Below are 53705 nucleotides of genomic sequence, written 5' to 3'. Positions count from 1 at the left end.
CCCTCGGCCAGCTGCGCCGTGCCGCTGTCCGCCGTAAAGGTCACGTTCACACTCTGGCTGCTGCCACTGATGGTGGCGGTCACTGCAGAGATGCCTGCCGTGGTATTCGTCAGGGTGACAATCACGCTGCCGTCAGCCCCGGTCACCCCGGACGCGGCTATCGTCGCACCGTTATCGGCACTGAAGCTTACGCTCTGGCCCGCCAGGACATTACCCTGCGCATCGGTCACCACTGCCTTCACGCTGTTGGTCGCCGACCCGTTGGCCAGCGCGTTATCGGTTTCCACCGTCAGACTGCCCTCGGCCAGCTGCGCCGTCCCGGTATCCGCGGTAAAGGTCACGTTTACATTGCGCTGGTTACCGTTACCCAGACTGGCAGTCACTCCGGCCACGCCCGCCACATGACTGATCAGTGCAACAGTCACATCACCCTGCTCGTCCGTGGTCAGAGTGACGGTGTCCGTACCTCCCGCCACAAAGCGGGCACCGTTATCTACGGTAAAAGTGACGCTCTGATTCGCCAGCAAATTACCGTGATGATCTGTCACGGTGGCTTTCACCCGGTTGGTCACCACACCGTTCGCCGGCGCATTATCTGCCACCACGCTCAGGGCTCCATCGATAATCTGCGCCGTACTGCTGTCCGCAACAAAAGTGACGTTCACACTCTGGCTGCTGCCACTAATTGACGCAGTCACTGCCGAGACACCAGCCATCGTGCTGGTCAGGGTGACGCTCACGCTGCCGTCGTCACCGGTCTCGCCCGTGGCGGCAATGGTCGCGCCATTACCGGCACTGAAGCTCACGGTCTGGCCCGCCAGCGGGTTGCCCTGTGCATCTGTAACAATCGCCTTCACACTGTTGATCGCCGAACCATCCGCTACGGCATAATCATTCACAACGACAAGATCGGTGGCAGTAATCTGCGCCGTACCGGTATCGGCAACAAAAGTCACACGGACACTCTGGCTGCCCCCGTTAATGGACGCATTCACCACAGACTGTCCTGCCGTGGTACTGGTCAGCATCAGGGTCACACTGCCGTCCTCACCGGTGACGCCACTCGCCGCAATGGTGGCGCCATTATCGGCGCTGAAGCTTACGCTCTGGCCCGCCAGGGCATTGCCCTGCGCATCGGTCACCGTCGCCTTCACGCTGTTGGTCGCCGTGCCGTTCGCTACCGCATTATCTGCCACCACCAGCAGATCGCCGGCAATCTGCGCCGTACGCGCATCGGCAATAAATGTCACACTGACAGATTGTGTACTGCCATCCACCACCGCTGTTACCGTGACAACACCCGCACGGGTGCTGGTCAGCGGTATGGTCACTGAGCCATCAGGCCCGGTTATGCCACTGGTAGCAATGACTGCACCATTATCGGCACTGAAGCTGACTTCACGGTCTGCCAGAGGATTGCCCTGTGCATCTATTACCGTCGCTTTCACGCTGTTGGCGGCGACACCATCTGCGGCGGCGTTATCCGTCACCACACTGAAATCAGACACGACAGCCGCTGAAGAGACAAAGGCCACCGGCTTACGCAGTGAAGACAGCACCGAACCATCCACCACTGGCGCCATCCAGGCTTCACCGGCCACATTGCCGGAAACGGTCGCAACATAGACCCCCGCACTGACTTCACGCACACTACTAATCTGCATTCCACTCAGGGAGGATTCATGCTGCTGCATCTCGGTACTCAGCGAGGTCACCGGCAGGTTATTTTCGTCAAACGCACGGAAGGTCATGGTGGCAGTACTGACACCATCGGCCTCAATAATGACAGAGCGCGCACTGGCATCAGCAGTTGGTACGATGTCAAAAGTTGAGTGCTCAGCATGAACAACGGACTGTTCCACAAAGATATGTGTGGAGGCCTGAGGAGACTGATTTCCCGCTTTGTCGTGAGCAACCGCGTTAATCACATAAGTGTTGGCCTCAATACCCCCGGACTTCCAGAGCGGGAGGGTCACCATACACTGAGTATGCGCCGTACAGGCCAGCTCACCGCCTGCGGCACGCAAAGCGCTGTCATCCCATTCAATACGCTCCAGCCCGTGTCGGGTATTTACCACCACATCCAGGGAAAGACGATCACCCTGGTGTCCGCGCAATGCATCCGCCATTTTCAGGGTAAGGGTATTTTTAGCCCGGTATTCCAGGACAATATTGTTGTTACGGTCCACCAGGTTGTAACGGCTGCCCGCCAGGGTTCGCATCTGCCCCACGGCGTCAGTATCAAGCAGTTTGCTGAAAGGTGTATCGAACTGCCAGGTAAAATCCACACCCAGACGGGTGTCATGTTCGCCACCTTCACCCAGGCGGTGATCGGCACTGAATTTCATTAACGGGAATGGTGTATAGTTAAGCCCTGCCGTCAGCGCACGCGGATCCTGCTGGCGGTTATCCCGGCCAAACAGCCCCACTTCCTTACCGTAATACTGTTCATAGACAAGTTTCCCGCCCAGTTGCGGGTAAACTGGCAGATAGCCTTCACTACGGATATCCCAGCCGTTAGCCGGACGGGCTTCATAGTCAGACAGATCGGAAGCCGTTTTCCAGCCGGATAAACGGAAATAGCCGTTTGCCGCCAGTTTCAGGTAATCCCGGCTGTATTCCAGCCCTACCCCCATGCGGGAGTGCTCACCGGAAAAGTCGTAGTCATAGAACGCGTTCACACCGGCCATCCAGTCCGGTGCATAATAGCGATATCCGGCCCCCAGGTTTCCCTGGGTCCGGTCATCAGTCCGGTGCAGGCTGTGCTGTGAGAATATCAGAGCATCAGGTCGCTCATACCACGGAATAAGTAAATCAACAGATGAACCCTTCAGGGAAAACTCTTTATCCACCTGCATCTGAACCCGGGCGGTCCCCACGCGGTTAAGCCATTGTTCTATTTCTGCACTGGCCTTTCCTGTCGCCATCTGTCTGGCCATGCCCGCTGCTGCATCACTGCTCGCGTCGTTCAGAAAGCGCCCCGTCTGAGTTGCCATCTGTGCCGTCCGGGCTTCTGCTTCATTCCCGCCACTGCGTTTTTCATCATTATCCGGGCTACCCAGAGACGGCAGCTCATCTGTTGAAACAGAGACAGTCTGCTGCTGGGGAGGTGTCTCATACCATTTTGCCTGCGCAGCACGGACTGCCGGCGTGAAAGCCAGCATCAGAGGCAGGAAAAACTGCAGAATAATATTAATCCACGCCCAGAAACGAATCTGCCGGGAAAAAGTAATACCCTCCCGAAGATCAGACTGAGTAGCCTGATGAATTTCAGAATGACGGCTATATGGCGACATGTGTTTCATCCTTAATAAATCTTTTACTTAATCCTGAGGACCTTTTGCTTACAGATGCGATTCGTAAGCAAAAAGTATTTCCCCGGCGTTACACCAGAGAAATAAAATGAAACCGACAAAAAAAGAATTAGCTTATAAATGTTATTAATAATTCAGTGAGGAAAGAGCATCTTTCCCGGCCTGCGCATATTTCTCTTTCAGGTCTTCGGTGGTGTTAAAGGTGGAAATCAGCATTTTCCCGTCCCGGGAGGACAGCTGCATCAGGTTATAAATGTTGCCGTCCGCTGAGGGCGTGACCATCTCAAGACGGCTCATCTTTTTACCGTTGACGGTGACTTCTGACAGTGACGGTGAATACGGACTCAGTTGCTGTTTCATGGCGGCAGCGAACTGTGGCACCTGAGATTCTTTCATGGCAGTACCGGTAACACTGAAGGCAATAGAGACTTTGCCGCCTTCACTTTCCACATACCAGGCCTCCTGCGGGCGCTGTGCAGCCGGATATTTCACGTCCAGCATGTCCTGCGGCATTTTCACGAAACCATCCGGCATCACCATGGTGACCTTGCCGTCGAGGACTTTTGTTGCATTCAGCGCCGTATCTGCACTGCTTCCGCTGTCACAGGCAGACAGCAGCAGGGCGGAACTGATAAACAGCGAACTGGCGATTAAGCGGGTTTTCATGGATAACTCCCTGTTGGTAATAAATCCCTTTTTGGGCTGATGGATAACTGCGGTGTGATTAAAATCCGCAGGGTTAAAAAATATTCCGGCAGGCGACGCCTCCTGCGGCATCACATAAGCTCAGTACCTGAGAGAGTCCAGTGTGGCCGTCCCTGCCGGCTGATATGTCCCCTTCAGAGTTTCAGGGGTCGTAAACACCACCATCATCAGCTCATCACTGAAGGCAGAAAGCTGTATAATCTGATAAACCCGGGTTCCGGGCGCATCAGATGAGACGGTTTCCAGCCGGCTGACGGTATGACCGTTCACCTTCTGCGTGGTCAGAACGGGTTTCTGTGCCGCCATCTGGTTTTTCATCATTGCCGCCAGCTCCGGCACATGCCCGTCGGCCAGAGGTTTACCAGGAAACGGGAACAGAAAGGCCAGTGATATGATGTTTTCACCGGTGTCGGTGTACCAGACCTCCTGCGGGCGCGGCTGGGCGGCGGTATAGCGGTCCGCTATCTGCTCTTCCGTCATCCGTGTAAATCCTTCCGGCAACTGAACCGACGCCCTGTCGTTGAGAATACGGGTGTCGCTTTGCGTGGCCACGGTACTTTCCGTTGCCGGCAAAGCAGTCTCAGCCAGCAAATATCCGCTGAAAAAATAAAGAGCACAGGCAGCCAGCATGGCTGTCGGGAAATATGTCATCTTTATCAAAATTCCTTTTTTATAACTGTTCATGGTTCACCGCCCCCCGCTGCAGGCGTATTTAACAGAAGTCCCTTCCCTTCACGCAGACAATCAGCACCGCTCAGTGACTGGGTTATTTTCAACAACATTCATCCCCGACTTCCGGAAGAAAGCAGGTCTCTGCCGCCCGAAAATATTACCGACCTCTGCCGGATGAATTCGGGTTTAACGGATATTTATTACTGACGCTTTAATGTGTTCAGATAAGTTCTTTCATGCCCAGCATATCGCGGCATACCAGAATACCGGCTGAATTACAGTTAATCAGTCCGTACTGCTGAAAAACATTACGTTTTATGTGATAAACCTTTTTTACAGATTGCCCTGCATTTCCGGACAGGGTTGCTGCGGATTTTCCGCTGCTGAGTTGTTCAAATATAGCCAAAGTGCTTTTTGTTACCTCTCCACGTAAAACACAGGCCCGGGATGCCTTCTGGAGAACAGCCGCAAAAGCTTCCATACCGACACTTTTGGGCAGCAACCACGGGAAGAAAGACAGCCGTGACGGAGTAAGCGGAATATCCAGCATCACCATTAAACGACAGCGGGTCATTATCGGTCTTCTGAGCAGTCGGCTGCGCAGATGGACATTATTAACTGCAACAACGACAATATCTCCGGGCTGTGGGTTAAGTACTTTTCTTTCTTCATTAAGGTTATTAAAAAAAGCTCTGACATCCATATTTTTAATAACCTCCCGGATACCCAGGAGAAAAAAACTGTCATCAGAAATAAAATGATAATTCATGGAAAATGAATCTCCTTTCCTCCCGGGAGACAAAAAAATAATGCCAGTCACGGGATAGCAATTAAGTAAACTCCTTTTTCTGGAAACAATTAAATCATTACAGATAATTCTTTGATAATCGTTTAAACCAACCACACACAACAATTTGATAGATTATAACTATCATGAATAAGTTATTGATCGTTGATAACTATGTTAAATATTACTAATCTATTCATGCGATTATGGCGCCCCCTCCCCCGCTAAGAATTTTCCTGCTTGCCCTAAGGTAAAGAAAAACTGAAGAAAAATGACAGTATCCGAAAACAGGGACAAAACTTTACCATGATAACATGGTGAAAGCTCTGTAAAAAAACACAATAACAGGTGATTGTTTTGATAAAATATTCAGGACAGATTTAAATACTTAAGAAAGGACATAACAGCCGTATAAAGGAAAAATCACAGGTCGCGATAAATATTTTTATATGAAGATATGCTTATCTGGGGCGGGGAGCATTTTCAGACGATTAGGGAATATGCACAGAATATTCCCGGGGAAAATCACAAATCGTTTACATATAAACCAATGAAAAAGAAGAAAATATTCACATAAACTGTGAGAGATATCACAATGCACAGCCTGACAGTAGCCCCGACACTCCTGTCACACCGAAGCAATAGATCCATTTTACCGGAGATGATTAAGAAAATAATCCTGGAAATAAGGGAATGGTAGTACCGTAGAGATTCGCGCGGTTTATCCCCGCTTTCGCGGGGAACACGATTTTCCTGCCCCGGGTGTGCCGTGCATGACCGGTTTATCCCCGCTTCCTCGGGGAACACACAGGCGGGAAAGCAGGCTGCGGGCGGACTGCCGGTTTATCCCCGCTTCCGCGGGGAACACTTTCTGGTGATAATTGGCAGGGTTAACGGAATCGGTTTATCCCCGCTTCCGCGGGGAACACCTACAGCTATAGTATCCGGCATAATATTACTCCGGTTTATCCCCGCTTCCGCGGGGAACACACTATCCAGCTGGCCGGAACGGCAATCCATCGCGGTTTATCCCCGCTTCCGCGGGGAACACATTTGGCCATCTTCTAAACTCCTCATCATTCGCGGTTTATCCCCGCTTCCGCGGGGAACACATGAGTCGTGCTCCCGGTATCGGTTATGATTTCGGTTTATCCCCGCTTCCGCGGGGAACACGCTCTACAGACTATTGCAGATATTGACGATGACGGTTTATCCCCGCTTCCGCGGGGAACACTAAAACGACATTTGATTCTGGTTATTTAATCCCGGTTTATCCCCGCTTCCGCGGGGAACACTCCAACTATATCTAACTGAATCTACAAATATTTTCCAGCCCACAAAAAGCTACCGATCCTGGCCACTTTTCAGTAAAAAATAACTTACTGATAATAAAAGAAAAAAATAACCACGATTGCAAAACCAGGGCTTATACCAAAAATCACTTTATATTCAATCTATTATCATAATTTTTTAAACCCTGATTCACGAGGCTGCGATAAACAGTTCGCGCAACTGATGTATCCGGTCACGCAGTTGCGCGGCTTCCTCAAACTCAAGATTCTGCGCATGCTGGAACATCTGTCCTTCCAGCTCGTGGATTTTTTGCTGTAGCGCTTTCGGACTGAGATCGGTTTCCGCCGCACCGCTTTGCGCCGCGACTTTTGTCCTGCCGCGTTTCGATTTGGTCTTCGCCAGACTTTCACCCAACGAAAGAATATCAACCACTTTCTTATTCAGACCCTGCGGTACAATGCCGTTCTCTTCGTTATAGCGCTGCTGCTTTTCGCGCCGCCGCTCGGTTTCGCCAATCGCCTTCGCCATTGATGGGGTGATCTTGTCGGCGTAGAGAATTGCCTTACCGTTAACATTACGGGCCGCGCGTCCGATGGTCTGAATCAGGGAGCGTTCCGAACGCAGGAATCCCTCCTTATCGGCATCCAGAATCGCCACCAGCGAGACTTCCGGCATATCCAGTCCTTCGCGCAGCAGGTTGATCCCCACCAGCACATCAAACTCGCCAAGCCGCAGATCGCGAATAATCTCCATACGCTCCACAGTGTCGATATCCGAATGCAGGTAGCGCACCCGCTCGCCGTGCTCTTCCAGATATTCGGTCAAATCCTCAGCCATCCGTTTGGTCAGCGTCGTCACCAGCACCCGTTCGTTGATCGACGCCCGCAAGCGGATCTCCGACATCAAATCATCCACCTGTGTCGCTACCGGGCGTACCTCAATCACCGGATCAAGCAGCCCGGTCGGACGTACCACCTGATCCACCACGTCGCCGCCGGATTTTTCCAGCTCATAACTTCCTGGCGTGGCAGAGACATAAATAGTCTGCGGTGCCAGCGCTTCGAACTCTTCAAACTTCAGGGGACGGTTATCCAGCGCCGACGGCAGGCGGAAGCCGTATTCCACCAGCGTCTCTTTACGCGCCCGGTCACCGCGGTACATACCGCCAATCTGCGGTATGGTCACGTGAGATTCATCCACCACCAGCAGACCATCGGCGGGCAGGTAGTCAAACAGTGTCGGAGGCGGCTCTCCGGGCCCACGCCCGGACAAGAATCGGGAGTAGTTTTCAATCCCTGAGCAATAACCCAGCTCGTTCATCATCTCAAGATCGAACTGGGTACGCTGGGTAAGACGCTGCTCTTCCAGCAGTTTATCGTTGGCCAGCAGTACCTTACGGCGATCCGCCAGCTCAACTTTAATCTCTTCCATCGCCTGCACGATGCGCTCCCTGGGAGTGACATAGTGCGTTTTCGGGTAGATGGTATAGCGCTGAATCGTCGATTCCACATGGCCGGTGAGCGGATCGAACAGCGACAAACGCTCGACCTCTTCGTCAAACAGTTCCACGCGCAGGGCAATGTCGTCCGATTCCGCCGGGAAGATATCAATCACCTCGCCGCGCACCCGGAATGTTCCACGCTGGAATACCTGATCATTACGGGTGTACTGCAGTTCCGCCAGCCGGCGCACAATGGCGCGCTGATCGATAATCATCCCTTTTGTCAGGTGCAGCATCATTTTCAGATACAGGTCCGGATCCCCCAGACCGTATATCGCTGATACGGAAGCGACTACGACCACATCGCGACGCTCCAGCAGCGCCTTGGTCGCTGAAAGCCGCATCTGTTCGATATGTTCGTTTACCGAGGCGTCTTTCTCAATGAAGGTATCCGAACTGGGGACATAGGCTTCCGGCTGGTAGTAATCATAGTAAGAAACGAAGAACTCCACGGCGTTTTCCGGAAAGAACTCTTTCATCTCGCCATAGAGTTGCGCCGCGAGGGTTTTATTGGGTGCCAGCACCATCGTTGGCCGCTGTAAATCAGCGATTACATTGGCAATGGTAAATGTTTTACCGGAGCCGGTTACCCCCAGCAGCGTCTGGTGGGCTAACCCATCCTCCAGACCTTCTTCCAGTTGGCGGATGGCCTCTGGCTGATCGCCGGAGGGTTTAAAAGCAGAATGTAATACGAATGATTTACTCATGACGTGGCAACCAACCTGATGGAGAAAAGCGCGACCCCGGAGCGATAATTCTACCCGGGATAACAATTTTTGCCACTAATATATACTGGATAAAAAAACAGTGTTATAAAATAATACCGTCAGAAAGTGGCGCTCATCGCCAGGGGTTGCTCGTGCCGCCCGCCCTTTGCCGGAGAATCCACCGGGATAAGTCGGTTATCCCCAAATCTTTTTTGCTATTTAACATTTGTCAAGCAAGCAAAAGAAAGTTTTATGACGTTAAATGACAGGAATATGATAAGGATTGCTTTTATTTATCTGTTTGATTATTAATGATTTTCAGACAAAGCGCGGTTTGACGCCAATTCAGGCGCAGGCCGCGTCCGCTCTCGCTTACCGCACGTTTTCTAACTCTAATACACAAGGTTATCCACAGGAATAGTGGATAACTGCCGCTGGCCCATAACCCACGCTGGCGCCGCAAAAGCCCTGATCTTTGTGTCCTTCGGGACAAAAAAATTTTTTTAGATTTTTTTTGAGTTTCATCATCCATAAATGTGGTGAATCAAGTAGCAGCACCGGGCTTTCTCTGCACCACTATCGGCCAGCGAAAAGCACCAACAAAGTGCGCCGGGGGCGGTCTTCCGCCATACCCACGCGCTGTTTTACGGCATTTTATCTTTTGTGACCCGCCAAAAACGTCCAGCCGGATAACTGGCAAGAGAATTGCAACGCTAAAACCACCCCGACCTGCCGGAAGCAGATAAAAAAGGCGAAGCAGCGCCGTACGCGGAAAAGTGGCTGACATCCTCACCCTGTCTGAAGGAGAACCTCATGTTAAGTCTGCGGGCGGTGAATCAGTTTTATGGCGCACAGCACACGCTGTGGAATGTGGACCTTGAGTTGCAAACCGGAGAGTGCGCCTGTGTACTTGGCGCGCCGGGAATGGGCAAAACAACGCTGATGAAGTGTATTACCGGGCAACTGCCGGTCCAAAGCGGCCATATCCTCTGGCAGGGCGCCAGCGGGCCGCCGGAAGATCTGCGCTCGCTCCCGGTCGGGCGAGGCACGCATCCCGGTATTGGCTATCTTCCCCAGGACTGGCGTCTGTTCTCTCAGCTCAGCGTGGAAGAGAACTTACATATCGCGCTGCTGGCCGTCAGCAATGGCGCTCAGGCCGTCCCGGCCGAGATTTACGATCTGTTCCCGGAACTGTACCCGTTGCGCCAGAAACGCAGCGGAGAACTGCCGGCTGACCTGCAACTGCGCCTGGCGATGGCCAGAGCGCTGGTTGCCCGCCCGGAGTTGTTGATTCTTGATGAACCGACCCTCGGCGCCGGCCAGCGGCTGGTGAACGACATCAGCCAGTTAATCCAGCGTCTCAACCGCGACTTCGGCATCACCATTCTACTGGTTGAACAGCGCCTGTCGTTTATCCGCCGGGTGGCGGACCGCTTTTTTCTGCTACACCGCGGGCGCAATGTTGCCCAGGGTAACATTGCGCAACTGGACGATCGCATGGCGGACTGGCTGATGTTGTAGGCTATAACGCTGAAATAGAGAGCCAGCGGCCATTATCCTGGTTTTCCGGCGCTTCCGGCTGCCAGGGTATTTCACCGAGCAGCGGAGCGTCCAGCATGGACGTCAGGGTCGCCATGTATTGCCGGTGATACGGCCCGCACGGCCGGATATCATTGGCCACCCACCCCGCCAGCCGTAACCCGGCCTGCGCTACCGCGCTGGCCGTCAGCATGGCGTGGTTAATACATCCCAGCTTAACCCCCACCACCAGAATCACCGGTAACTGCTCGGCGACCACCCAGTCAGCAAAGGTGGCGCGTCCGGACAGCGGCGTGAACCAACCGCCCGCTCCTTCCACCTGCAGCCAGTCGGCCCGAGTTTCCAGCTCCCGCAGCCCCGCTGACAGCGCGGCAAACGATATGGGTTGCCCGGACAATTCGCTGACAATATGCGGCGACGTCGGTTCCCGGAAAACGCAGGGATTCACTTGTTCATAACGTAACTCCACGCTGCTGTGGTGCTGTAGCGCCAGCGCATCGCTGTTACGCAGCCCCAGCGGCGTCATTTCACTCCCGGAAGCCACCGGCTTATAGCCCGCGGTCCGGAATCCCGCATCGCGCGCCGCCTGGAGCAGCGCGCAACTGACGACCGTTTTCCCCACTTCGGTATCAGTACCGGTTACAAACCAGCGTTTAATCACAATCCATCACTCCATACAACAAATGGTAACTCAGCAAAAACGCCCCTTCGCGCTGGGGCCAGGCCAGCGACAGCGCGGTAAGCTGGCGTCGGGTCAGCGTGCGCGTCTGCCGTCCCTGGTGCAGATGAGTGGCGCCAATACCTTTCAGGGAACGCATAGCGCTAAGCACATCCGGAAAAACCAGGGTGACGGTCTGCTCATGAAGGGCAACCGGCCAGTCCCGGCAGGCTTCCTGAACCTGTTGAAGAGTCAGAAAGCGGTTGGCGTGCGGCTGAGCATCCACCGCCCGCCAGGCCTGTCTCAACTCCCCCAGCGAATCCGCCAGCAGAGTACTGAACAGAACGCGCCCTCCCGGACGCGTCACCCGGCGCAGTTCTCCCAGCCCGGCGCAAAGATCGCCGCACCACTGCACCGCCAGATTACTCCATACAGTCTCCACGCTGGCGCTTTCCAGCGTCAGGGATTCAATATCACCGCATAAATACTCAGCCGCAGAATCCAGCCTTCGCGCCTCAGCAAGCATTTCGCTGGAGAGATCCAGCGCGATCACCTGCTGGCCGCGCTGCTGCCAGATACGGCTGAACCAGCCGGTACCGCAGCCGGCATCCAGTAGCCGCCCTCGCGGCAGATCGCCGGCAAGCGCCAGTAAGCGTTCGCCGCTAATGCGCTGGAGATCGGCGTACTGTTCATAGGTCGTGGCCGCCCGGCCAAAGGCGGCGGCGATAGCCTGTTTATTGACTTTCGCCATCGCGCAGCGCCTCCAGAAGCTCATCAATATCCGTTTCGCTATGGGCGGCGGTCAGGGTAATCCGCAGGCGCGCGGTCCCGGCCGGTACTGCCGGCGGGCGAATCGCCGTCACCCAGAAGCCTCTGGCGCGCAGTTGCCGGGCAAGCGCCAGCGCGCGGGCGTTATCCCCGACGATCAGCGGTTGAATCGCGGTTTGTGACTCCGCCAGTTGCCAGGGAAGCAGCCCCGCCCCGTGCCGGAAACGGCGGATATTGCGCTGCAGCGCGGCGCGTAACCCCTCAGCGGCGCGGATCTGCGCCAGCGCGGCATGTAGCGCCTGCGCCTGCGCCGCCGGCATCGCGGTGCTGTAAATCAGATGGCGGGCAAACTGAACCAAGTAATCAGCCAGCGACTCGCTGCACAGCACCGCCGCACCGCTGACGCCAAAAGCTTTGCCAAAGGTCACCACCAGAATATCCGGCCGGATCCCGGCGCGATGGCAACTGCCCCGGCCTTCGTCCCCCAGTACGCCTATACCGTGGGCGTCATCCACCATCAACCAGCCGCCGCGATCCCGGGTCAGCGCCGCGATATCCGCCAGCGGCGCCGCATCGCCATCCATACTGAAAATCCCTTCCGTCACCACCAGTTGCTGACCGCCAAGCGGCTTATCCAGCAGCCCGGCCAGCGACGGCAGATCGTTATGGACAAAACGACGCAGCGCCGCCGGGCTGAGACTGGCCGCCTCCAGCAGCGATGCGTGGCTCAAACGGTCGGCGACAATACGATCCTCTTTGTCCAGTAGCGCGCCGATGACCGCCTGATTGGCGGCAAAGCCGGAGATAAACAGCAGCGCCCGCGGATAGCCCAGCCACGCTGCCAGCGCTTCTTCCAGCCGCTGGTGAGCTGGCGTATAGCCGGTGACATGCCCGGAGCCGCCGCTCCCTACCCCATACAGACTGGCCCCCTGCCGCCAGGCCTCTATTACCGCCGGATGGCGGCTGAGCCCAAGATAATCGTTGCTGGCGAAGTTGCAGTAATCGCGCCCCTCAAAGCGAATCCGACAGCCATCGAGCGGCTGCAATGCGCTGCGACAGCGCCAGGCCTGCGCCGCCGCCCGTTCTTCAAGGCGACGGCTAATGCGCTGCTGCCAGCTCACAGCGCCGCCGCGTTGTAATACAAGCCGGTATCGGCATTGAGCAGTTGCTCTGCCAGTCGCTGCTGCTGTTCGTTATCCCCGGCCTCCACCGCGGTCTGCTGTGGATTCAGCCCCAGTTTGCGGAACAATTGCAGATCGTTATCTTCCTCCGGGTTCGGGGTGGTGAGCAGTTTACAGCCGTAGAAAATCGAATTCGCCCCGGCCATAAAACACATCGCCTGCGTCTGCTCATTCATTTGCTCACGTCCCGCGGACAGGCGGACATGGGAGGTCGGCATCATGATGCGCGCCACAGCGATAGTGCGGATAAAATCAAACGGATCCACATCGTCGTTTTCCGCCAGCGGCGTGCCTTTAACTTTCACCAGCATGTTGATTGGCACGCTTTCCGGCGGAGTCGGCAGGTTCGCCAACTGGAGCAGCAGACCAGCGCGATCGGTGACTGTCTCTCCCAGGCCGACAATCCCCCCGGAGCAGACTTTGATACCGGCATCGCGGACCCGATCAAGGGTATCGAGACGCTCCTGGTAGGTGCGGGTGGTAATGATGTTGCCGTAAAACTCCGGCGAGGTGTCCAGATTATGGTTGTAATAATCCAGCCCGGCCTGCGACAGGCGCAGCGCCTGATCATCTGACAGGGTGCCCAGCGTCATACAGGCTTCCAGCCCCAGCGCTTTCACGCCTTTCACCATCTCTTCGAGATAGGGCATGTCGCGTTCGTGGGGATTTTTCCACGCCGCCCCCATGCAAAAACGGGTCGAGCCGGCATCCCGGGCCTTACGGGCCGATATCAGCACCTGTTCCACTTCCATCAGGCGCTCTGATTCCAGCCCGGTTTTGTAGCGCGCGCTCTGCGGGCAGTATTTGCAATCTTCCGGACAGGCGCCGGTTTTAATCGATAACAGGGTGCTGACCTGCACCTGACGCGGGTCAAAATGCTGGCGATGAACCTGCTGCGCCTGATACAGCAGTTCCAGAAACGGTTTCTCAAACAGGGCGGTAACCTGTGACATTGTCCAGCGTGACGGGTGAGCCATGGGCCTCTCCAAAGGGGTGTTAATCATGGTTGTTCGGGTTTATACTTGTAAACCTAAATCTTTTTAAAATAGTTTACAAGTCACTCTATGACCCCTTCAGATCTGGATTTTGACGCGCGACATATCTGGCATCCCTACACTTCGATGACCCAGCCGCTGCCGGTTTACCCGGTGGCGAGCGCCTCAGGCTGCGAGCTGCAACTGGAAAACGGCGCAACCCTGGTAGACGGGATGTCTTCCTGGTGGGCGGCGATCCACGGCTATAATCACCCGCAGTTGAATGCCGCAATGAAGCAGCAGATCGACCGTATGTCGCACGTGATGTTTGGCGGCATCACCCACCAGCCGGCCATCGATCTGTGCCGCCGTCTGGTCGCAATGACGCCGGCGCCGCTGGAATGCGTTTTCCTTGCCGATTCCGGTTCCGTGGCCGTTGAAGTGGCGATGAAGATGGCACTTCAGTACTGGCACGCCCGGGGGGAGACCCGCCAGCGCTTTCTGACCCTCCGGCACGGCTACCACGGCGACACTTTTGGCGCGATGTCGGTATGCTGTCCGGATAACTCCATGCACAGCCTGTGGAAAGGCTATCTGGCGGAAAACCTGTTCGCTCCGGCGCCGCAAGTGGGGTTTAACGATGACTGGGACGAACGCGATATCGTACCGTTCGCGCGGCTGTTCGCCGCTCATCGTCACGACATCGCCGCGGTGATCCTTGAGCCCATCGTCCAGGGCGCCGGAGGAATGCGCATCTACCATCCGGAGTGGCTGCGCCGTATCCGCCGTATGTGCGATCGGGAAGGCATTCTGCTGATTGCGGATGAAATCGCCACCGGTTTTGGCCGCACCGGCAAGCTATTCGCCTGCGAACACGCCGGTATCAGCGCCGATATTCTGTGCCTCGGCAAAGCGCTGACCGGCGGCGCCATGACGCTGTCCGCCGCACTCACAACCCGCCAGGTCGCGGAAACCATCAGCGACGGCGCGGCCGGTTGTTTTATGCATGGCCCGACATTTATGGGCAATCCGCTGGCCTGCGCGGCGGCTAATGCCAGTCTGTCCCTGCTGGAAAGCGGCGCCTGGCAAAGCCAGGTTCAGGGGATTGAAAACCAGCTCGAACAGGCGCTGCGGCCCCTTACGGGTATGGCGGAAGTGGCGGATGTGCGGGTGTTGGGCGCCATCGGCGTGGTGGAGACCCGGCGACGGGTGAATATGGCCGCTCTGCAACAATTCTTTGTCGAACGCGGCGTGTGGATCCGCCCGTTTGGCCGGCTAATCTACCTGATGCCGCCATATCTGATTACATCATCACAACTGGAAAAACTCACCGATGCGCTGGCCGCTGCGTTACAGCGCCCGGAATTATTTCTCGACGCCTGATCGCAACTCAGGATGAAGGGAACAGCGTACCGCTGGCCTGTACTGGCGCCCGGAGATGTATCGGCACTTTTGCGCAGGCGTCATGACGCTAATCAGCCAGAACCTGCGCGCCAGCGGCACAGCCATTGGCTTTAATAAGGTCCATTTCCACCCCCGGCAGCGTCTCGCTGACCGTCCTGTTCAGCTAAAACGGGTCATTTTGCCGCCGATTACGTAAATCGGCTTCCCGTTTCGCTCAACTTAGTATAAAAAGTCAAGTTTCTGAGTATGGTATCAGGAACACCTGATGGTAACGCGCGTTTCCCGACGCCAGACCCCGGTACCGCCTCGCCCCTTTTCTGTCATTAACTCGTGAAGCAAGGAGCATCCCTTGAACACTTTTTCGGTTTCTCGTCTGGCCATGGCGTTGACGCTGGGCATGGCGCTGAGCGCCTGTAGTTCCGTGCCGCCGGAAGAACGTCCGTCTGAACAGGTCGCGCCGGGGAGCGATGCTCGTCCGGTACTGACAGCTGATGAAGCGCAGAATTTCGTCGCGGCGAACTACTTCTCCGCGGTAACCCCGGATATGGGGCCCTGGAGGCCGTCGTCCATTGCCATTCCGCAACAGGCTGATTTTGTTGTCGGACCGCCAGGGACGCCGGGAGTGACACACACCACCATTCAGGCCGCGGTGGATGCCGCCATTCAGAAACACACCAGCCAGCGCATGTATATTGCTATCCTGCCCGGCGAGTATAACGGTACCGTCTACATTCCCGCCGCTTCCGGCAGTCTGACGCTGTACGGTACCGGCCAGAGCGCCACCGACGTGCGTATCGGGATTGCGCTGGATTCCGAAGTGGATGCCGCAAGCTGGCGCCACGCGGTAAACCCGTCGGGTAAATACATGCCCGGCAAACCGGCCTGGTACATGTATGACAACTGCCAGAACCGCCAGACCGCAACCATCGGCATGATGTGTTCCGCCGCCTTCTGGTCCCAGAATAACGGCCTGCAGTTGCAGAATATGACCATTGAGAACAGCCTCGGCGATAGCGTCGACGCCGGTAACCACCAGGCGGTGGCCCTGCGCAGCGACGGCGACCAGGTACAGCTCAATAACGTCAACATTCTCGGCCGTCAGAACACCTTTCTGGTGACCAACAGCGACATCCAGAACCGTATTCTCAAAGATCGCCAGACCCGTACTCTGGTGACCAACAGCTACATTGAAGGGGATGTCGATATGGTCGCCGGACGCGGCGCAGTGGTGTTTGACAACACCGATTTCCGGGTCGTCAATTCCCGCACTCAGCAGGAAGGTTACGTGTTTGCGCCCGCGACCCAGGCGAACGTCAGCTATGGCTTCCTGGCCGTGAACAGCCGCTTCAGCGCCGCCGGCGACGGCGTAGCGCAACTGGGCCGCGCCTGGGATATCGGCGATGCCAACGGTCAGGTAGTGATTCGCGATAGCGTGATCAACGAAGGCTTTAACATTGCCCATCCCTGGGGGACGGCAAAAGACAGTCAGCGTCCGTTTGCCGGTAACATTGAGCCGCAGCGCCAGTTGAACGACAGCCGCTATAACCGGATGTGGGAATACAATAACCGCGGTCTCGGCACCCCGCAGTAACTCTGCCCTGATAAGCAAAAACCCCGCAGCGCTGCGGGGTCAGGCTACTGACAAAGGAGGAAAAAGCGTGGTTTTTCCTCCTTTGTGGTTATCAGTCGAAAATCAATAAATGGATTTTCCTTGTTTTTTATCGAGTGATATCGGCAAATTCGCCAGTGAGATAACGTTTGTCATCGATCTCCCCCCGCACTGCTGCGGGGTTTTATTTTTCAGAATCGGCGAAACGAAAACCGCGCCGGCATGTATCCGCCGGCTGACGCACGATTACCAGGCGTTGATGGTCACCCACATTGGCCCCTGGCCAACGGCATAGCGCCCCCGCTCTTCCAGCAGCCCCTGCTCGCCGTGAATTTCATATACCGCGATGTGATGCGACTTCTGCCCGGCGGCAATCAGGTATCGGCCATGGTGATCAATGTTAAAACCGCGCGGCTGGGCTTCCGTCGGCTGGTAGCCCTCCACCGCCAGCACACTGCCATCTTCTGACACGCTGAAGATGGTAATGATGCTCGCCGTCCGATCGCAGGCGTACAAATGGCGCCCGTCCGGGGTCATGTGAATATCCGCCGCCCAGCGCGTATCGGAGAAATCAGTAGGCATCATGTCCAGCGTCTGTACGCACTCAATCTCGCCATGGGGATCTTTCAGCTCCCAGACGTCCACACTACTGTTGAGTTCATTGACGCAGTAGGCGTACTGGCGGTTGGGATGGAACGCCATATGGCGTGGTCCGGCGCCCGCCACGGTGGTGACCTGGGCCGGCGACAGCGCCTGCAGATTGCCATCTTCGCTGAGATTAAACAGACAGATACGATCCTGCTTCAGCGCCGGCACCCACAGCGTGCGATTATCCGGAGCCATATTCGCAGAGTGGCAACCTTCCAGTCCGTCCACCACGCAGACCACCTCGTCCGGAAGACCGTCGCGCAGCGGCGTCACACTGACCAGTCCGGCGTTGTAAGAGGCGCAAAACAGGAAGCTGCCGCTGCGATCGGTAGAGATATGGGTCGGACTGCCCGGCAGCGCCGCCTCCCCGGCCTCGGTCAGCATCCCGTCGTCCGGCGCGATACGGTAAGCAATCACCCGGAACTCCGGGCGCACGCCAACATACAGATACTGCTTATCCGGGCTGACGACCATCGGCTGTACCTGGCCTGCCACATCCACCACCTGCAACAACGTTAATTTACCCTGCTCCTCAAGACGCCAGACGTGAATTTGCTGACTTTCCGGGCTGGCGGTGTAAACGGTTTGTTTCATTACGACTCCTTTGCTGGGGCTGATTCAGGTCTGCCACAAGGGTAGCGCGTTTTCTCCCGTAACGCCGATCTTCCGGAGGACATTTTGCGCCCCCGGCAAGGCGGTGTACCATTTGCGCAGACCTTACGATTCATAAAACAGGAATTTCTGATGCGCTATCGTGTAATTGCTCTCGATCTGGACGGCACCCTGCTGACGCCGCAAAAAACTATTCTGCCGGAATCCCTCACGGCCCTGAAACAGGCGCGCGCCGCCGGCTGCCAGGTGCTGATTGTCACCGGTCGCCATCATGTGGCGATACACCCTTTTTATCAGGCCCTTGAGCTGGATACACCCGCTATTTGCTGTAATGGCACCTATCTGTACGATTACCAGGCGAAGAAAGTTCTTAAATCCGACCCGATGCGTCCCGAACAGGCGACCCGGGTGATCGATTTGCTGGAGGAGTACCATATTCCCGGCCTGATGTATGTCGACGACGCCATGATTTACCAGCACCCAACCGGCCATGTGGTGCGTACCGAAAAATGGGCGCAGAGCCTCCCGGAAGCGCAGCGTCCGGTATTCCGCCAGGTCCCGTCGCTGCGCGACGCCGCTCATCAGGTCGACGCCATCTGGAAATTCGCCCTGACCGATGAAAATCTTGACCACCTGCGCGATTTCACGCGCCAGGTGGAACAACAACTGGGCCTGGAGTGCGAATGGTCATGGCACGATCAGGTGGACGTCGCCCAACAGGGTAACAGCAAGGGTAAACGTCTGGCCGAATGGGCGGCGTCTCAGGGCATCGCCATGGAGGAGATCATCGCTTTTGGCGATAACTTTAACGATCTGAGCATGCTTGAAAACGTCGGACTGGGCATCGCCATGGGCAACGCCGATGAAGCCATCCGGGCGCGCGCCGACCTGGTGATCGGCAGCAACCTGGAGCCCGGCATTGCCGCCGCGCTGTATCAGCACGTGTTGTAATCTCCCGGCGCAGGCTCAAAACATCAATTTGCGCCTGCGCATCGGTATCAGGAGGTAATTGAGACGCTCTTGATTTGCGCATACAGCCACAGGCCTGGCTTAATCGCCAGTTCGTCCCGCGCCCAGGGGCTGATACGCGCCCAAAGGGTGTGGCCGGCAATCGCCATCTTCACTTCCACCTGCCCCTGCTCCTCATAGCACTCCACCACCTGGGCTTTCAGCACATTGCGGATACTGCTGTGTACCGGCGGCTGTAAGGCCAGCGACACATCCGCCGCCTGAATACGAATGCGCAGCGCGGCGCGCGGCGCGGCATCCAGCCGGTTGACCCACAGATGCTGGTCCCCGAGCGCCAGGGCGGTCATCGCATAGTGCGGATGTTGCTCCAGCACGGTCACTTTCAGCACGCTGCTCTGCTGCTCGCGCGGTAGCCAGGGATGCATGACATCGCTGCTCCATACCGTATCAAGAGAGCCAAACGCCCTGACTTCGCCGTCGTCGAGAACCAGCACGTTATCAGCCAGATGGAGAATTTCTTCCAGCGAATGGCTGACATAGAGCACCGGGATATTGATCTCCCGCGCCAGACGTTGCAGATACGGCAGCAGCTCGCGCTTGCGCGGCACATCCAGCGACGCCAGCGGCTCGTCAAGCAGCAACAGTTCCGGAGCGGTCAGCAGCGCCCGGCCAATCGCCACCCGCTGCTTTTCACCGCCGGACAGCCCCCACGGCAGACGATCTAACAGATGACCAATCCCGAGCAGTTCGACCATCTTGTCGAATTGCTCATTCATACTTTTCGCCATCCCGTATTTCAGGTTGCCGATCACCCGATAATGGGGAAACAGGCGCGCCTCCTGAAAAACATAACCGACGCGACGCTTTTCCGGTGGCAGAAAAATACGCTTTTCGCTATCGCCCAGCACCCGGCCATTAAGGGCGATACGTCCGCGTTGGGGACGGGTTAGCCCGCTGATGGCATTAATCAGCGAAGTTTTACCGGCGCCGGAAACCCCGAATACCGCCGTGATCCCCTGCCCCGGCAGGTTTTCATTTATTGTGAGGGTGTGATCGCCAAGCGTCTGGCTAAAATTCAGTTCCAGCATGACTTAGCCTCCCATCCGTTTGCGGCTCTGACGCGCCAGCCACTCGGAAATCAGAAGTGAAACCAGCGCCAGCCCAATCGAAATCAGACATAAACGCGCCGCCGCGCTTTCGCCGCCGGGCGTCTGGATCAGGGTATACATGGCGGAAGGAATGGTGCGGGTTTCCCCAGGAATATTCGAAACAAAGGTGATCGTCGCGCCAAATTCGCCCAGCGAACGGGCAAAAGCCAGCACGGTGCCGACAATAATGCCCGGCAAGGTCAGCGGTAGCGTAATGGTCCAGAAGACCCGCCATTTACCGGCGCCGAGGGTGCGCGCCGCCTGTTCAAGACGCATATCCACCGCTTCCAGCGCCAGGCGAATCGCCCGCACCATCAGCGGGAATGACATCACCGCCGCGGCCAGCACCGCGCCGCGCCAGCTGAACGCAAAGCTGATGCCAAACCAGTCGTACAGCCAACCGCCGACCACGCCATGCCGCCCCATCACCACCAGCAACAGATAGCCAACCACCACCGGCGGCAATACCAGCGGTAAATGGATAATGCTATCCAGCAGAGCCTTACCCGGGAACTGGCAACGCACCAGCACCCAGGCAATAAGGATCCCCAAAGGTAGGCTGAACAACACCGCCAGGGAAGAGACTCTCAGGCTCAGCAGTACCGCCTGCCATTCAGGATCTGACAGAAACATTAGCGTGAACTAAATCCGTATTGTTTAAACACTGCCGCGGCCTGCGGCCCCTTCAGGTAGTCATAGAACGCGGCTACCGTGGCATTCTCATGACCTTTGACAATCGCCAGGAGATATTCCACCTTCTTATGCGAGTCTTCCGGGAAAGTACCGACGACTTTCACCCCTTTACTAGCGACGGCGTCAGAACCATAAACAATCCCCAGCGGCGCCTCTCTACGCTCGACCAGCGCCAGCGCGCCGCGCACGTCTTCCGCCGGCGCCAGCTTCGGCGACAGTGTATCCCAGGCGCCCAGCTTCTGTAGCGCTTCTTTAGCATAGATACCCGCCGGGACGTGGTCAGGATCGCCCACCGCCAGACGGCCGCCATTGAGTAGCGAAGCCCAGTCGGTTTTATCATTGATAGCGATTTCCCCCTGAGCGCTGGCCTGTGGCGCCACAACCACCAGACTATTGCCCAGCAGCGTGATGCGGGTATCGGTCTTGATAGTCTCTTTCTCTACCGCGTAATCCATCCATTTCTGATCGGCAGAAATAAACAGATCCGCTGGCGCGCCGGCTTCAATCTGACGCGCCAGCGTTGATGAAGAGGCAAATGAAGACACCACCTCGACATTTTTTTCTTTCTTATACTGCGTCGCAATATCCTGCAGCGCATTGGTCAGAGACGCCGCCGCAAAGACGGTAATCTTTCCCCGATCGGCAAACGCCTGCCCTGCAATGCCTGCTACCAGCGTGGCGCCAAGCGCCAGACGAACCCAGGATTTGGTCATCAATATCTCCCTTTCCCACTCGTTATGTAGGCGTAAATATAACGATAGTTGCAAGGATTTAAAAGCGATCGTCGGCACACAAGATCAAAGCTTTAGCAAAATAACGCAAAAGAGGTAGAGACTCGCGGAGGGAAGAAAAGAAAACGCCCGGTAAAACCGGGCGCCTGTAAAATCAATGCTGTTGTCTGGTGGTGTCGCGGTGTCCAATCTTCGACAGGACATTAAATACTTCCCCAAGGCCATAGATCAGGCCGAGGATAATCGCCATCACTACCGGCACCATGATTGCCGCAAATACCAGACTTTTCAATAATTCTAACATGGTTGCCTCCCGCAAAATGAGATGCTTATTCTAACTATCTCGCCAGAAAACGCACGCGCCTTTTGTGCGCATGGTAGAATCGCGCTTTTCCGCAAGCAGGATTCAGGTTATGCAGGCTGAAATTTTACTGACACTTAAACTCCAGCAGCGGCTGTTCGCCGACCCGCGCCGAATATCGCTCCTTAAACAGATAGAACATACTGGCTCAATTAGCCAGGGCGCTAAACTGGCCGGTATCAGCTACAAAAGCGCCTGGGATGCCATCAATGAAATGAACCAGCTTGCCGACGAAACCCTGGTGGATCGCGCTACCGGCGGTAAAGGCGGCGGCGGCGCGGTACTGACTGTTTATGGTCAACGCCTGCTGCAGCTTTATGACCTGCTGGCGCAGATTCAGCAGAAGGCCTTTGATGTCCTGCGCGACGATACCCTGCCCCTCGATAGCCTGCTGGCCGCCATTTCGCGTTTCTCACTGCAAACCAGCGCCCGTAACCAGTTGTTTGGTACTGTCATGGCGCGCGAGCACCACCACGTCCAACAGCACGTCGACATCCTGCTGGCCGACGGCACTACCCGGATACGCGCGGCGATTACCGAACGCAGCGGCGAACGGCTGAGCCTTAACGAGGGTAAAGAAGTGCTGGTACTGATCAAAGCGCCCTGGGTACAGATTACCCGCGACGCCAGCCTGGCCAGTGAAGCGGATAACCGACTGGAAGGCCAGATCGCCAGTATTGAAACCGCCAACGATCGTAGCGAAGTACTGGTGACCCTGTGCGATGGCCAGACCCTGTGCGCCACGCTGCCCGCCTCCCGGGTAAAGCAGGAAAATTTAGTGCCGGGGGCCGGGGTTACGGCATTTTTTAACGCCGACCGGGTGATCATCGCCACGCTGTGCTGAAAACGCCGCGCCGGTTGACAAGCCGCCGGCGAACACGTATCCCTGTAGTTATTTGCTGCAATAAATGGGATGTAAAATGTCTTCGTTGCATATTTTGCAAGGTACGTTTCGCTTAAGCGAGACAAAAACGCTAACGATTAACGCTCTGACGATTCGCGCCGGTGAGAGCTGGGCGTTTGTCGGCGCCAACGGTAGCGGCAAGTCGGCACTGGCCCGGGCGCTGGCCGGCGAACTGGCAGCGGAAAAAGGCACATGGCGTTCCAGCTTCCCGCGCGTCGCCCGGTTGTCGTTCGAACAGTTACAGAAACTGGTCAGCGACGAATGGAACCGCAATAACACCGATCTGCTCAGCCCGGGCGAAGATGACACCGGCCGCACCACCGCCGATATTATTCAGGAGGAGGTCAAAGACGCGGCACGCTGTCAGGAGCTGGCGATGCTGTTCGGTATTGACCATCTGCTCACCCGGCGCTTCAAATACCTGTCCACCGGCGAGACCCGCAAAACCTTGCTCTGCCAGGCGCTGATGGCGCAGCCGGACCTGCTGGTGTTCGATGAGCCTTTCGACGGTCTGGACGTCAGTTCCCGTCAGCAACTGGCCAGCCTGCTGGGGGAGTTAAACCAGCAGGGCTACACCCTGGCGCTGGTGCTGAACCGCTTTGATGAGATCCCCGACTTTGTCGACAATGCCGGCGTAGTGGCCGACTGTACCCTGACGGAAACCGGCCCGAAGTCGCAACTACTGGAAAAAGCGCTGGTCGCCCAGCTGGCGCACAGCGAAAAACTGACCGGCGCCGCGCTCCCCGAGGCGGACGATCCCACCAGTATCGCCACACTGCCGGCCGACCAGCCGCGCATTATTCTGCGCGACGGCGTGGTGAGCTATAACGACCGCCCAATCCTCCACCGGCTGAGCTGGACGGTGAATCCTGGCGAACACTGGCAGATTGTCGGCCCCAACGGCGCCGGCAAATCCACGTTGCTCAGCCTGATTACCGGCGACCATCCTCAGGGCTACAGTAACGATCTGACGCTGTTTGGCCGGCGTCGCGGCAGCGGGGAAACCATCTGGGATATCAAAAAACACATTGGTTATGTCAGCAGCAGCCTGCACCTCGACTACCGGGTCAGTACCACGGTGCGTAATGTGATTCTGTCCGGGTACTTTGATTCCATTGGTATCTACCAGGCGGTTTCCGATCGCCAGCAAAAGCTGGTTCGCGACTGGCTGAACCTGCTGGGTATGGATAACGCGATGGCGGATGCGCCGTTCCACGGCCTCTCCTGGGGGCAGCAGCGGCTGGCGCTGATCGCCCGGGCGCTGGTGAAACACCCCTCCCTGCTGATCCTCGACGAACCGCTACAGGGACTCGACCCTCTCAATCGCCAGCTGGTGCGGCGTTTTGTCGACATTCTGATCGGCGAAGGGGAAACTCAGTTGCTCTTCGTCTCCCACCACGCCGCAGACGCCCCGGATTGTATTACTCACCGCCTGACCTTTGTGCCTGACGGCGGTAGCTACCGCTACCAGACAGACATGCTGCGTTAAGCAATAAGCTCTCCCGACGACGGGAGAGCATTTTCAGATAAAATAAGAACCTCGCCGCCAGCGCTTTGTTCTACAATGTGTTTGCCGTTGCGTTGTCTTATTTATACCTTGTGTAAACGCTTTCACTAATTTGCAGCATGTCACACTTTTGACGATTCTGTTATGCTATGGTTAATTCATACCATAAGCCTAATGGAGTATAAAATGAAAGTTCTGGTCACGGGTGGTAGCGGTTACATCGGCAGCCACACCTGCGTACAGCTTTTAAAGAACGGACACCAGGTGATTATCCTCGACAACCTGTGCAACAGTAAGCGCAGCGTGATACCGGTTATCGAGCGGCTGGGCGGTGGGCAACCCCTGTTTATTGACGGCGACATTCGTGATGAAGCGCTGCTCAATGAAATTCTTCATGACCATAAGCCAGAGGCTGTCATTCATTTTGCCGGCCTGAAAGCCGTCGGCGAGTCAGTCAATAAGCCGCTGGAATACTACGACAACAATATCACCGGTACCCTGTGCCTGCTGTCCGCCATGCGCAAGGCCGGGATCACCAACTTTATTTTCAGCTCCTCCGCCACCGTGTACGGCGACCAGCCGAAAATCCCTTACGTTGAAAGCTTCCCCACCGGTACCCCCCAGAGCCCATACGGCAAAAGTAAACTGATGGTGGAACAGATCCTCGCCGATCTTCAGAAAGCCTGTCCGGAATTCAGCATTGCGCTGTTGCGTTACTTCAACCCGGTCGGCGCTCATCCGTCAGGCGACATGGGAGAAGATCCGCAGGGTATTCCCAATAACCTGATGCCCTACATCGCCCAGGTGGCGGTCGGCCGCCGCGAATCGCTGGCGGTGTTTGGAAACGATTACCCTACCGCCGACGGGACCGGCGTACGCGATTACATCCATGTTATGGACCTCGCTGACGGCCACGTTGCCGCCATGCAGCAGTTAGCCGGTAAACCCGGAGTCCACATCTACAACCTCGGCGCCGGCGTCGGCAGCAGCGTACTCGACGTGGTCAACGCGTTCAGCAAAGCCTGCGGTAAGCCGGTGGCTTACCACTTCGCCCCGCGCCGCGACGGCGATCTGCCTGCCTACTGGGCGGATGCCAGCAAAGCGGCGAAAGAACTCAACTGGCGTGTCAGCCGCTCACTGCAGGAAATGGCCGACGACACCTGGCGCTGGCAGTCACGTCACCCTCAAGGTTACCCCGATTAAGGATTTACTATGGAGCGCTTTAATCCCGTCGATCATCCGCATCGCCGCTATAACCCCCTGACGGGTCAATGGATTCTGGTCTCTCCACACCGCGCCAGGCGCCCCTGGCAAGGGGCGCAGGAAACACCGGCAAAACAGACCCTCCCCAGCCACGATTCGGACTGTTTTCTGTGTCCCGGTAATACCCGGGTGACCGGGGATAAAAATCCGCACTATGCCGGAACGTATGTCTTTACCAACGATTTCGCCGCCCTGATGACCGACACCCCGGACGCGCCGGCCAATGACGATCCGCTGCTGCGCTACCAGAGCGCCCGCGGCACCAGTCGGGTGATCTGTTTTTCGCCGGACCACAGCAAAACCCTGCCGGAGCTGTCTGTGGCGGCGCTGGAGGAGGTGGTGAAAACCTGGCAGCAGCAGACCGCGGAACTGGGTCAGCATTACCCGTGGGTACAGGTATTTGAAAATAAGGGCGCCGCCATGGGTTGCTCAAACCCTCACCCTCACGGCCAGGTCTGGGCGAACAGCTTTCTGCCCAATGAAGCAGCCCGGGAAGATCTGAATCAGCGCGACTACTACACCCGCTATGGTACGCCGATGCTGGTGGATTACGCCCGCCGCGAACAGGTGGACGGTAGCCGGACGGCGGTTGAAACCGAGCACTGGCTGGCGGTGGTCCCCTGGTGGGCGGCGTGGCCGTTTGAAACCCTGCTGTTACCGAAAGCCCACGTGCTGCGCATCACCGATCTCAGCCCGGCGCAGCGCAGCGATCTGGCGCTCGCGCTGAAAAAGCTCACCAGCCGCTATGACAATCTTTTCAACTGTTCCTTCCCGTATTCCATGGGCTGGCACGGCGCGCCGTTTAACGGTGAACAGAACGCCCACTGGCAGTTGCACGCCCATTTTTATCCGCCCCTGCTGCGTTCGGCGACGGTACGCAAATTTATGGTCGGCTATGAAATGCTGGCGGAAACCCAGCGTGATTTAACCGCCGAACAGGCAGCCGAACGGTTACGCGCCGTCAGCGATGTCCACTTCCGCGAATCCGGAGAATGATCATGAGTCTGAAAGAAAAAACCCAGGTGCTGTTTGCTGAAAAATTTGGCTACCCTGCCAGCCACACCCTTCAGGCGCCGGGACGCGTAAACCTGATCGGCGAGCACACCGACTACAACGATGGTTTCGTGCTGCCCTGCGCCATTGATTACCAGACGGTGATCAGTTGCGCGACCCGCAACGACCGCCAGGTCAGAGTGATTGCCGCGGATTACGACAACCAGGTTGATGAATTCTCGCTCGACGCGCCGATTCTCAGCCACGACAGCCAGCAGTGGTCCAACTACGTGCGCGGTGTGGTGAAACATCTGCAAAAACGCAGCCCGCAATTCGGCGGCGTCGATATGGTGATCAGCGGCGACGTTCCGCAAGGCGCCGGACTCAGCTCTTCGGCATCGCTGGAAGTAGCGGTCGGCACCGTTTTTCAGCAGCTTTATCATCTGCCGCTGGACGGCGCGCAGATTGCGCTGAACGGCCAGGAGGCGGAGAACCAGTTTGTTGGCTGTAACTGCGGCATTATGGATCAGTTGATCTCGGCGCTGGGTAAAAAAGACCACGCGCTGCTTATCGACTGCCGTTCGCTAAGCAGTAAAGCGGTGCCGATGCCCAAAGGGGTGGCGGTGGCGATCATTAACAGTAATTTTAAACGCACCCTGGTAGGCAGCGAATACAACACCCGCCGCCAGCAGTGCGAGACCGGCGCCCGCTTCTTTGAGCAACAGGCGCTGCGCGATGTCGATATCAACCAGTTCAACGCTGTCGCTAACGAACTGGATCCGGTTGTGGCGCGCCGGGTGCGTCACGTGCTGACAGAAAATGCCCGCACTCTGGAAGCCGCGGAAGCCCTGAGCAGAGGCGACCTGCAGCGCATGGGGCAGTTGATGGCCGAATCCCACGCTTCAATGCGCGATGATTTCGAAATCACAGTCCCGCAGATCGATACCCTGGTGGAAATAGTCAAAGCCGTGATTGGCGAGCGCGGCGGGGTGCGTATGACCGGCGGCGGCTTCGGCGGCTGCGTCGTGGCGCTGGTGCCGGAATCTCTGATTCCTGAGGTTCAGCAGGCGGTCTCACAACAATACCAGGCAAAAACCGGTATAAAAGAAACTTTCTACGTGTGTAAACCTTCACAAGGAGCCGGGCAGTGCTAAGAGAAACGCCCCAACTGGCGCCGGACGGGCAGCCTTATCGCATCATCACCCTGCGTAATAGCGCCGGGATGCTTATCACCATGATGGACTGGGGCGCCACCCTGATGTCCTGCCGGGTGCCAATGAAAGACGACAGCGTGCGCGAAACGCTACCGGGCTGCCCCAGTCCGGAGGTGTACCAGCAACAAAGCGCTTTTCTCGGCGCCAGCGTGGGCCGCTATGCCAACCGCATCGCCAACAGCCAGTACGTCTACAACGGCGAAACCGTTACTCTGACGCCGAGCCAGGGCGCGCATCAGTTGCACGGCGGGCCGCAGGGATTCGACAAACGGCGCTGGCGCATTGCGCTACTGAATACAGACGAAGTGATTTTTCGCCTCGACTCGCCGGACGGCGATCAGGGTTTTCCGGGCAATTGCCAGGCCACAGCCCGCTACAGCCTGACTGAAGACAATCGGGTCGCCATTGAATTCCGCGCTACCGTGGACCAACCCTGCCCGGTGAATCTGACCAGCCATGCCTATTTCAACCTTGACGGCGCCCGGAATGATATTCGCCAGCATCGCCTGCAGCTGTTTGCCGACCGCTACCTGCCGGTGGATGAGAACGGCATCCCCTGCCGCGATCTGAGCGCCGTCGCCGGCACCAGTTTCGATTTCCGGGAACCGAAACGCATCAGCCAGGATTTCCTCAGCGACGATGACCAGCGCAAAACGAAAGGCTATGACCACGCTTTTCTGCTCAATACCCGGGGCGACATTAAGCGCCCGGCGGCGCGGGTGTGGTCCAGCGATGATTTGCTGGAAATGACGGTCTACACTACCGCGCCGGCGCTGCAGTTCTATTCCGGCAACTATCTGGGCGGCACACCGGCCAGAGAACAGGGTAGCTATCAGGACTGGCAGGGGCTGGCGCTGGAAAGCGAGTTTCTTCCCGACAGCCCGAATCACCCGGAATGGCCGCAGCCTGACTGTATACTGCAACCCGGGCAGAGCTACTACAGCCTGACCGAATACCAGTTTACCCCGCGCCAGCCCGGCTAGCAGTCAGCGACAGAGGTCCGCCCGGGCCTCTGCCACTCTCCGCGCAGAGCGGTAAAAGCCATTCGCCAGCGCAGTGTCGATCACCCGCCGCGTCGTTTTCCTGCCGGATGTCGCGACCCTGCAAGAGTGCAATCGACTATTTTCCCGCCGTTATGCTGGAAATAACATCGGTCATAGACAAAAATCTAACCACAGATTCACAACTGCCTTACACTACGCGGCTATTTTCGCTATGTTAAAGGATTGTCATTGCCGCAGACCCCGGCGCGGCAATATAATGATAATCGTTATCATTCATCACAGATTCATGAAGGAGTCCTATTATGGCTGTTACTAAGCTGGTTCTGGTGCGTCACGGCGAAAGTCAGTGGAACAACGAAAACCGTTTCACTGGCTGGTACGATGTTGACCTGTCCGAGAAAGGCGTTGGCGAAGCCAAAGCCGCCGGCAAACTGCTGAAAGAGGAAGGCTACAGCTTCGATTTTGCTTATACCTCTGTGCTGAAACGTGCCATCCATACGCTGTGGAACGTGCTCGACCAGTTAGATCAGGCCTGGCTGCCGGTTGAAAAATCATGGAAACTGAACGAACGTCACTACGGCGCCCTGCAGGGTCTCAACAAAGCAGAAACCGCGGAAAAATATGGCGATGACCAGGTGAAACAGTGGCGTCGCGGTTTTGCCGTCACTCCGCCGGCCCTGACCAAAGACGATGAGCGCTACCCGGGCCACGACCCGCGCTACGCGAAACTGAGCGACAGCGAGCTGCCGGTCACCGAAAGCCTGGCGCTGACCATCGATCGCGTTGTGCCCTACTGGAACGAAACCATTCTGCCGCGCCTGAAAAGCGGTGAGCGGATTATCATCGCCGCCCACGGCAACTCCCTGCGCGCGCTGGTGAAGTACCTCGACAATATGGGCGAAGATGAGATCCTGGAACTGAATATCCCGACCGGCGTACCGCTGGTGTATGAATTCGACGAAAACTTCAAACCGCTGAAACGCTACTACCTCGGCAACGCCGACGAGATCGCCGCCAAAGCCGCCGCAGTCGCCAATCAGGGTAAAGCGAAGTAATGTATCCTGCCTGACTGGCGCTGTTATGGGCTATGTCACTACATTGAACCACGGCGTGCGCCGTGGTTTTTTCTGCTCAGAAACTTACCTGCGCATTTAGCATCCCGCTGACACCATCACTGTGGCTCCCGGCGGTCAAATAACTGACCTGGCCGCCCAGCGTGACATTACGCCAGTTGCCGCTGAGCTGAACCCCGGCCTTATAAACGTCCTTACTGTTAAACGCTGATCCCTGGTCAATACTGATGCCGTAGAGCGTTCCACGCTGCGTTACCCGGGCGTCATTAAGTAACCGTTCGTAGCCCAGCGAAATCCCCGGATTCAGTGTCCAGTTGCCGGCTTTCTGCGGCGCAATGTGAATTCCCATATCAGCGACCAGACTGGTCTGGGTGGTGTTAATTCCATCCATCACCAGCGCCAGCTCGCTGCCAGACTCTTTAAAACCGTTAATTTTCAGATGAGTCACCTGTACGCCCAGCGCCGGATCGAGGGTCAGCGACCCGGCACCGGCCAGCCAGCCGAGCGATGCGCGGCCGCTGTAGTACTGACCGTGGCTGTCGCCGCTGGCGTTGCCCAGTCCGTACCCCAGCCGGCGGTCGCTCTGGTAATCAATATACCCGGCGTTACCCTGCACTCCCGCCCATGGCCCCTGCTCAAGGCTGTAAAAGCCATAGCGCCCGCCCAGTTGCAGAGTTGTGGTATTGGTCTTCACCTTACCGCCGGCGCTACCTACTGAACCGTGGCCGTAACCGATACCGCCATTCAGCGCCAGCGTCTGGCTGAGGCGCGTTGTCGCGCCGACCATCACCCCGCTGGTGTGCTCCGAAACGGCGCTATTGCCGTCGTGCTCGTCACTGCCCAGATAGCCGCTGAGCCCCTGCAACCAGACCCGGGTCTCTCCCGCGGCGATCCCTCTGGCGCTGACCAGCGGCGCCAGCGCGTCGTTAAGCCGTGAAGGCTGGCGCAGCAAATAGCTGGCCGCATCGGCATACACCTGACCGCCGACCCGGTTAACCAGCCCGCCCAACGTGCTGCTGTCAATGGCCGACTGCAGATAGTAGTTATACGCCGTATAGTGACCGGAAAGCGGTGAATCCTGGAGCCCACTGAGCAGCGCGGCGCCGGCGGCGGCATTCCCCTCCAGACCGGCCTCTCCGGGTAAACTCAGATAGCGCACCATTCTGGCGCGCAGGACATAGATTGTCGCCTGATCGAGGCCCAGACCCTGCTTCAGGTAATTGTCCATGCTGCCATAGCTGGCGATAACCTGATCGAACCCGGCAGCCAGCCAGTTAGCCCGCACCCCCATCAGCGCGCCGTAGGTCGCGCCGAGGGCCGGCGGCAGCATAGCTACCGTCGCATTGATCCGCTCAGCGGTATAATCGTTGGTCGCCAGGTAGTTAGCCATAATGTCCTGGCGATCGACGCCGGCGATTGACTGTAGCACCGCCGTCAGCCAACCGGTACGGTCCTTACCGGCGGTACAGTGAAACAGCGCCGCGTCATCGGCCATAGACAGCTCATTGAGCACCGTCGCAAAACCCTGGCGCGAATAATCACTGGTCACAAAGCCGCGCTCACCCTGCTCCATCATGGCGTCGACATCGCTAACGGTCATTTTATTGATATCGATGACAAACGCGCCATTATTACCAATGATATCCACGGCATGGTACTGGCTGCCGGCCGGCAGCGTATCCGCCTGCGCGGCAATTTCCGATGGTGAGCGCAGATCGATGACCGTTTTAATCTTCAATGCTTCCATGGTCTGCAGATCGGACGCGCCAGGCGTCAGGACGTTCGAGCGATAAAACACCCCGGCGCGCATCACGCCGTTATTGGTCGTGCTATATGCCGTGTCGATCCCGGCAATATCACGGAAGTTATCCATACCGCTCAGCCGCGGCGTATTCAGTTGCACATCAGCCGCCACCGCCGGTGCGCACGCCAGACACACCAGCGCAGCCAGCACAGAAATCCCCTGTTTCAATTGTCATATCCTGTAATAAATAAATGGAAGACGAATTATAGGGACGGATTATTAACTTATTGTGACATAAGGATTTTCTTGTATAAGCCGAAAATAGCCTCTGACAGGAAAGACAGACAGCGCAGGAAATGGAAAGCGGAGAAATGTCTGTAAGCGAAGTACAGCACAGATAATAAAAACCCCCGCCGGAACTGGCAGGGGCTGGCGTTTAATGGCGTATCGTTCAGCCGCGGCGCGCTTTCACCGCCGCTGCCAGCTGGCGCAGCACTTTATCCGTGTCGTCCCAGCCGATGCAGGCATCGGTAACGCTTTTGCCGTAAACCAGCGGCTCGCCGCTTTCCAGACTCTGGTTACCTTCCACCAGATTGCTTTCGACCATTACGCCGACAATCGATGCCTCACCGCTGGCAACCTGACGGCAGACATCGTCCGCCACCTCCATCTGCTTTTTAAATTGCTTGCTGGAGTTGGCGTGGCTGAAGTCGATCATAATCTGCGGCGCCAGACCGGCCTTTTTCAGCCCCTCTTTTACCTGCTCAACATGGGCCGCGCTGTAGTTCGGCTCCTTGCCGCCGCGCAGGATAATGTGGCAATCGCCATTACCGGCAGTGTTAACAATCGCCGAGTGGCCCCACTTAGTGACCGACAGGAAGCAGTGGGGCGCGCTGGCGGCGTTAATCGCGTCAATCGCCACCTTAATGGTGCCATCAGTACCGTTTTTAAAACCGACCGGACAGGAAAGCCCGGACGCCAGTTCGCGGTGCACCTGAGATTCAGTAGTACGGGCGCCAATCGCCCCCCAGCTCATCAGGTCGGCCAGATACTGCGGGGTGATCATATCGAGGAATTCGCCGGCGGCCGGCAGCCCGCTATCGTTGATCTCCAGTAGCAGCTTACGGGCAATGCGCAGACCGTCATTGATCATAAAGCTGTTGTCCATGCGCGGATCATTAATCAGCCCTTTCCAGCCTACGGTAGTACGCGGTTTTTCAAAATAGACGCGCATAACAACTTCCAGCTCGCCGCTCAGTTCATCACGTAAGGCCAGCAGGCGCACCGCATACTCTTTTGCCGCCTGGGTATCGTGAATCGAACACGGGCCAATGACCACCAGCAGACGATCGTCATTACCTTTGAGGATCTGATGGATTGCCTGGCGCGCTGCCGAAACGGTCGCGGCAGCCTTTTCCGTGGCGGGAAACTTTTCCAGCAGCGCTACTGGCGGTAAAAGTTCGTTAATTGCTTTAATGCGTAAATCGTCGTTCTGATAATTCATCATTGTTTCACTGGCTCAACATTTTACTGGAATTGCAATCCCTCCAATCTATCCCGCTGCGCCTGGAGTGTAAACGTCATTTTACAGCTTTGCGGAATAATCCTGAAAACCAGAAAAAACACGCCATAAAGTCGCGAAGCACAGCCAGCAGGCTACACTTTTTAACTATTAACGCTGCCGATAGATTATTTTACGATATCTCATTCTGAATCAGGTATCCACGGTGGTGTTTCATTCCCCGCCGATTTCACGGCGGGATCATGCAAAGCACTGTTGGAGATGTATCCGACATTAACGGCCAGACAGGAGAACGATGATGAAATCACTGACCACCCTGCTTTTCGCCGCCACACTCGCGATGACCAGCGCAAGCGCCTTTGCCGCCTCCCAGGCTTCCGATAATAACGGCCAGGCCAACGCCAGCGCAGAAGCCGGCCAGCAGGCGCCGAATAACGTCGACAACGGCACGATCAATAGCGGCGGCACCATGCTGCATCCGGATGCCGACACCAGCGGCGGAACCATGCTGCACCCGGACGCCGGTAATAGCGGCGCCTCTGATATGAGCAGCAGCGAGATACACAAAAATACGCTGTGTAAAGACGGGCGCTGTCCGGACGTGAACAGTAAAACGCCAACCGGTGAGGGTCAGGACAACAACGACGCTGATACCCGGGTAGACGGTACCACGCAGTAAATCCTCTCAGGGAGCTTCTGCTCCCTCAGGCTACTGACAGAGGAGGAAAAACGTGGTTTTCCTCCTCTGTGGTTATTAGCCGAAAATCAATAGATTGATTTTGCTTATTTTTTATCGGGTGATACCGGCAAAACCGGCAATGAAATGAGGCGTGTCGTCACTCTCCGGGAGTTTTGGCCTCGTTTTAGCGGGTTCTGATTTGTTTCTACGCCCCCACAGTGTCCTTTGCGAAAATGCAGATTGCCAGTCTTGTGTTATAACAATGAATAATCTTGCATTGCGGACAGGAAACAGCTCTATGTCTCACCAACACGACAGCCCGTCAGACGGTAACGCCCGCCGCCTGCTGATTGCTTTCACCATTACAGCGCTGTTTATGGTGGCGGAAGTTCTCGGCGGCTTACTGTCCGGCTCGCTGGCGCTGCTGGCGGATGCCGGCCATATGCTGACTGACGCGGCGGCGCTGCTGGTCGCCCTGCTGGCGGTACACTTCGCCAGTCGCCCTCCCAGCAATCGCCACACGTTTGGCTGGCTGAGGCTGACCACCCTCGCCGCCTTCGTGAACGCCATCGCCCTGGTAATGATCACCATCTTTATTGTCTGGGAAGCCGTGCTGCGTTTTCGCAATCCGCAGCCCATTGCCGGCGGCCTGATGATGACCGTCGCCGTGGCGGGATTGCTCGCCAATGTCGTCTCTTTCTGGATATTGCATCGCGGCAGTGAAGAGAAAAACCTCAATGTGCGCGCGGCGGCGCTGCATGTCATGGGGGATTTGCTGGGATCAGTGGGCGCCATTGTTGCGGCGCTGGTGATTCTGGCCACCGGCTGGACGCCCATCGATCCGATCCTGTCGGTCCTGGTTTCCTGCCTGGTACTGCGCAGCGCATGGCGCCTGATGCGCGAAAGCGTCCATGAACTACTGGAGGGAGCTCCGGGGGCCATTGATATTGCGCTGCTGACCCGGGCGCTGACGCGGGAAATCCCGGAGGTGCGCAATGTACATCATGTCCATGTCTGGCTGGTGGGCGAAAAACCCCTGATGACGCTGCATGTCCAGGTGATACCTCCCCACGATCACGATGCGTTACTGGAGAGGATTCACCATTTTCTTGCCCACAATTACCAGATAGCCCACGCAACGGTGCAGATGGAGTACCAGTCGTGCTGCGGCGCGGACTGCGAACTAAAGCACGACGCGGCGGAGCATGCCCATCATCACCATTGAGCTACGAAAACGCCCGGGAACCCGACTCCCGGGCGCTGCGCATCCACATGCGGCTTCCGTTCAGGGCAATAAACAACAGAATCAGGTACTCGACCGCCATCGCATAAACCCCCTGCCGGGCGAAAATCGCCACGCTGATCATGTTCACCACCGTCCACAGCAGCCAGTTTTCCACATATTTACGGGTCATCAGGATCATCGCGACGATGGACAGCACCATCATCGAGGAGTCCCAGAACGGAAATGCGTCCGGCTCAAGCGCCGGCATGGCGACGTTAATTCCCAGCGTCTGCATGGCCGTCACGGCAACGCGGGTCAGGAAGGCAAACACCGGATCGATCCACACCGTCATCAGCGCAATGGCAATAACGCTGGCAGCCAGCCACAGGCAGGCTTTCTTCGCCGGTAGCCAGCGAATCTTCAGCGCGACCTGGCTGTCATCGTTCTGACGCGACCAGGCATACCAGCCATAAATATTGGCGGCGAAGAAAAACAGTTGCAGCAGCAGGCTGGCATACAGCTGGATCTGAAAGAAGATAATCGCGAACAGCGTCACGTTAATCAGCCCGAAGGCGTAGTTACTGATTTTTTCCAGACTGGCTAGCCAGATGCATAAGAGCCCGGCAAGGGTACCCACGGCCTCAATCCATGAGAGATCGTAACCGCCGGCGCCCAGCGGAATGTGAACCAGAATATTTTGGGTGCTCAAAAAATCCATATCAACCCCGGTGCGTATCTACGCGTTGCCTTTAACAGAAAGGCGAAGTGTAGCAGCAAATTCCAGCATGCGATGAAGCGGAATCAGCGCGCCGTTACGCAATTTTTCATCAACATGTATCTCGTGGTACTGCCCCCCCTGTTCCAGCCCCTCGCAAATCGCTTTCAGGCCGTTCATCGCCATCCACGGGCAGTGCGCGCAACTGCGGCAAGTGGCGCCCTCGCCGGCGGTGGGCGCTTCCAGCAGAACTTTATCCGGGCAGGCCTGCTGCATTTTGTAAAAAATCCCGCGATCGGTGGCGACGATCAATTGCGGATGCGGCAGTGTTTTCGCAGCGCTAATCAACTGGCTGGTTGAACCGACGGCGTCCGCCATATCAACCACCGACTGCGGCGATTCCGGATGCACCAGCACCGCGGCATCCGGGTACAGCGCCTTCATACGCTGCAAAGCCTGAGTTTTAAATTCGTCATGCACGATACAGGCACCCTGCCAGCACAGAATGTCAGCGCCGGTCTGCTTCTGTACATAGCTGCCCAGATGGCGATCCGGCGCCCAGATAATTTTCTCTCCCAGGCTATCAAGGTGCTCTATCAGTTCGACAGCAATGCTGGAGGTCACCACCCAGTCGGCGCGCGCTTTCACCGCGGCGGAAGTATTCGCATACACCACCACCGTTCTGTCCGGATGTTGATCGCAGAAAGCGCTGAACTCATCAACCGGGCATCCCAGATCGAGAGAGCACTCGGCCTGCAGCGTCGGCATCAGGATACGTTTTTCCGGGCTGAGGATTTTTGCCGTCTCGCCCATAAACCGCACCCCGGCAACCAGCAGCGTGGAAGCCGGATGGTTAGCGCCGAAACGCGCCATTTCCAGCGAATCCGCCACGCAGCCGCCGGTCTCTTCCGCCAGCGCCTGAATTTCCGGATCGGTATAGTAATGGGCAACCATAACCGCGTCCCGCGCTTTCAGCAGGCGTTTGATTTTTTCGCGGTAATGCTGCTTTTCATCCGCCCGCAGCGGTGCCGGTTTCGGCGGGAAGGGATAGGCGGTAGCCATGGGATCAAACATCATGCTCATATCGCTGTCTCGTTTTTCTGACTTAACTTACCGACCCCACTAATGGCTTTAAGCGCTATTTAAGGGGTGGTTATGTTTTATATGCTAAACAAGATAGCCGATTCCGCTCCCGATGTCGTGCGGTATTTTTGTTGGATGTGAGGGAGGCGGCAGACTGCAAATGCGTTCTGGCAGGGCTTTTTGACCATGTCGGGCTGTGCGGAATGGTTCACTTCATTCGATTTTAACCTGCCGCCGTAATATTCGTCTCATCCGGGACTCGCCCCGCGGGCTAACGCTGCGCGTTGTGCAACATTGTTTCCGACAATTTTGTCGAGTCTTTAAATATTGCAGGCAGCAAAAAGGCGCCTTGCAGGTCTCCTTTCTACCCTGGTGGGTCGTGCAGGATGACTCGCTTTGCTCGCCCTTCGGGCCGTCGCCGCCAGCGGCTCCGTTGTCTCACTTTGTTCGGCTCGAACCTGCTGCAGATTCGAATCTTTAAGTATTGTAGATAGCAAAAAGGCGCCTTTAGGGCGCCTTTTACACTGGTGGGTCGTGCAGGATGACTCGCTTACGCTCGCCCTTCGGGCCGTCGCCGCCAGCGGCTCCGTTGTCTCACTTTGTTCGACCCGAACCTGCTGCAGATTCGAATCTTTAAGTATTGTAGATAGCAAAAAGGCGCCTTTAGGGCGCCTTTTTACACTGGTGGGTCGTGCAGGATTCGAACCTGCGACCAATTGATTAAAAGTCAACTGCTCTACCGACTGAGCTAACGACCCATATGGGGTGTGCATATCCTGGCGGCTGTAGTTTTACCAACATTCTGTGGAATGGTGGGTCGTGCAGGATGACTCGCTTTCGCTCGCCCTTCGGGCTGTTGCTGACGCAACGTTATCCTTCACGATATTTCTCTGTCCAACATTCAGTAAGAATGGTGGGTCGTGCAGGATTCGAACCTGCGACCAATTGATTAAAAGTCAACTGCTCTACCGACTGAGCTAACGACCCTTATCAGGGTATTGCTGTTACAACTCTCAACATCACTTCATTCGAACGCTGTTCGTGCAGGATGACTCGCTTTCGCTCGCCCTTTGGGCCGTTGCTGACGCAACGTTATCCTTCACGATATTACTCTGTCCAACATTCAGTGAGAATGGTGGGTCGTGCAGGATTCGAACCTGCGACCAATTGATTAAAAGTCAACTGCTCTACCGACTGAGCTAACGACCCGAAGTGGTGGGTGATGACGGGATCGAACCGCCGACCCCCTCCTTGTAAGGGAGGTGCTCTCCCGGCTGAGCTAATCACCCACTTCGTACTACAAACTTCGCTGAAGAGAACTTCCACAGAAGAAAACTTCACATGACATGCTGGCTTGTGAGAGCGGCTCGACCGTCGTCTTACCCCGACACGCTGCTGACGCAACGTTATCCTCACCATGTTACTCTGTCCAACATTCTGTGCGAATGGTGGGTCGTGCAGGATTCGAACCTGCGACCAATTGATTAAAAGTCAACTGCTCTACCGACTGAGCTAACGACCCACTTTTTGCTGCCAACGTATTGTTTACTATCCCGTGGCAACGGCGGCATATATTACTGATTTAAGATTCTGACGCAACAAAAATTTCCGACCCAGGCGCTTAACTGCTTATGATTCGTGCGGCAAGACCAGAAAAACGACGACTTCTGGTCAGGCCGTCATCACTGTATTGCGCTGAGGCGTTTTTGCGCCTGTTTAGCGCCATCGGTGCCCGGATATTTGGCCACTACCTGCTGGTAAACAGCCTTCGCTTTAGCGCTGTCACCCTTATCCTGCATAATCACGCCGACTTTAAACATCGCGTCGGACGCCTTTGGCGACTTCGGGTAATTTTTCACCACCGAGGCGAAATAATAGGCTGCGTCGTCCTTTTTCCCCTTATTGTAGTTCAGTTGCCCAAGCCAGTAATTGGCGTTCGGCTGATAAGTGGAATCGGGATATTTTTTGACAAAATTTTGAAACGCCGCAATAGCTTCATCCTGGCGGGCAGCATCCTTCGCCAGCGCGAAAGCGGCATTGTAGTCAGTATTGGCATCGCCGCTTTGTACTGGCGCAGCGGGCGCCGCGCTGGCACCGCTATCCGCCGCCCCGGCGGCTGGCTGACCGGTGGCCGCCCCCTGCGAAGGCTGCGCGCTGCCGCCACTCAGACTGTCGATCTGCAGCAAAATCTGTTTCTGCTGCTCGACTATCTGATTAAGCTGATATTGATTTTCCTGAATTTGCCCACGCAGGGAGTCAATATCCGCCTGATTATCGGAGAGCTGTTGCTGAAGTTGGGTTAAAAGCTGGCTGTGCGCATTGGAAATACGCTCAAGTTGAGTGACGCGGTCTTCGACCGAGCCTGAGCCGACACTACTGATTGGCGCCTGGGCATTAGCGGCCCAGGGGGCCGCTACGCCAACCAGTAACGACAGACTCAACAAATGAGATCTGAAGTTACTGATCATGCGATTCTCTTAGTAAACCAGTACGGCGCGACGGTTTTTAGCGTAAGCCGCTTCGTCGTGGCCCAGTACTGCAGGTTTCTCTTTACCGTAAGATACGATAGAAATCTGATCGGCGCCGACGCCTCTGCCCTGCAGGTACATTTTCACCGCGTTAGCGCGGCGTTCGCCCAGGGCGATGTTGTACTCAGGCGTACCACGTTCGTCCGCATGACCTTCTACGGTCACTTTGTAAGACGGGTTGCTGCGCAGGAAGTTTGCGTGAGCGTCCAGCATCGCGGCAAATTCAGACTGGATGTCATATTTGTCCAGGCCGAAGTAAACGATGTTGTTCTGCTGGAGCTGCTGCATCTGCAGACGCGCCTGCTCTTCAGAAGACATGTTGCCATTACCGTTAGCATCCATACCAGTGCCGGCGCCCAGCATACCTTCGCCGCTCTGGTCATTGTTGGCGCTTTTGTTGGAACTACATGCGGCGATCGCCATAACAGGCAGTGCCAGCATCAGCCCTTTCAGCACTTTGTTCAGTTGCATTTCTTTGATCCTTTAATAATCAATATTTATTATCACAGATACGGCGACCAGGCAGGGAATTTAACCTGTCCATCAGTTGCCGGAAGACGCGCTTTGAAACGCCCATCCGTGGAAACCAGATTCAGCACGGATCCCATGCCCTGAGAAGAGCTGTAGATAACCATCGTGCCATTTGGTGCCAGACTCGGCGTTTCATCCAGGAACGTTGACGTCAGAACTTGTACGCCACCCGCTTCCAGATCCTGCCTGGCAATGTGCTGAGAACCGCCCGCGGTGCTCACCATCACCATAAACTTACCATCGGTGCTCACATCAGCGTCCTGGTTCTGCGAACCTTCCCAGGTAATACGCTGCGGCGCGCCGCCGTTGACATTCACTTTATACACCTGCGGACGACCGGCCTGGTCGGAAGTAAAGGCCAGATTCTGGCTGTCCGGGAACCAGCTTGGTTCGGTGTTGTTGCTGCGGCCATTGGTCACCTGGCGAATCTGGCCGGAGCCCAGATCCATTACATACAGGTTCAGGCTGCCGGTTTTCGACAGTGCGAAAGCCAGTTTGCTACCGTCCGGCGAGAACGCCGGGGCGCCGTTGTGCTGCGGGAACGAAGCAATCTGACGCACTGCGCCGTTCGCCAGTGTCTGCACTACCAGCGCCGAACGACCGCTTTCGAAGGTCACGTAGGCCAGTTTGCTGCCGTCCGGCGACCAGGCCGGCGACATCAGCGGCTGAGATGAGCGGTGCACCACAAACTGGTTGTAGCCATCATAGTCGGACACGCGCAGTTCGTAAGGGAACTGGCCGCCATTGGTTTGCACAATATAAGCGATACGGGTACGGAATGCGCCTTTAATACCGGTCAGTTTTTCAAAAACTTCATCGCTGGCGGTATGCGCGGCGTAGCGTAGCCACTGTTTGTTCACTTTAAAGGAGTTCTGGGACAGCACAGTACCCGGCGCGCCGCCGGTATCCACCAACTGGTAAGAGACGGTGTAACTGCCGTCGGCGTTCGGCGCTACCTGGCCGACCACCACTGCGTCAATGCCCAGCGCGGACCACGCGGCAGGCTGGACTTCTTGTGCCGATCCCGGCTGCTCCGGCAGGCGCGAGCGATCGAGGGGATTGAATTTACCGCTGTTGCGTAAATCCGCCGCGACAATACCGCCAACATCTTCCGGCGCGGCGCCCGGGCCGCCCCACTTAAACGGCGCAACGCCGATTGGACGCGCCGAATCCACCCCCTGGGTGATCTCAATGCGCACTTCCGCGTGCAGGACTGCTGCCCACAGCATCAGAAAACTTAATGCGACTCGTAATGCCTGCTTCATCATATCTCCCTTATCCGGGCGAAACGCCCACGATAATTTAGCAGAATGTTAACAAACTGAAATATCCAAAACTACATCTCGCCCGGGAATCTTTACCTGACCCGGCTTACCCCAACGTGGTGAGGTAAACCCGATTAGGGTTTAAAGTCCAGCGGCGCATTCTTAAAGGTTTCATAAATCGCCTGAGAAGGCGGTTTCGGAAACTTCGACATCCGACTGGTAGCCGACTGCATTTGTTGACAAAACGCCGGATCACCACCCTCAACCTTAACATTTAACAAAGTTCCGTCCTGAGCTATGTTAACGCGTATCGTGCACGTCTTGCCTTTATAGGTATCCCAGTCGTAAAGATGCCCTCTAATCGCTGCCTGTACCTGACCGATATAGGAGGCAATCTCAGCCTGAGAAGCTCCCCCCTGACCTGGTTTAGTCCCTTTTGTGGGGGATGAGCCCCCGGCAGAGCCGCTATTCGAACCTTTCGGCGCATTTTTACCAGAACTCAGATCGCCCAACAAATCGTCGACGCCGCTGGCCTGTTTCTCAGCGGCAGCTTTCGCAGCAGCCGCTTTTTTCGCTGCCGCAGCCTTCGCCGCAGCGGCCTTTTCCGCCGCGGCTTTTTCGGCGGCGGCTTTCTCAGCAGCAGCGGCTTTGGCGGCGGCGGCCTTCTCGGCAGCGGCTTTTTCAGCGGCCGCTTTTTCTGCAGCAGCTTTCTTCTCGGCCTCCTGCTGCGCCTTTTTCGCCGCCTCTTCCTGGGCTTTCTTATCGGCCGCGGCCTTCGCGGCCGCTTCCTGGGCTTTCTTATCGGCGGCCGCCTTCGCGGCCTCTTCCTGAGCTTTCTTTTGTGCGGCCGCTTTCGCCGCCGCTTCCTGAGCCTGTTTCTCCGCCGCGGCTTTCGCTGCCAGTTCAGCCTGAGCCTGTTTCTGGGCTTCCAGCTTCGCTTTCGCGTCCGCCAGCGCTTTCGCCGCTTCTTCAGCCTGCTTCTGCTGCTCCTGGGCCTGTTTCGCTGCGGCTTCCGCCTGCTTACGCGCCTCTTCCTGCGCCTGCAAACGCTCTTTCTCCAGTTGCTTCAGTCGCGCCTGCTCAGCGGCCTGCTTCTGCTGTAGCTCTTCCGCCTGCTGCTGCGCCTGCTTTTCGCGCTGCTCCGCAGCCCGCTGCGCGCTGGCCTGCTGCTGCTGTTGACGATTGTACTGCTGAACCACGGCGCCGGGATCGACCATCACCGCGTCAATGGAGGAACCTCCCCCACCGCCCGCGCTGGTGTCGATATGCTCGTCAAACGAACTCCAGATCAACACCGCGATCAGCACTATATGCAGCGCCACGGAGATGATTATCGCGCGTTTCAGCTTGTCGTTTTGTTCGGTTGCCTTTGACACTCTCGGTTCCCAAAAACAGTGACCCAAAACCCGTCGTCAGATGGGCTGCGTCATCAAACCTACAGATTTGACGCCGGCCTGGTGCAACAGATTCAACGCCTTAATAATTTCATCGTAAGGGACTTCTTTAGCGCCGCCGATCAGGAACACCGCTTTCGGATTCGCCTGTAGCCGCCGCTGCGCTTCGGCAATCACTTGCTCCGGCGGCAACTGGTCAAGGCGATCCTTTTCAACCACTACGCTGTACTGCCCGACGCCGGACACTTCGATAATCACCGGCGGCTCGTCATTAGTGCTGACCGTTTTGGATTCTGTGGCGTCCGGCAGATCGACCTCCACGCTCTGGGTGATGATCGGCGCCGTCGCCATAAAGATCAGCAACAGCACCAGCAGCACGTCCAGCAGCGGAACGATATTAATTTCGGACTTCAGATCGCGGCGCCCACGACCACGTGTTCTGGCCATCGCTTACCCCTTGTTGCTCTCGCTGGAGCTGAACGCCTGGCGGTGCAGGATTGCCGTAAACTCTTCCATAAAGTTGTCGTAGTTAAGTTCCAGTTTATTGACCCGCTGGTTGAGGCGGTTATAGGCCATCACCGCGGGGATAGCGGCAAACAGACCAATCGCCGTGGCGATCAGCGCTTCAGCGATACCCGGCGCCACCATTTGTAGGGTGGCCTGTTTTACCGCGCCCAGCGCGATAAACGCGTGCATAATCCCCCAGACGGTGCCAAACAGACCAATATACGGGCTGATGGAACCCACGGTGCCCAGAAAAGGAATATGCGTTTCCAGCGTTTCCAGCTCGCGGTTCATAGAAATGCGCATTGCCCGGGAAGCCCCTTCAACAATGGCCTCCGGCGCGTGGCTATTCGCTTTGTGCAGGCGGACGAACTCTTTAAACCCGGAATAAAAAATTTGCTCTGACCCGACCAGACTATCCCGGCGCCCCTGGCTTTCCTGATACAGGCGAGATAACTCGATCCCCGACCAGAATTTATCTTCAAACGCTTCCGCCTCGCGAGTTGCCGCATTCAGAATACGCGTCCGCTGGATGATAATGGCCCAGGAGGCAATAGAAAAACCAATCAAAATCAACATGATGAATTTGACCAGAAGGCTTGCCTTCAGGAACAAATCAAGGATATTCATGTCAGTCACTGCTTGAACTCCGCGACAATAGACGTAGGAAGCGAACGAGGCTTCATGAGATGAGGATCAACGCAAACCACCAGAACTTCGGCCTGATTAAGAAGTTGGTTTTCAGCATTGACGATTCGCTGCGTGAACACCATGGAGGCGCCGCGCATTGATGTAATTTCGGTCTGGATTTCGAGCATATCGTCAAGCCTTGCCGGCGCGATGTACTCAAGCGTTAATTTACGGACAACAAAAGCGACCCGCTCCGCCATCAGCGCCTGCTGGCTAAAGTGGTGCTGACGTAGCATCTCTGTGCGAGCTCGTTCATAAAATGCGACGTAACTGGCGTGATAAACCACGCCGCCGGCGTCAGTGTCTTCGTAATAGACGCGAACCGGCCATCTGAACAGCATTGTACTCACTCTACATTCCGGTAATGCAATTAAACCTTGCTACTATACGCAAGCTGAAGGGAGTTTGAAATGGCTTGAGGTAAACGGAACGTAAATATTTATGGGCGAAGGAAAGCCCATAAACTGTTCAGGGACACTAAGTTAGCGAAGTTAACTGAAGAAAAAGATAAGCCCGGCCAGTAATACCAGATCGGCAATCAGCGGGCAGAAGATAGCCTGCCAGTGCAGCGCCTGCGGGCGAAAGCCCACACCGTGAATCACGCCAGCGCACACCGCCCACATGATCAGAAAACCGTGCCATATCGACAGCGCGCTGGTCTTCGCCGCAAAGCGACTCGGATCCCAGAAAATACAGCCGGCCAGCGCCAACGCCATGATCAGGGAAAGGGCCCTGAGCGGGCCCTTATCCATTACCGCGTAAAGCGTTGCGATAATTTTTTTCATCAGTGTTTTTCTTTGGAAGCCTGAGTCGCTTCAACCTGCTCCAGCGCCAGCGCGGTAATCACCCCGAAAGCACAGGCCAGCAGCGTTCCCAGAATCCATGCAAAGTACCACATAATCAGCTCCTTACTTAGTACAGAGAGTGGGTGTTGCTTTCAATGTGCTCTTTAGTGATGCGGCCGAACATTTTCCAGTAACACCAGATGGTGTAAGCCAGAACAATGGGCACAAACACGATAGCGACATAGGTCATCACATTCAGCGTCAGGTGGCTGGAGGTCGCGTCCCACATCGTCAGGCTGGCGTTCAGCATGGTGCTGGACGGCATAACGAACGGGAACATTGCGATACCGGCAGTCAGAATGACGCATGCCAGGGTCAGCGATGAGAACAGGAACGCCAGCGCGGCTTTATCCGCCCGGGAGGTCAGCACAGTGAGCAGCGGCAGTACCACGCCCAGCAGCGGAACGATCCACAGAATCGGCGCATTGTTAAAGTTCACCAGCCACGCGCCCGGCTGACGCACCACCTCTTTGGTCAGCGGGTTGGATGCGGCATAGTGATCGATAGTCGAGGTCACTACATAGCCATCAATCCCGAAAACCACCCATACGCCAGCCAGAACGAAGCACACCATCATCACCAGGGTGGCGATTTGCGATGTGGCGCGAACACGCAGGTACAGTTCGCCAGTAGTGCGCATCTGCAGGTAGGTTGCGCCCTGGGTAAGGATCATTGAGGCGCTGACAATACCGGCCAGCAGACCAAACGGGTTGAGTAACTGGAAGAAGTTACCGGTGTAGTACAGACGCAGGTACTCGTCGATATGGAACGGCACGCCCTGTAACAGGTTGCCAAACGCCACGCCGATCACCAGCGGCGGCACAAAGCTACCGATGAAGATGCCCCAGTCCCACATGTTGCGCCAGCGCATATCTTCAATCTTGGAGCGGTAATCAAAACCGACCGGACGGAAGAATAAGGAAGCCAGCACCAGGATCATGGCGATATAGAACCCGGAAAACGCCGCCGCATAGACCATCGGCCAGGCGGCGAATAGCGCGCCGCCCGCAGTGATTAACCACACCTGATTGCCGTCCCAGTGGGGGGCGACGGAGTTAATCATAATGCGACGTTCGGTGTCGGTGCGCCCCAGCACGCGGGCCAGCATCCCGACGCCCATATCAAAGCCATCGGTGATGGCAAAGCCGATCAGCAATACGCCTACCAGCAGCCACCAGACAAAACGCAATACTTCGTAATCGATCATTTCTGGACTCCTGTCTTAGGCCTGCTGAGAAGCCACAGTGGACTGCTCAAAATGGTAGCGACCGGTCTTCAGGCTGCTGGGACCCAGGCGCGCGAACTTGAACATCAGGAACAGTTCAGCCACCAGGAACAGCGTGTACAGACCACAGATCAACACCATGGAGAAAATCAGGTCTCCGGCGGTCAGCGTCGAGTTCGCCACCGCGGTAGGCAGCACCTCGCCGATAGCCCAGGGCTGGCGACCATATTCCGCCACAAACCAACCAGCTTCCACGGCAATCCACGGCAGCGGAATACCGTACAGCGCGGCGCGCAGTACCCATTTTTTCTCGCCAATGCGGTTACGAATCACCGACCAGAAGGCCGCAGCGATGATCACCAGCAGCAGGAAGCCACAGGCCACCATGATGCGGAACGCAAAGTACAGCGGCAGTACGCTTGGAATAGAATCTTCCGTCGCCTGCTGAATCTGTTGCTCCGTCGCGTCAGAGACATTGTCGGTATAGCGCTTGAGCAGCAGGCCGTAGCCGAGGTCTTTCTTAACGCTATTGAAGTCATCGCGCACCGCCTGATCGGTCGAACCATTACGCAGTTCTTCCAGCAGTTTGTATGCCTTCATCCCGTTACGAATACGCTCTTCATGCTGCACCATCAGATCTTTAATACCCACCACCGGCGTATCAACAGAACGGGTGGCGATAATCCCCAGCGCATACGGGATTTTGATAGCGAAGTGGTTTTCTTTGGTTTCTTGATCCGGAATCCCGAACAGCGTGAAGTCAGCCGGCGCCGGCTGGGTTTCCCACTCGGCTTCAATGGCTGCCAGTTTGGTTTTCTGCACGTCGCCCATTTCATAGCCGGACTCATCGCCCAGTACGATAACGGACAGCACCGCCGCCATACCAAAGCTCGCCGCAATGGCGAAAGAGCGTTTGGCGAAAGCGAAATCGCGGTTTTTCAGCATATACCAGGCGCTGATACCAAGAATGAACATGGCGCCGGTGACATAGCCGGAGGCGACAGTGTGAACGAATTTCACCTGAGCGACCGGGTTAAGCACCAGTTCAGAGAAGCTCACCATCTCCATACGCATGGTTTCAAAGTTGAAGTCCGATGCGACCGGGTTCTGCATCCAGCCGTTAGCCACCAGAATCCACAGAGCGGAAAGGTTAGAGCCCAGAGCCACCAGCCAGGTTACCGCCATGTGCTGAACTTTGCCCAGACGATCCCAACCGAAGAAGAAAAGCCCAACGAACGTAGACTCGAGGAAGAATGCCATCAGGCCTTCAATGGCCAGCGGCGCTCCGAAGATATCCCCGACATAGTGGGAATAGTAAGACCAGTTTGTCCCGAACTGGAATTCCATCGTCAAACCAGTGGCAACCCCCAGAGCGAAGTTAATACCAAACAGCTTGCCCCAGAACTTGGTCATGTCTTTATAGATTTGCTTACCAGACAGGACGTACACCGTTTCCATGATGGCCAGCAGGAACGCCATACCGAGCGTCAGCGGCACAAACAGGAAGTGGTACATCGCGGTCAAGGCAAACTGTAAGCGTGACAGTTCGACAATATCAAACATCTTGACTCCTTGCTCCTCGCATGAAGACTCCGGACGTGGTACACCGCGCACTCCGGTGCTCCACAACGCATGCCCCAATACAAATAGATTGCTTCCAGGCGCTTGTGCAAAATCACGCTGTTAAATGTGACATCGCAAAAGCGAAGGTTGCAAATACGTTAATAAAGATACCAAATAGATCCCGCAACCATATTACGCCGCAATTCCCTTACAATAAATAGGTTTTTGCTTACTGTAATTTGCGTTTTTCGACGGTGATCAATTTATAGCGAATTTATTGGCTTTAAACCAGATTGATCCAACGCAATTTCCTACTTTTTCACACTATTTTTCAAAGTTTACAACTTGATTTATATCAATTTTAATCTATTTTGTTAACCATGTTTCTTCCCGGAGAAAATAGTAAAAATAATGTTATAAAATTGTTCTTTATTGGTCTCAGACGTTGCCAGGTTAACGTTAATTCGACAGTGAGTTATTTATTGTAACTATGTCAGGAAAAAGCCACTTTACCAGGTTAAAACCCGGCTTTCAGACTTCCTCAGCCCCACGGCGCTGAGCCGGGTGAGCGGCGTCACACTCCTGCCGCTGCGTTTAGTGACTGCCGCTGCGCTTTACGGCTCCCTTCCGCAGTCAGCCAGTATTGACAGGACGCAAGCATTAATTTTCAAAATCGTTAGTTAACTTCCATATTTTTGCCTGATAAGAAAAACCAACGGGTTATTTCTGTTAACCAGTGCACAGCCGTAAATTTAATTTTTTGCCATACAGAAAATTCCAGGGATGATAAAAAATGCGCTATCACAGTAGGCCGCATGCTATTTGCCAAATACCCCACTGCGTATCACTGCGATTACTCGATTAGCAGAATGCTTTTTTCGCTTTTTCTGGTTACCAATAAAAAACCAAATCATAACCATATGATAAAAAACATAAAAAGATTAACGTGAATGCAAATCGGCGGCGAGAGTAAAAGCGATAGCGGTGAACAGCGCTGTTTATCCATATTCCCGGGCATAAAAAAGGCCACCCGCAGGTGGCCAATCCATGTCGAATCGTTATTATTTTTAAATCTGCTTACTGCGGCAGAATAGCTTTTAATGCTTCGCCAATGTCCGCCAGACTGCGCACGGTTTTAACACCGGCCGCTTCCAGAGCAGCGAATTTTTCATCCGCGGTACCTTTACCGCCGGCAATAATCGCTCCGGCATGGCCCATGCGTTTGCCTTTCGGCGCGGTAACGCCGGCGATGTAGCCGACAACCGGTTTGGTCACATGATCTTTGATATAGGCAGCCGCCTCTTCTTCCGCGCTACCGCCGATTTCGCCGATCATCACAATCGCTTCCGTCTGCGGATCTTCCTGGAACAGCTTCAGGATGTCGATGAAGTTAGAGCCCGGGATCGGGTCGCCGCCGATGCCCACACAGGTGGACTGACCGAAACCGTAATCAGTGGTCTGCTTAACCGCTTCATAGGTCAGGGTACCGGAGCGGGAAACGATGCCCACTTTGCCCGGCTGGTGGATGTGGCCCGGCATAATACCGATTTTGCACTCACCCGGCGTGATCACGCCCGGACAGTTCGGCCCGATCATGCGTACGCCCGCTTCGTCCAGCTTCACCTTCACGGTCAGCATATCCAGCGTCGGGATACCTTCTGTGATGGTGATGATCAGTTTGATACCGGCATCAATGGCTTCCAGAATCGAATCTTTGCAGAACGGCGCCGGAACGTAGATAACAGTGGCGGTAGCGCCGGTGGCCTCAACCGCTTCACGCACAGTATTAAAAACCGGCAGGCCCAGATGCGTGGTGCCGCCTTTGCCTGGCGTGACGCCGCCGACCATCTGCGTGCCGTAGGCAATCGCCTGTTCAGAGTGGAACGTCCCCTGGCTACCGGTAAAGCCCTGACAGATAACCCTGGTATTTTTATCGATTAAAACAGACATTATTTCCCCTCCACTGCGGCAACAACCTGCTGAGCTGCATCCGTCAGACTTTTCGCTGCAATAATATTCAGGCCGCTGTCAGCCAGTTTCTTCGCGCCGAGTTCAGCGTTGTTGCCTTCCAGACGCACCACAACCGGGACGTTAACGCCCACTTCCGCCACCGCGCCGATGATACCGTCGGCGATCAGGTCGCAGCGTACGATACCGCCGAAGATGTTAACCAGAACCGCTTTAACATTGTCGTCAGAGAGGATGATTTTGAACGCTTCGGTGACACGCTCTTTGGTCGCACCGCCACCGACGTCAAGGAAGTTGGCCGGTTCGCCGCCGTGCAGTTTAACGATGTCCATGGTGCCCATCGCCAGACCAGCGCCGTTCACCATACAGCCGATATTGCCGTCAAGAGCGACATAGTTCAGTTCCCACTGCGCCGCCTGGGCTTCGCGCGGGTCTTCCTGAGACTGGTCGCGCATTTCACGCAGATCCGGCTGGCGGAACAGCGCGTTACCGTCAGCGCCCAGTTTACCGTCGAGGCAGATCAGGTCGCCCTGTTTGGTAATCACCAGCGGGTTGATTTCGATCAGCGCCAGGTCGCGCTCAAGGAAAATCGTCGCCAGGCCCATGAAGATTTTGGTGAACTGCTGCACCAGCTTACCTTCCAGACCCAGTTTGAACGCCAGCTCGCGTCCCTGATACGGCATCGGGCCGGTCAGCGGATCGAGAGCCACTTTATGGATCAGGTGCGGAGTTTCTTCCGCCACTTTTTCGATTTCCACGCCGCCTTCGGTGGAGGCCATAAAGACCACGCGGCGCGAGCTGCGGTCGACGACCGCGCCCAGATACAACTCTTTGGCGATATCGGTCGCGGCTTCAACCAGAATCTGGTTTACCGGCTGGCCATTGGCGTCTGTTTGATAGGTCACCAGGCGTTTGCCCAGCCAGTTTTCAGCAAAAGCGCGAATGTCTTCTTTGCTGTTTACCACTTTCACACCGCCCGCTTTACCACGGCCACCAGCGTGAACCTGACATTTCACTACCCACGGACCCGCCCCGATTTTGGAAGCGGCTTCTTCGGCTTCACGCGGAGTAGTACAGGCATAACCCACCGGCGCCGGTAAGCCATAGCGGGCAAAAAGTTGTTTTGCCTGATATTCATGTAAGTTCATGTGTTCTGTCCATCCTTCAAGTAATCATTACCAGATTGCTGAAAAGCCTGGCTTTTTATTACCGGACAGCGTGCTGCCTGCCCGGCGTACAGGTGAATTGCTAAGCCCGGCGACCAAGGCCGCCGGGTAAAACTGACTACACGTCCAGCAGCAGACGGGTCGGATCTTCCAGCAGCTCTTTAATCGCGACCAGGAAGCCTACCGACTCGCGGCCGTCGATCTGGCGGTGATCATAAGAGAGCGCCAGATACATCATCGGCAGAATCTCTACTTTACCGTCCACCGCCATCGGTCGGTCTTTGATGGCGTGCATGCCGAGGATCGCGCTCTGCGGCGGGTTGATAATTGGCGTAGACATCAGTGAACCGAAGACCCCGCCATTGGTGATGGTGAAGTTGCCGCCGGTTAACTCTTCCACGGTCAGCTTGCCATCGCGGCCTTTAACAGCCAGCTCTTTAATGCGCTTTTCGATATCCGCCATACCCAGCAGGTCGACGTCGCGCAGTACCGGCGTTACCAGGCCGCGCGGTGTGGAAACGGCAATGCTGACATCGAAATAGTTGTGATACACCACATCTTCGCCATCAATGGAAGCGTTCACTTCCGGATAACGTTTCAGGGCTTCCACCACAGCCTTAATGTAGAAGGACATAAAGCCGAGACGTACGCCGTGACGTTTCTCAAACGCTTCGCCGTACTGCTTACGCAGCTCCATGATCGGCTTCATGTTGACTTCGTTGAAGGTTGTCAGCATGGCGGTAGAGTTTTTCGCTTCCAGCAGACGCTCCGCCACACGCTTGCGCAAGCGGGTCATCGGTACGCGTTTTTCGCTGCGCGCGCCCAGGGCCGGCTGTGCGGCTGGCGCTTCAGGCTCGGCTTTCTTCGCCGGGGCTTTCGCCAGATGTTTTTCAACATCTTCACGGGTGATACGACCGCCGACGCCGCTGCCTTTGATGGCGCTGGCTTCGAGGTTGTGTTCCGCCAGCAGGCGACGAATCGCCGGGCTCAGGGCGTCATTACTCTGCTCTTCCAGAGAGGCAGAGTGACGCTGAGCCGGGGTCGACGCGGTAGTGTCTGCTTTGGCGGTGGACTCTTTACCGGTACTGTTGCCTTCACGCAGGCGGCCGAGGATCTGCCGCGAGGTGACGGTGGTGCCTTCGTCTTCCAGCACCGAATCAAGGATGCCATCTGCTGACGCCGGAACTTCCAGAACCACTTTGTCCGTTTCGATTTCTACCAGCACTTCATCACGGGTGACGGCGTCCCCGGGTTTTTTATGCCAGGTCGCCACGGTGGCATCGGCAACAGATTCAGGCAGGTCCGGAACAAGAATATCTACGCTACTCATTATTTATCCTTTAATTAATCGACGTTCAGCGCGTCATTCACCAGATCCTGTTGTTGTTTCTGGTGAACAGACATATACCCTACCGCCGGCGAGGCGGAGGCCGGGCGGCCCGCATAACGCAATGCGGAGCCAAACGGAATCACTTCACGGAAGTGGTGCTGGCTACAGTACCAGGCGCCCTGGTTAAGGGGTTCTTCCTGGCACCAGACAAAATCATGTACGTGGGCGAACGGTTTCAGCGCTTCCTGAACCGCCTGATGCGGGAACGGATAGAGCTGCTCAATACGCACAATGGCGACATCTTTCTGATCGTTCTTACGGCGCTGCTCCAGCAGGTCGTAGTACACCTTACCGGAACACAGTACCACGCGTTTCACGCCCTGCGGATCCAGTTCGTCAATCTCACCGATCGCCGGCAGGAACGCGCCGTTGGCCAGCTCGTCGAGGCTCGATACCGCCAGCGGGTGGCGCAGCAGCGATTTCGGCGACATCACCACCAGCGGACGGCGCATACCGCGCAACGCCTGGCGACGCAGCATATGGTAAACCTGCGCCGGGGTGGACGGCACGCATACCTGCATATTCTGCTCGGCGCACAATTGCAGATAGCGTTCGAGACGCGCGGAGGAGTGCTCCGGCCCCTGCCCTTCGTAGCCGTGCGGCAGCAGCATCACCAGGCCGCACATCCGGCCCCATTTCTGCTCGCCGGAGCTGATGAACTGATCAATCACCACCTGGGCGCCGTTGGCGAAGTCGCCGAACTGCGCTTCCCAGATAGTCAGGGTGCGCGGCTCCGCGGTGGCATAGCCGTATTCAAACGCCAGTACCGCCTCTTCAGACAGCACCGAGTCCCAGACTTTAAAGTCGCCCTGGCCGTTATGTACGTGAGCCAGCGGGGTCCAGGTGGAACCGTTGGACTGGTTATGAATCACCGCGTGGCGATGGAAGAAGGTGCCGCGTCCGGAATCTTCACCGGAAATACGCACCGGAATGCCTTCATCCACCAGAGTGGCGTAGGCCAGCGTTTCCGCGCCGCCCCAGTCAAACAGCTTCTCGCCGCTCGCCATCAACTGGCGGTCAGCATAGATTTTCGCGACCCGGGACTGCATCTCGACCGACTCCGGTACCGAACTGATACGCTTCGCCAGCTCCTGCAGACGCTTCATCTCCACCTTGTTGGGGTAGCTCTCATCCCAGTCGTGGTTGAGGTACGGCGACCAGGTAAAGGAGTGCATGTTCATCGGCCGCCACTCCTGCACCACGCATTCGCCAGCGTCCAGCGCATCACGGTACAGATTGACCTGCTCGGTGGCGTCTTCCAGGGTGGCAAGCTGCTCCTGCTCCAGACGGTCGGCGTAAATCTTACGCGGCGTCGGGTGCTTTTTAATTTTCTGGTACATCAGCGGCTGAGTCGCGCTCGGCTCATCGGCTTCGTTATGGCCGTGACGGCGGTAGCACACCAGGTCGATAAAGACATCGCGCTTGAAAGTATTACG

46 protein-coding genes, 5 tRNA genes, 2 other RNA genes and 1 CRISPR repeat array (1 of these 54 running past the window's edge) are annotated in these 53705 nt (G+C 56.2%); of the genes, 13 read left to right on the top strand and 40 right to left on the bottom strand.

From position 1 onward, the window contains the following. From AQ981_RS20590 to uvrB, 5 genes are all read right to left on the bottom strand, one after another. A partial coding sequence (locus AQ981_RS20590) for an Ig-like domain-containing protein (protein WP_058913631.1) occupies positions 1 to 3296 on the bottom strand: 3296 nt, incomplete at its 3' end. Positions 3297 to 3440: 144 nt separating this feature from the next. Further along, entirely contained in the window at positions 3441 to 3980 is a 540-nt protein-coding gene (locus tag AQ981_RS20585; RefSeq protein ID WP_154675963.1) for a hypothetical protein, read from the bottom strand. 120 nt (positions 3981 to 4100) lie between these two features. Continuing rightward, complete coding sequence (locus tag AQ981_RS20580) at positions 4101 to 4670, bottom strand: hypothetical protein (RefSeq protein WP_154675962.1); 570 nt, start codon at positions 4668 to 4670, stop codon at positions 4101 to 4103. A gap of 241 nt (positions 4671 to 4911) precedes the next feature. Next, positions 4912 to 5460, bottom strand: a complete 549-nt coding sequence (locus AQ981_RS20575; protein ID WP_058913628.1) for a hypothetical protein — start codon at positions 5458 to 5460, stop codon at positions 4912 to 4914. A gap of 735 nt (positions 5461 to 6195) precedes the next feature. Further along, a CRISPR array of direct repeats spans positions 6196 to 6773; the repeat unit is 29 nt; unit sequence CGGTTTATCCCCGCTTCCGCGGGGAACAC. Positions 6774 to 6960: 187 nt separating this feature from the next. After that, positions 6961 to 8979, bottom strand: coding sequence for an excinuclease ABC subunit UvrB (uvrB, locus tag AQ981_RS20570; RefSeq protein WP_058913627.1), 2019 nt, complete (start codon positions 8977 to 8979; stop codon positions 6961 to 6963). Positions 8980 to 9792: 813 nt separating this feature from the next. On the opposite strand from uvrB, the gene AQ981_RS20565 reads away from it, so the two are divergent. Then, the gene (locus tag AQ981_RS20565; RefSeq protein WP_058913626.1) at positions 9793 to 10500 is read left to right on the top strand and encodes an ABC transporter ATP-binding protein; all 708 of its coding nucleotides are present in this window, start codon (positions 9793 to 9795) and stop codon (positions 10498 to 10500) included. Between the two features lies 1 nt (position 10501). On the opposite strand, the gene bioD is transcribed toward AQ981_RS20565, so the two are convergent. The 4 genes from bioD to bioB are packed head-to-tail and all read right to left on the bottom strand — an operon-like array spanning position 10502 to position 14102. Next, positions 10502 to 11179 carry a dethiobiotin synthase gene (gene bioD, locus AQ981_RS20560; protein WP_058913625.1) on the bottom strand — a complete coding sequence of 226 codons (678 nt, stop codon included), beginning with the start codon at positions 11177 to 11179 and terminating at the stop codon, positions 10502 to 10504. Then, positions 11172 to 11927, bottom strand: coding sequence for a malonyl-ACP O-methyltransferase BioC (gene bioC, locus AQ981_RS20555; RefSeq protein ID WP_058913624.1), 756 nt, complete (start codon positions 11925 to 11927; stop codon positions 11172 to 11174). Before bioC ends, bioD begins: the two co-directional genes overlap by 8 nt. After that, positions 11911 to 13065 carry an 8-amino-7-oxononanoate synthase gene (bioF, locus tag AQ981_RS20550; protein WP_058913623.1) on the bottom strand — a complete coding sequence of 385 codons (1155 nt, stop codon included), beginning with the start codon at positions 13063 to 13065 and terminating at the stop codon, positions 11911 to 11913. Before bioF ends, bioC begins: the two co-directional genes overlap by 17 nt. Beyond that, positions 13062 to 14102 (bottom strand): biotin synthase BioB, encoded by a 1041-nt coding sequence (bioB, locus tag AQ981_RS20545; protein WP_058913622.1) that lies wholly within the window; start codon positions 14100 to 14102, stop codon positions 13062 to 13064. The genes bioF and bioB overlap by 4 nt, the downstream gene beginning before the upstream one ends. Positions 14103 to 14189: 87 nt before the next feature. Between bioB and bioA the strand changes: the two genes are divergently transcribed. Further along, the gene (gene bioA / locus AQ981_RS20540) at positions 14190 to 15482 is read left to right on the top strand and encodes an adenosylmethionine--8-amino-7-oxononanoate transaminase (RefSeq protein WP_058913621.1); all 1293 of its coding nucleotides are present in this window, start codon (positions 14190 to 14192) and stop codon (positions 15480 to 15482) included. Positions 15483 to 15852: 370 nt separating this feature from the next. Then, positions 15853 to 17094 (top strand): putative acyl-CoA thioester hydrolase, encoded by a 1242-nt coding sequence (locus AQ981_RS20535; protein WP_058913620.1) that lies wholly within the window; start codon positions 15853 to 15855, stop codon positions 17092 to 17094. A 264-nt stretch (positions 17095 to 17358) separates the two neighbouring features. Here the strand turns inward: AQ981_RS20535 and pgl are convergent, their stop codons facing one another. After that, on the bottom strand, positions 17359 to 18354 hold the full coding sequence (gene pgl / locus AQ981_RS20530) for a 6-phosphogluconolactonase (protein ID WP_058913619.1): 996 nt from the start codon (positions 18352 to 18354) through the stop codon (positions 17359 to 17361). A gap of 150 nt (positions 18355 to 18504) precedes the next feature. Here pgl and AQ981_RS20525 point away from each other — a divergent pair, with 150 nt between their 5' ends. Next, positions 18505 to 19323 carry a pyridoxal phosphatase gene (locus tag AQ981_RS20525; protein WP_058913618.1) on the top strand — a complete coding sequence of 273 codons (819 nt, stop codon included), beginning with the start codon at positions 18505 to 18507 and terminating at the stop codon, positions 19321 to 19323. A 47-nt stretch (positions 19324 to 19370) separates the two neighbouring features. On the opposite strand, the gene modC is transcribed toward AQ981_RS20525, so the two are convergent. From modC to AQ981_RS26355, 4 genes are all read right to left on the bottom strand, one after another. After that, positions 19371 to 20429, bottom strand: a complete 1059-nt coding sequence (modC, locus tag AQ981_RS20520; protein WP_058913617.1) for a molybdenum ABC transporter ATP-binding protein ModC — start codon at positions 20427 to 20429, stop codon at positions 19371 to 19373. A gap of 3 nt (positions 20430 to 20432) precedes the next feature. Further along, entirely contained in the window at positions 20433 to 21122 is a 690-nt protein-coding gene (gene modB / locus AQ981_RS20515; protein ID WP_058913616.1) for a molybdate ABC transporter permease subunit, read from the bottom strand. After that, positions 21122 to 21895, bottom strand: a complete 774-nt coding sequence (gene modA / locus AQ981_RS20510; protein WP_058913615.1) for a molybdate ABC transporter substrate-binding protein — start codon at positions 21893 to 21895, stop codon at positions 21122 to 21124. The genes modB and modA overlap by 1 nt, the downstream gene beginning before the upstream one ends. A 172-nt stretch (positions 21896 to 22067) precedes the next feature. Continuing rightward, complete coding sequence (locus AQ981_RS26355; protein ID WP_071608968.1) at positions 22068 to 22217, bottom strand: AcrZ family multidrug efflux pump-associated protein; 150 nt, start codon at positions 22215 to 22217, stop codon at positions 22068 to 22070. A gap of 109 nt (positions 22218 to 22326) precedes the next feature. Here AQ981_RS26355 and modE point away from each other — a divergent pair, with 109 nt between their 5' ends. The 7 genes from modE (at position 22327) to gpmA (ending at position 30214) form a co-directional block, all read left to right on the top strand. Next, complete coding sequence (gene modE / locus AQ981_RS20505) at positions 22327 to 23118, top strand: molybdenum-dependent transcriptional regulator (protein WP_058913614.1); 792 nt, start codon at positions 22327 to 22329, stop codon at positions 23116 to 23118. 76 nt (positions 23119 to 23194) lie between these two features. Next, positions 23195 to 24667, top strand: coding sequence for a molybdate ABC transporter ATP-binding protein ModF (modF, locus tag AQ981_RS20500; protein ID WP_058913613.1), 1473 nt, complete (start codon positions 23195 to 23197; stop codon positions 24665 to 24667). Between the two features lie 204 nt (positions 24668 to 24871). Further along, on the top strand, positions 24872 to 25888 hold the full coding sequence (galE, locus tag AQ981_RS20495) for a UDP-glucose 4-epimerase GalE (protein WP_058913612.1): 1017 nt from the start codon (positions 24872 to 24874) through the stop codon (positions 25886 to 25888). A gap of 9 nt (positions 25889 to 25897) precedes the next feature. After that, positions 25898 to 26944 carry a galactose-1-phosphate uridylyltransferase gene (gene galT, locus AQ981_RS20490; RefSeq protein WP_058913611.1) on the top strand — a complete coding sequence of 349 codons (1047 nt, stop codon included), beginning with the start codon at positions 25898 to 25900 and terminating at the stop codon, positions 26942 to 26944. A 2-nt stretch (positions 26945 to 26946) separates the two neighbouring features. Then, positions 26947 to 28095, top strand: a complete 1149-nt coding sequence (gene galK / locus AQ981_RS20485) for a galactokinase (protein WP_058913610.1) — start codon at positions 26947 to 26949, stop codon at positions 28093 to 28095. Continuing rightward, positions 28089 to 29138: a galactose-1-epimerase gene (galM, locus tag AQ981_RS20480; RefSeq protein WP_058913609.1), complete on the top strand. Its 1050-nt coding sequence runs from the start codon at positions 28089 to 28091 to the stop codon at positions 29136 to 29138. The genes galK and galM overlap by 7 nt, the downstream gene beginning before the upstream one ends. Before the next feature lie 323 nt (positions 29139 to 29461). Next, entirely contained in the window at positions 29462 to 30214 is a 753-nt protein-coding gene (gpmA, locus tag AQ981_RS20475; RefSeq protein ID WP_058913608.1) for a 2,3-diphosphoglycerate-dependent phosphoglycerate mutase, read from the top strand. Between the two features lie 76 nt (positions 30215 to 30290). Here the strand turns inward: gpmA and AQ981_RS20470 are convergent, their stop codons facing one another. Beyond that, positions 30291 to 32204, bottom strand: coding sequence for a tyrosine-protein phosphatase (locus tag AQ981_RS20470; RefSeq protein ID WP_058913607.1), 1914 nt, complete (start codon positions 32202 to 32204; stop codon positions 30291 to 30293). 223 nt (positions 32205 to 32427) lie between these two features. Continuing rightward, positions 32428 to 33480 carry a 3-deoxy-7-phosphoheptulonate synthase AroG gene (aroG, locus tag AQ981_RS20465; RefSeq protein ID WP_058913606.1) on the bottom strand — a complete coding sequence of 351 codons (1053 nt, stop codon included), beginning with the start codon at positions 33478 to 33480 and terminating at the stop codon, positions 32428 to 32430. A gap of 316 nt (positions 33481 to 33796) precedes the next feature. On the opposite strand from aroG, the gene AQ981_RS20460 reads away from it, so the two are divergent. After that, positions 33797 to 34177, top strand: a complete 381-nt coding sequence (locus AQ981_RS20460; protein WP_058913605.1) for a protein YbgS — start codon at positions 33797 to 33799, stop codon at positions 34175 to 34177. Between the two features lie 298 nt (positions 34178 to 34475). Further along, on the top strand, positions 34476 to 35402 hold the full coding sequence (zitB, locus tag AQ981_RS20455) for a CDF family zinc transporter ZitB (RefSeq protein ID WP_058913604.1): 927 nt from the start codon (positions 34476 to 34478) through the stop codon (positions 35400 to 35402). A 1-nt stretch (position 35403) separates the two neighbouring features. Here zitB and pnuC read toward each other — a convergent pair whose 3' ends face one another. The 24 genes from pnuC to sucA form a co-directional block, all read right to left on the bottom strand. Continuing rightward, entirely contained in the window at positions 35404 to 36120 is a 717-nt protein-coding gene (gene pnuC / locus AQ981_RS20450; RefSeq protein WP_058913603.1) for a nicotinamide riboside transporter PnuC, read from the bottom strand. An 18-nt stretch (positions 36121 to 36138) separates the two neighbouring features. Next, complete coding sequence (gene nadA, locus AQ981_RS20445) at positions 36139 to 37200, bottom strand: quinolinate synthase NadA (protein ID WP_058913602.1); 1062 nt, start codon at positions 37198 to 37200, stop codon at positions 36139 to 36141. A 370-nt stretch (positions 37201 to 37570) separates the two neighbouring features. Further along, a non-coding RNA gene (locus AQ981_RS26350) (RtT sRNA) lies at positions 37571 to 37695 on the bottom strand. A 30-nt stretch (positions 37696 to 37725) separates the two neighbouring features. After that, a non-coding RNA gene (locus tag AQ981_RS26345) (RtT sRNA) lies at positions 37726 to 37851 on the bottom strand. A gap of 31 nt (positions 37852 to 37882) precedes the next feature. Beyond that, positions 37883 to 37958: transfer RNA gene (locus tag AQ981_RS20440), tRNA-Lys, on the bottom strand. 153 nt (positions 37959 to 38111) lie between these two features. After that, a tRNA-Lys gene (locus tag AQ981_RS20435) sits at positions 38112 to 38187 on the bottom strand. 146 nt (positions 38188 to 38333) lie between these two features. Beyond that, positions 38334 to 38409, bottom strand: a tRNA-Lys gene (locus AQ981_RS20430). A gap of 4 nt (positions 38410 to 38413) precedes the next feature. Beyond that, positions 38414 to 38489 (bottom strand) — tRNA-Val (locus tag AQ981_RS20425). A 157-nt stretch (positions 38490 to 38646) separates the two neighbouring features. After that, a tRNA-Lys gene (locus tag AQ981_RS20420) sits at positions 38647 to 38722 on the bottom strand. A gap of 160 nt (positions 38723 to 38882) precedes the next feature. Further along, positions 38883 to 39668, bottom strand: a complete 786-nt coding sequence (gene cpoB / locus AQ981_RS20415) for a cell division protein CpoB (protein ID WP_058913601.1) — start codon at positions 39666 to 39668, stop codon at positions 38883 to 38885. 9 nt (positions 39669 to 39677) lie between these two features. Then, entirely contained in the window at positions 39678 to 40199 is a 522-nt protein-coding gene (gene pal / locus AQ981_RS20410) for a peptidoglycan-associated lipoprotein Pal (protein WP_058913600.1), read from the bottom strand. A 32-nt stretch (positions 40200 to 40231) separates the two neighbouring features. After that, positions 40232 to 41524, bottom strand: coding sequence for a Tol-Pal system beta propeller repeat protein TolB (tolB, locus tag AQ981_RS20405; protein ID WP_058913599.1), 1293 nt, complete (start codon positions 41522 to 41524; stop codon positions 40232 to 40234). A gap of 134 nt (positions 41525 to 41658) precedes the next feature. Further along, complete coding sequence (gene tolA, locus AQ981_RS20400; RefSeq protein ID WP_058913598.1) at positions 41659 to 42900, bottom strand: cell envelope integrity protein TolA; 1242 nt, start codon at positions 42898 to 42900, stop codon at positions 41659 to 41661. Between the two features lie 36 nt (positions 42901 to 42936). After that, a complete protein-coding gene (gene tolR, locus AQ981_RS20395) occupies positions 42937 to 43365 on the bottom strand; it encodes a colicin uptake protein TolR (RefSeq protein WP_058913597.1) in 429 nt (142 codons plus the stop codon). Between the two features lie 3 nt (positions 43366 to 43368). Next, the gene (gene tolQ, locus AQ981_RS20390; protein ID WP_121500700.1) at positions 43369 to 44061 is read right to left on the bottom strand and encodes a Tol-Pal system protein TolQ; all 693 of its coding nucleotides are present in this window, start codon (positions 44059 to 44061) and stop codon (positions 43369 to 43371) included. Further along, positions 44058 to 44462, bottom strand: coding sequence for a tol-pal system-associated acyl-CoA thioesterase (gene ybgC / locus AQ981_RS20385; RefSeq protein ID WP_058913595.1), 405 nt, complete (start codon positions 44460 to 44462; stop codon positions 44058 to 44060). The genes tolQ and ybgC overlap by 4 nt, the downstream gene beginning before the upstream one ends. Positions 44463 to 44603: 141 nt before the next feature. Continuing rightward, positions 44604 to 44897 carry a cyd operon protein YbgE gene (ybgE, locus tag AQ981_RS20380; RefSeq protein ID WP_058913594.1) on the bottom strand — a complete coding sequence of 98 codons (294 nt, stop codon included), beginning with the start codon at positions 44895 to 44897 and terminating at the stop codon, positions 44604 to 44606. Continuing rightward, positions 44897 to 45010 carry a cytochrome bd-I oxidase subunit CydX gene (cydX, locus tag AQ981_RS20375; protein WP_058913593.1) on the bottom strand — a complete coding sequence of 38 codons (114 nt, stop codon included), beginning with the start codon at positions 45008 to 45010 and terminating at the stop codon, positions 44897 to 44899. Before cydX ends, ybgE begins: the two co-directional genes overlap by 1 nt. Positions 45011 to 45024: 14 nt before the next feature. Further along, positions 45025 to 46164, bottom strand: coding sequence for a cytochrome d ubiquinol oxidase subunit II (gene cydB, locus AQ981_RS20370; RefSeq protein WP_058913592.1), 1140 nt, complete (start codon positions 46162 to 46164; stop codon positions 45025 to 45027). A gap of 15 nt (positions 46165 to 46179) precedes the next feature. Then, complete coding sequence (gene cydA / locus AQ981_RS20365; RefSeq protein WP_058913591.1) at positions 46180 to 47745, bottom strand: cytochrome ubiquinol oxidase subunit I; 1566 nt, start codon at positions 47743 to 47745, stop codon at positions 46180 to 46182. 1077 nt (positions 47746 to 48822) lie between these two features. Next, a complete protein-coding gene (gene sucD / locus AQ981_RS20360; RefSeq protein ID WP_058913590.1) occupies positions 48823 to 49695 on the bottom strand; it encodes a succinate--CoA ligase subunit alpha in 873 nt (290 codons plus the stop codon). Further along, positions 49695 to 50861: an ADP-forming succinate--CoA ligase subunit beta gene (gene sucC / locus AQ981_RS20355; RefSeq protein ID WP_058913589.1), complete on the bottom strand. Its 1167-nt coding sequence runs from the start codon at positions 50859 to 50861 to the stop codon at positions 49695 to 49697. Before sucC ends, sucD begins: the two co-directional genes overlap by 1 nt. A gap of 136 nt (positions 50862 to 50997) precedes the next feature. Beyond that, on the bottom strand, positions 50998 to 52209 hold the full coding sequence (odhB, locus tag AQ981_RS20350; RefSeq protein WP_058913588.1) for a 2-oxoglutarate dehydrogenase complex dihydrolipoyllysine-residue succinyltransferase: 1212 nt from the start codon (positions 52207 to 52209) through the stop codon (positions 50998 to 51000). A gap of 14 nt (positions 52210 to 52223) precedes the next feature. Further along, on the bottom strand, positions 52224 to 53705 hold the 3' portion of the coding sequence (gene sucA, locus AQ981_RS20345; RefSeq protein ID WP_058913587.1) for a 2-oxoglutarate dehydrogenase E1 component. Its footprint extends 1332 nt past the window's final position; only the last 1482 of its 2814 coding nucleotides appear in the window; its start codon lies beyond the right edge, outside the window; the stop codon is at positions 52224 to 52226.

The organism is Entomohabitans teleogrylli, from assembly GCF_001484765.1.
Taxonomy (GTDB): Bacteria; Pseudomonadota; Gammaproteobacteria; order Enterobacterales; family Enterobacteriaceae; genus Entomohabitans; species Entomohabitans teleogrylli.
This window is presented reverse-complemented; position numbering and strand designations above follow the sequence as displayed.

Excerpts from the sequence above, each read along its gene's own strand:
- AQ981_RS20585 (WP_154675963.1), bottom strand. The coding sequence starts at position 3,980 with ATGAAAACCCGCTTAATCGCCAGTTCGCTGTTTATCAGTTCCGCCCTG.
- AQ981_RS20580 (WP_154675962.1), bottom strand. The coding sequence starts at position 4,670 with ATGACATATTTCCCGACAGCCATGCTGGCTGCCTGTGCTCTTTATTTT.
- AQ981_RS20575 (WP_058913628.1), bottom strand. The coding sequence starts at position 5,460 with ATGAATTATCATTTTATTTCTGATGACAGTTTTTTTCTCCTGGGTATC.
- uvrB (WP_058913627.1), bottom strand. The coding sequence starts at position 8,979 with ATGAGTAAATCATTCGTATTACATTCTGCTTTTAAACCCTCCGGCGAT.
- AQ981_RS20565 (WP_058913626.1), top strand. The coding sequence starts at position 9,793 with ATGTTAAGTCTGCGGGCGGTGAATCAGTTTTATGGCGCACAGCACACG.
- bioC (WP_058913624.1), bottom strand. The coding sequence starts at position 11,927 with ATGGCGAAAGTCAATAAACAGGCTATCGCCGCCGCCTTTGGCCGGGCG.
- bioB (WP_058913622.1), bottom strand. The coding sequence starts at position 14,102 with ATGGCTCACCCGTCACGCTGGACAATGTCACAGGTTACCGCCCTGTTT.
- bioA (WP_058913621.1), top strand. The coding sequence starts at position 14,190 with ATGACCCCTTCAGATCTGGATTTTGACGCGCGACATATCTGGCATCCC.
- pgl (WP_058913619.1), bottom strand. The coding sequence starts at position 18,354 with ATGAAACAAACCGTTTACACCGCCAGCCCGGAAAGTCAGCAAATTCAC.
- AQ981_RS20525 (WP_058913618.1), top strand. The coding sequence starts at position 18,505 with ATGCGCTATCGTGTAATTGCTCTCGATCTGGACGGCACCCTGCTGACG.
- modC (WP_058913617.1), bottom strand. The coding sequence starts at position 20,429 with ATGCTGGAACTGAATTTTAGCCAGACGCTTGGCGATCACACCCTCACA.
- modB (WP_058913616.1), bottom strand. The coding sequence starts at position 21,122 with ATGTTTCTGTCAGATCCTGAATGGCAGGCGGTACTGCTGAGCCTGAGA.
- modA (WP_058913615.1), bottom strand. The coding sequence starts at position 21,895 with ATGACCAAATCCTGGGTTCGTCTGGCGCTTGGCGCCACGCTGGTAGCA.
- AQ981_RS26355 (WP_071608968.1), bottom strand. The coding sequence starts at position 22,217 with ATGTTAGAATTATTGAAAAGTCTGGTATTTGCGGCAATCATGGTGCCG.
- modE (WP_058913614.1), top strand. The coding sequence starts at position 22,327 with ATGCAGGCTGAAATTTTACTGACACTTAAACTCCAGCAGCGGCTGTTC.
- modF (WP_058913613.1), top strand. The coding sequence starts at position 23,195 with ATGTCTTCGTTGCATATTTTGCAAGGTACGTTTCGCTTAAGCGAGACA.
- galE (WP_058913612.1), top strand. The coding sequence starts at position 24,872 with ATGAAAGTTCTGGTCACGGGTGGTAGCGGTTACATCGGCAGCCACACC.
- galT (WP_058913611.1), top strand. The coding sequence starts at position 25,898 with ATGGAGCGCTTTAATCCCGTCGATCATCCGCATCGCCGCTATAACCCC.
- galK (WP_058913610.1), top strand. The coding sequence starts at position 26,947 with ATGAGTCTGAAAGAAAAAACCCAGGTGCTGTTTGCTGAAAAATTTGGC.
- gpmA (WP_058913608.1), top strand. The coding sequence starts at position 29,462 with ATGGCTGTTACTAAGCTGGTTCTGGTGCGTCACGGCGAAAGTCAGTGG.
- aroG (WP_058913606.1), bottom strand. The coding sequence starts at position 33,480 with ATGAATTATCAGAACGACGATTTACGCATTAAAGCAATTAACGAACTT.
- AQ981_RS20460 (WP_058913605.1), top strand. The coding sequence starts at position 33,797 with ATGAAATCACTGACCACCCTGCTTTTCGCCGCCACACTCGCGATGACC.
- zitB (WP_058913604.1), top strand. The coding sequence starts at position 34,476 with ATGTCTCACCAACACGACAGCCCGTCAGACGGTAACGCCCGCCGCCTG.
- pnuC (WP_058913603.1), bottom strand. The coding sequence starts at position 36,120 with ATGGATTTTTTGAGCACCCAAAATATTCTGGTTCACATTCCGCTGGGC.
- nadA (WP_058913602.1), bottom strand. The coding sequence starts at position 37,200 with ATGAGCATGATGTTTGATCCCATGGCTACCGCCTATCCCTTCCCGCCG.
- cpoB (WP_058913601.1), bottom strand. The coding sequence starts at position 39,668 with ATGATCAGTAACTTCAGATCTCATTTGTTGAGTCTGTCGTTACTGGTT.
- pal (WP_058913600.1), bottom strand. The coding sequence starts at position 40,199 with ATGCAACTGAACAAAGTGCTGAAAGGGCTGATGCTGGCACTGCCTGTT.
- tolB (WP_058913599.1), bottom strand. The coding sequence starts at position 41,524 with ATGAAGCAGGCATTACGAGTCGCATTAAGTTTTCTGATGCTGTGGGCA.
- tolR (WP_058913597.1), bottom strand. The coding sequence starts at position 43,365 with ATGGCCAGAACACGTGGTCGTGGGCGCCGCGATCTGAAGTCCGAAATT.
- ybgE (WP_058913594.1), bottom strand. The coding sequence starts at position 44,897 with ATGAAAAAAATTATCGCAACGCTTTACGCGGTAATGGATAAGGGCCCG.
- cydX (WP_058913593.1), bottom strand. The coding sequence starts at position 45,010 with ATGTGGTACTTTGCATGGATTCTGGGAACGCTGCTGGCCTGTGCTTTC.
- cydB (WP_058913592.1), bottom strand. The coding sequence starts at position 46,164 with ATGATCGATTACGAAGTATTGCGTTTTGTCTGGTGGCTGCTGGTAGGC.
- cydA (WP_058913591.1), bottom strand. The coding sequence starts at position 47,745 with ATGTTTGATATTGTCGAACTGTCACGCTTACAGTTTGCCTTGACCGCG.
- sucD (WP_058913590.1), bottom strand. The coding sequence starts at position 49,695 with ATGTCTGTTTTAATCGATAAAAATACCAGGGTTATCTGTCAGGGCTTT.
- sucC (WP_058913589.1), bottom strand. The coding sequence starts at position 50,861 with ATGAACTTACATGAATATCAGGCAAAACAACTTTTTGCCCGCTATGGC.
- odhB (WP_058913588.1), bottom strand. The coding sequence starts at position 52,209 with ATGAGTAGCGTAGATATTCTTGTTCCGGACCTGCCTGAATCTGTTGCC.